Genomic DNA, 57,671 nt, shown 5'->3' on the forward strand with positions numbered 1-57,671 from the left:
TTTAAAGGGACAAGTTATTAAGGGAAGATGTTAGAGATATTAAAGTGAGGGTAAAACATGCAAGAATGGATTACAACTATAATGGAACAGTTTGGATATACGGGTATTTTCTTTATGATGGCAATTGAAAATGTATTTCCACCAATCCCATCAGAAATTGTTCTTCCTTTCGGGGGTTTTATGACGACGAATTCAGATCTTACTGTTACGGGAGTCATAATTACAGCAACAAGTGGCTCAGTTCTTGGAGCCATTATACTCTATGGGATTGGCTTATTGATTGATGTAGATCGATTAGAAAAGATTGTTGATAAATGGGGCCATCTTATTCGCATTAAAAAAGAAGATATTAGAAAAGCTGATAGTTGGTTTGACAAATACGGTTATTGGACTGTACTATTTTGTAGAATGATTCCTTTGATACGAAGCTTAATCTCCATTCCTGCAGGGATGTCGAATATGAATTTTACACTCTTTTTATTATTTACGTTAATTGGTACATTAATATGGAATGTAATCCTTATTATGATTGGTGTAACCCTTGGTGAAAACTGGGAGAGTATATTAGGCTTTATGGATATGTATTCTACAATCACCTATGCATTGATAGCATTTGCTATTTTTGTATTTGTGATACTGTTTGCTAGAAAGAGGATTAGAAAATAAAGGGGAATATAAATGGAATTTTTTGAAATTATGAAGGCGATAATTTTAGGGTTAGTAGAGGGCTTAACAGAGTTTGCCCCAGTATCGTCCACAGGACATATGATTATCGTTGATGACATGTGGTTAAAATCAGAAGAGTTTTTAGGGAAATATCCTGCAAATACATTTAAGATTGTTATTCAATTAGGCTCGATTCTTGCGGTAGTGGTTGTATTCTGGAAACGTTTTGTTGATTTACTAGGACTAAATCGCTTGCTGAATAAAGAAGCTGTTCCTAGTAAACAACGTTTAAAGTTAACACAAGTAATTGTTGGTTTGATTCCTGCTGGAGTATTTGGAGTATTATTTGAGGATTACATTGATGAATACTTATTCTCAACTGAAACAGTTTTAATAGGTTTAGTACTTGGTGCAATTTTAATGATTATTGCTGACCGCTATGCGGCAAAAGATCCATCTGCAAAATCTGTAGACCAAATTACGTACAAGCAAGCGCTAAGTGTTGGATTGATCCAGTGTTTCTCTCTTTGGCCAGGATTCTCTAGATCAGGTGCTACCATTTCTGGTGGTGTTCTAATGGGCATGAGCCATAGAGCAGCTGCAGACTTTACGTTTATCATGGCTGTTCCAATTATGGCTGGAGCAAGTTTTCTATCATTACTAAAGAACTGGCAGTATTTTGAGGTGGATGCATTGCCATTCTTTATAGTTGGTTTTATTAGTGCATTTATCTTTGCGTTAATTTCAATTAAGTTCTTCTTGAAATTAATTGATCGAATTAAATTAACTCCATTTGCTGTGTATCGAATTGTGTTAGTTTTAATTATCTTGATATTTTTCTTATAAGATGAAATAGCGAGGGTAATACTCTCGCTATTTTTTATGGTCAAAAAGTAGTATCAAAATTTTTAAAAGAAGCCAAATAATTTGCTGATGACATTCATGAAAAGTATCCTAACATGATACTTGCTTATAATTGTTCTCCATCCTTTAGCTGGAATCAAAAGTTATCAGATAAAAGATTACGAGTTTCCAAGATAAACTTTCGAAAATGGGTTATAAGTTTCAGTTTGTAACATTAGTCGGATTCCATGTACTCAACTACAGTATGTTTGAACTAGCACGAAAGTATAAAGAAAATGGTAAGGCTGCTTATTCGGAACTGCAACAGAATGAATTTGCTAGTGAAGAATTTCGCTATTGTGATACAAGACATCAACGGAAGAAACTCAGTTTAGAAATAATCTCTAATTAAGGTTTGTCCCTTTTGATCTAGCCACGTGTAGTGCTCCTCAATCACAGTCTTAGTACCTACTCCTATACTTTGAAATCTATTTGTAATAAAACAATAATACTAGTGAAACTTATTGATGTTATACTTCATTAAGACTAAAGTAATAGATTTAATAGACAGTATACATAGACAACATTTAGTAATTTAATAGAATGTCTAGAAAGTGGGGAAGAAAGTGAAGAAGTCTTTCGTTACAATTGCTACAGTAGTCGTAATTGGTTTATCCAGTAATCTAGCTGTAAATTCTGTACACGCGGAACCTAACATACAACAAATTCAGAGTGACAGATCTGAAGTTCAAAATAAACTTTCCAAAGCTGAAACTGAGATTTCAAAGGTTTTAACAGAAATAGAAAAATTAAATCAAAAAATCAAAGAAGTTGAAGATGCACTAAAATCGAATCAGAAAATGATCGATGATACAAATGCGAAAGTTAAAACAACCGAAGAAGAAATTGTAAAGTTACAAGAAGAAATTGAAAAGCGCTATGACATTTTAAGTAATCGAATGGTTAACTACCAAAAAAATGGTGGTAATATTGGTTTCTTAGATGTGATTTTTGGATCTTCTAGTTTTACAGATTTTATTAGTCGTGTAACAGCAGTAAATAAAATAACAACATCTGATCAAGACCTTGTTGACCAACTTGAAGCAGATAAAGCAAAAGTTGCTGAAAAGCTTACTGAATTATCTGAACTACAAACGGAGCTAGAAGGAATGCAACAAACGATTTTAGCTCAAAAAGAAGATAATGAGGCAAGAAAAGGTGAACTAAAAGATAAAGAGCAGGGCCTTCAAGCTAAAATAGATGAATTGCAAATGGAGGATAGCAGATTAGCTTCCCTTCAAGCAGAAGTTAATCGTCAGCTTGCAGTTGCACGCGCTGCATCTAACCCAGTTACATCAACATCAACTAGTGGTTCTGATTCAAATGGTTCATTAACAACATTAAGTAAGTCATCGAATACACAAAATGCACCAGTTGTATCTGGTAATGTTGTTCAAATGGCAATCAATGCTGGATATCCTCACTTAGGAACTCCATATGTATGGGCCGGTAAAGGACCTGGTGGATTCGATTGTTCTGGTTTCGTATCATGGGCATATGGACAAGCTGGTGTTTCCTTACCATCAAGTACTGCAGCAATGCAATATTCTGGTTCAAAAGTTTCTTACAGTGATATTAGACCTGGAGATTTAGTATTCTTCAATACGTACAAGACAAATGGACACGTTGGAATTTACGTTGGTAATGGTAAATTCATCGGTGCTCAAAACTCAACAGGACTAGCAGTTGCAGACATGACCTCTGGTTACTGGAAAGATCATTTTGCAGGTCACGTAAGAAGAGTAGCAAATTAATATTAATTTAAAGACTTCTATAGGGTCAGATTTCTCGGATAGCTGGGATATCTGACCTTTTGTTATTTGGCAATTACTATTAACCTTAAGTAAATACCTATTACAAAAAAAGAAGCAATTGCATATCCAGGTAGCTTCTCAAGAATGAGATTCTACTTCTTTTGGCTTTAAAAAGTTGGTGAAAAATAAGGTAGTAAAACCAACTGTGCCTACAAGTAGTGTAGAGTAAAAAATCGTCGTATCTGGAATAACAATTGAACCTACAAGAATTATTAAACTATCAAAAAATAATAAGAAGATACCAACATTAATTGATGTTTTTTTAGATAATATTAATGCAATAAGATCCATTCCACCACTGCTTATATGATTAAGTAGTAATATACTTATACCAATACCGATTATTAATCCACCACTTAAACTACTAATAAAGATTGGAATAGATGAGTAAAAAGAAAGTGGTCGTAGGAGATCAATTAAGAATGAGGATACTAGCAGTCCATGGACTCCATTGTAAAACAAACTACGTTCGTAGAAGAATGCAATGAGATAGAGTGGAGAACTTAATATAATAATGGTTAAACCTGGTTGGAAATCAAAAGCATATTTTCCGATTAAACCGACACCAATTATTCCACCTTCAACTAGATGATGCGGTATAACAAAATAATTAATTCCTATTGCAACTAGTGTGCTTCCGATTAGTATGGCTAATACTTTCTGTAACATAATCTAACCACCTTGTACAAGCGTTTCAACTTATTTTATGAAAGCCTTGTACAAAACATGAAAACCAATAAAAATTTGTAGACTGATTGTATTAGATAGAATATAATTATGATAGGGAGGTAGGTGATTCTGATGGGAAGGTAAATGTATATGTTAATCAAATAACTTTTGCAGATGTGTCAGTTTCCCTATGGGTGGAATCATCTACAAAATGGTCGGAATAAATGTAGGTTTTAGTCTATAGCAGATAGGAAAGCATACAGTTCTTTCTACGATTGCACAAGAAAAACTGATACATTCGGGTAGGACGTATGAATGTAAGTTTTTCTAAAAAAATCAGGAGGTGAAATCCTCCGTATCACATTGATACGAGGATCTTAATTGGATATAGTAAACTTACTTTGGGTTGCTGCATTGATTCTCTTAACTGCATTCTTTGTAGCAACCGAATTTGCCATTGTAAAGGTCCGTTCTAGTCGAATTGACCAATTGATTGAAGAAGGTAGTTCAAAAGCTGTTAGCTTGAAAAAAATTGACGATAATCTTGATGTGTTCATAAATGTATGCCAAATCGGAATCACTATAACAGCATTGGGACTTGGCTGGATAGGAAAAAGCTCGGTTGAAACAGTATTCCGGTCACTTTTTGAAAATGCTGGTTTAACTAGTTCGATTGGTTTCTTGTCATTATTGATTGCTTTTTTCATTATCATGTTTTTACGTATTGTTATTGGCGAATTAGTACCAAAGGCAATTGCTACGAATAAAGCAGAAGCCATGGCCTTAGCTTTAGCAAAGCCATTACTAATGGTCCGTATTATCTTATACCCTATTTTATTCATTTTAAACGGTACAGCTAAACTGTTTGTACGAATACTTGGCTTAAAACCGGTTGAAGGAAATGAAAATGCTCATTCAGAGGAAGAACTTCGTCTAATTCTCTCTGAGAGCTATAAAAATGGTGAAATAAACAAAGCTGAAATGATGTATGTAAACAATATTTTTGAATTTGATGAGCGTGTTGCTCGAGAAATCATGGTACCGCGTACTGAAATGGTTTGCTTTTTCAAAGAAGATAGCTATGAAACAAATATAAATGTAATCCGCGAGGGGCAATATACTAGATATCCTGTCGCTGATCAGGATAAAGATCATATTATTGGTTTAGTTAATATTAAGGAACTATTTACTGGTCATATTACAAGTGAAAAGGAATCGATTTTACCTCATATTCGCCCTATTATACACGTATCAGAATCAACACCAATAAAACAAGTTCTTTTGAGAATGCAAAAAGAACGAATTCATATGGCGATTGTAGTAGATGAATACGGTGGAACTGCTGGTTTAATAACGGTTGAGGATATACTAGAAGAAATCGTCGGTGATATCAGAGATGAATTCGATGTTCATGAAACACCAATGATCGAAGAACAAGAAAATGGCTCCGTTGTAGTAGATGGTAAGTTATTGCTATATGAAGTAAATGAATTCTTAGGTACTGACCTAGATGAAGAGGAAGTTGACACGATAGCTGGTTGGGTCATTAACCATAATGTCGAAGCTAAAAAAGGTACTACCGTTGAGCATGACGGCTATCAATTTATCGTAGAAGAGAACGATGGGTATCAAATTAAAAAAATAAGAATCGTGAAAAATTAAAGTATATAGGCACTAGATCGCACAGTAAATAAATTTTACTGTGCGATTTTGTTTTATAAAAGTTCACATAAGTATTTGGAGGAGATTACTATTAGAAAGTTGATTTAATGACAGGCAAGGAGAATAACAATAACAATTTTTATACCGACTGGCTTGAATGGAGACTCAAGTGGGAACAGTGGCAAGGGTGAGACCCCGGGCATCAAAGGTGGTATTAAATAACTTTTGTTTGCTGAAACCTTTCTCACTTTATAATCGTAATAGAATATAAAGATATGTTATAATTATATTAATTATCAAACTTTTATCACTATTAGGGGGTTTTAAAAGATGGAAAATATAAGACTAGCAAAGGAAGCGCTCAACAATGTAATTTACGGGAAAGAGGACGTTGTTGACCTATTATTCACAGCACTATTCGCTGGAGGGCACGTCCTACTAGAAAGTGTTCCGGGAACAGGAAAAACGAAACTTGCAAAAAGTTTTGCAAAAGTGATGAATGGTAAATTTAACCGTGTGCAATTCACACCAGACGTACTACCTAGTGATGTAACTGGTATTCGATTCTTCAATCCGAAGACACAGGAATTTGAATTACGAGTTGGACCAGTTGTATCCAATGTATTACTTGCCGACGAAATCAACCGTGCAACACCTAAAACACAATCTAGTTTATTAGAAGTAATGGAAGAATATCAATCTACTATTGATGGAGAAACTATTAAAGTAGAAGCACCATTTGTTGTTATTGCAACTCAAAATCCAGTAGAAAGTAATTATGGTACATTCCCATTACCGGAAGCACAGCTTGACCGTTTCTTATTTAGAGTTGATATTGGTTACCCAACAAAAGAGGAAGAAAAACAAATTTTGACTACATATCGTACTAGTGATCCTTATGAAGAAATTAATGCGGTATTATCTTTAGAAGAAATTCGCTCAATCCAAGAAGATATTAAACAGATTACAATTTCGGAAGTTGTTTACGATTATCTACTAGATTTAGTACATGCATCTAGAAATCATCATGAAGTAGAATTAGGAATTAGTCCAAGGGGAATGTTAGCCCTAATGCGTGCAACACAAGCTCGAGCCTATTTACGTGGAAGAGAATATGTAACACCAGATGATATCAAAACACTTACACCTTATGTATTTGAACATCGCTTAATCTTAACCATGGAGGGCTCTATTAAAAAGACATCGGAACAAATTGTACAAGAGATTCTGGAGGCAGTACCTGTACCAGTTGAAGAAGGGGCAGTTACACAATGATTTGGAGAAAGGAAGCTGGAACAGAGGATTCTAGAAGCTTTGATTATATCTTGTTAGCATTATTGGTATTCTTTGTAATTGGGGTTATCTTTAGATCTGCTGTTGTTTTTATTGCCGTTGGTATTTTTGCAGCATATCTAATTGCCTATAAAATCTATGATAAAAGTGTTGAAAAGAGCCTTGCTTTAAAGAATAAGCCGAGGGCAATTAAGCTATTTCCCGAAGAAGAAATGAGTTTTAAAATTGAAATTGAAAACCGATCAGTATTTCCACTTATTAACGGAGAATTAACATTTCAAATTGGTTCAGCAATTAAGGCATATACACTTGCAAAAGATGAGAAGGAATACTGGAGGGAATTAAAACTTCCACTTTCTATGATACAGAAAAAGAAAACGGTACTAGAATTTCCAGTGCGTGCTGAGCAACGCGGTGTGGCTAGAGTTAAAAACATATCTTATGATTTTCCGCATTTACTTAATTTTAATAGACTTAGATTACGATACTATGACTTTTACCAAACGGAATTTATTGTGTATCCCAAATTACTTCCAGTACAGGGAGCGAATGCTGTCTTTCATATGATGCCGGGAGATAGCAGGTTAAATTATTCTCCGTTTGAGGATGTACAAAGTCCGCTTGGAACTAGGGATTATAGTTATAGTGATCCTTTCCACAAAATTAACTGGAAAGCAACGGTTAAAACACAAAAAATGCAAACTAATATTTATGATAAGGTAGTGGATCGAACCTTTGTGTTTATCATTAACTTAGCAACAGAAAATGATAAAAATATGGTGAGTTTCAATAAGAATTTAGAAAATCTATTATCCTACACAGCATTCCTAAGTGAGTATGCTACAAAGATGCGCATACCGTTCGAGGTCTTTATCAATGCAAGAAAGCCTGGTAAAGTACCCTATGTGCATTTGCACGAGGGGGAAGGAAAGACACATTATATGCATGCATTAGAAATGCTCGCTAGGGTACATAAGCAGTCTCCAATTCTTCCTTTTAATAAGATGCTTTTCCAAATTGGAAAACAGTCCATTAAGCCAAAAACGATAATTTTCTTGGGGGACCTTCCAGCAGGTTCGACAGAAATGATGAATTCATGGAAGCAAGTACAAAGTAGTGTATATCAAGTAGTGGAAGGAGAAGTTGGAGCAACTATTCGACCAGTTGCAAGGGAGGCAATGAAGAATGCAACATAATCATCCGCTAATTGCCTATGCCTACCATTTCTTGAGTGAGGCAATTATCATTTTTATGGTATTTATACCTGTACTCTATCATCGATACTTCTTTGTACCGTATTGGAGTTATTTGGCTGTTATTGCCTTAGCTTGTGTTATTTTTACGTTTATTAAAAAGTTCAATGCTAATTTAATTGTATATGTATTGGTCGCTCCGGTGTTGATTGGGCTTTTCTATTTTCTGGATTACCCAATATTAATAGTGATTCTTTTTTCTAGCTTATTAGTATGGCGATATATGGCAATACAGAATCAAGAACTAATCAGAAGAGAGACAATTTATATTCTATTAACTGTATTTGCGACAATATTTGTTAGCATTTTTGTCCATGATAGTGAATTTATGATGTATCCTTTTTTACAGTTTATATTGCTATTTTTTGGATATATCATCAGTCATTTGGTCCATGTCGTTAAAGAAGATCGGAAGCAAATTGATCGTAAAATTCCAGGGTATTTTGTTGGGTTGCTTATAGCAGGGGCTGGGTTGTTCTTTGCTACCTATCCTTTACTTCGTATTATTACGGTTACCTTATGGGATGGACTGATCCTTTTAGCAACTAGTACTATACTTGGAGTATCTAACTTTTTAAGTTTTTGGAAGGTAGAGAAAAGAGGATGGCCAGATCAAGATCCTGACAAAATTACGCATGATGGTTATGGGTATATGTCGCCAGATAATAGTGTTCTTAAAGAGATGTCAGGATTATTAGTCTTTGCTATTGTTATAGTATTGCTATTTGTTTTTGTACTTCTATCTATTTCGTTTATGAAAAGACAAGTTAAGAGGCGATTTATTAAAGTAGAATTACAGGAAGATACATTAAATAGCAACATTCATATTTACCGCGACAAGATTGTTGAAGAGAAAAAACTTCCATTTTTTAATCGAAAGGTCAAAACACCGGATAATCCTATTCGGAAAATGGTTTTTCAGTTTGAAAGAAAAGCTGATAAGCATAAAAAAGGTAGAAAAGCACATGAAACGATTGAAGATTGGTTTAAACGGATAGGAATAGAAGCAGATATTAATGTCTATCAAGGTGTTCGGTATGGTAATCAAAGTGTAAGTGACACCGAAAAGGATTCGTTACGAAAACAATTAAAACGTATGGAAGAGAGACTTGAAGCGAAATAAAAAATAGAGGTGAAAGAAGTGCACACAAAACAAATGAATATAACCCAAACCTATCACTTCTTAGCTGAAGGAATTATTATTTATCTAGCTTTGCTTCCATTTAATTTCTATCATTATGGAAGTGTATCGGTGTGGTTTTACTTAGCGGTGTTAGTTGGTACTGGATTTGTGTATTCTTTCATCTCAAAAATGTCAAACAGCTATTTACCTTATATTGCTACCATACCAATAGTCTTTCTATTATTTTATATGATTGGATATCCACTCTTTTTAAGTATACTTTTTTCCTGTTTATTTGCTTGGCGTTTTATCGCGATACGGGGAAAGGGTATTCTTGGATACGAATCGACTTACTTATCGGCAACTTTAATTCTAACAATTCTAGGAATATTCCTAATGCGGAATTTCGATGTAGTGATCATGTTTATTGCACAAATTGTTGTAGTAGTAATAGGATTTTTGTTTAGTAATTTATTAGTAATTGAAAAAGAAAATCAAAGGGCATTCCATAAGACAGAGTGGGTAAAAATAAGTGGATTCTTTATGGGGACCATCCTATTAATCTATTTGTTATCTGATACATTATCATGGATTGCAAGTAAGTTTTGGACAGGAATTGGTGGTGGACTTACCTTATTTGCTGGTGGCATAGCACGTATTTTCGAATGGCTCGGACTCAGTGATTTCTTCAAGAATGGTATGAATCAAATGGAGCCTGTTGAGGAAACGCCGGGATTTGCAGAAGGTGAGCCAGTTGAGAAGCATAGTTTTGAACCTTCTGATGGAGAATATTTTAATTTAATGCTAGCTATTTCTATAGGAGCTATCATACTTTTACTTATTTACATGATTTATAAAGGTATGAAATCTAAAACATATGAAAATGAAGACGTCGAAGCTATTGGTTATAACCTAAAGCAAGACAAAGTTGATAATAATGGTGGTCGTCTTTTCAGTAAAGTCTTTAAAAGAAAAGGACTAAAACCAAATCATCCAATTCGAAAAATTGTCTATGATTTTGAGAGAAAAGCAGCCAAGTCTAAGCTTGGTAGAATGAGACATGAATCCATAGAGAATTGGTTTGAGCGCATCGGTTTAGAGGGGGATATTCAGGTATACCAAAAAGTACGTTACGGTGAACAAAGGACTTCGGTGGAAGAAGAAGAAATGTTAAAAAGTATGATAAAACTATTTGAACAGAATTTGTTAAAAAATAGTAATGAAGGATAATGCTTAACTTTTTACCAAAAACATGTCATATTACAACATATAATGTTTTCAATGGTTCCTCTATTATGATCATGTCCGAGAGAAATCGTATGAAAGTGTACATGAAGGGAAAAAGCCCGGGAGGATATCTAGAATGATGATATCTTACCGAGCTTTTTTATATATATGAGGTATTTAATAAAAGAATTGTTGCTTTTTCATTAGAAAATAAAATGTTGGCCATGTGCACATGGTATATAGGGGAAGTACATGGAGTTACAGGGATTAATCAAGTTAATAAAAATATAAAATTCTGGAGCGTTATCTTAGGCTTTATTTTACTGGCTCTGGCTATGCAGACTATTTCAATGGGAACCATGGACAGGTCTTGGCACGGTAGGCAGTGTGCTAATTGAAATGGTTTTTAGAATGAACCAAAGACTTACTTGCGCATTCTATTTATATGTACAGTCTTAAAAGCAGCTGTAGGCTTAAAACTGATATCCTAGTAAATATAAAATAATCCCCACACTAAGTAGAGAAACTAGTAAGGATGAAATAATATACCCGATAGCATGTTTTAACTTGTTATTCATAATTAACTGCAATGTTTCATTGCCAAAGGTTGAAAAGGTAGTATAAGAGCCACATAATCCGATACCTAAAAATAACCATAGGGTGTTATTTAGCATACCCACAGAATAATAATAGATGAAAAATGCCAATAAAATTGATCCAGAAATATTGGCAATCCATGTACCTAACAATCGCTTATCCAGCTTGATAGAAATATAAAACCGAAGGACGCTTCCTACAAATCCTCCTAGTGCAACAATAATAAAATTCATAAAGTTACCTGCCCTATATTTGCTAGTCTGTAACCTAAATAACAGAGTAAAATTCCCCCAACAATACTAATGAAAACATAGATTAAACTTAACAATAAATGATTCGTAGCAAGCTCTAATGTTTCAACAGCAAAGGTAGAGAATGTAGTAAATGCACCAATTGCACCGGTAGTAAGTCCTGTAGAAATTGCCGGTGAAACAATCTTTTTTAACCAGAGACAATTTAATAAAAAGCTTAGCAAAAAGCAGCCAATTAAATTAGCTGTTAAGGTTTCAAGTGGGAAGAGGAATCGATTTTCCATAAGGACAGAAATACTATAACGTCCAACAGCGCCAAACATACCACCTATGCCTACTGCAATATATACATTCCTGGATGCTAAGCGTGTTGGCATGAAGGACATAATCCATAAATTTCAAATTTATGATCTTCAATTTCATAGTTAGATAGTGTTCTTTTAACTTCTTCCATAGGACAGATTTCAATTTCCTTTGTTTTTCCACAATCCTTACAAATAAAATGGTGATGGTGATGATGTGTGCAATTCATGCGAAAGTGCTTTTCTCCGTTTAATTCCGTTGTTTCCAGAATTCCTACTTCACTGTAAAGATGTAGGTTTCGATAGATGGTATCAAAGCTAATTCCTTCATAGGTTTCTTCTAAATGTTGGATAAGATCTTTTGCAGTACGATACCCGTCAACACTCTCAAAATAGGTTAATATATCTTTTCTTTTTCCAGTAGCTTTAAAGCCCTTATTCTTTAAAAGTTCTATTGCTTCAGAGGTATTCATGTTCTAGCCCCCTTTTGTTACTTGTAATTTTTTATATCCTATTGCGATTAATAAAATAATAATTGCTACAACAACAATGGTTCCACCAGGAGGTATGTTTAAATAATATCCTGATATTAATCCTATCATAACAGCTAACTCCCCAAATACAATAGCAAGAAACATCATTTGTTTAAATCCTTTCGCAATACGCATACTTGCTGCAACAGGTAATGTCATTAAGGAAGAAACTAATAACACCCCGACAATTTGGATGGAAGCGGCAATGACTAGAGCGGTTAAGATGATAAATAATAAATGTATTTGTTTAGAATGAATTCCAGAAACTCTAGCATGTTCCTCATCAAATGATAAAGTGAATAGTTCTTTATAAAATAATGTAATAATAACTAAAACGAATATAGTAATTATTAAAATGGTAATAAAGTCTGTTCTACTTACGGCAGATGCTGAACCAAAAAGGAAATTCATTAACTCCGTGTTAAACCCATCTGCTAGTGCAATGAAAATAACACTTAGGCCTACACCGCCAGAAAGGATGATAGGAATAGCTAATTCTTGATAGGCTTTGTAGACACTCCGTAATTTTTCAATAAATATAGATCCCATTACGGAAAATAATAAACCACTATAAATAGGTGGCAGAACCATAAAGGCGAACTTTTTCTCTAGGAATAGTCCAAAAGCAATACCCGCTAATGTAACATGGGAAAGTGCATCAGCAATTAAGGAAAGACGTCTAACAACAATAAATGTTCCCAGTAATGGTGCGATAATTCCAATTAAAATACCAGTTAAAAATGTTTGCCTTAAAAAGTCATATTCTAATAAATCTGCAATCATTGTTTCTCCTCCAACATTAATGGTCGTGCGAAATAATATTTACGTCATGACCATAAAGTTTTGACATTTCTTTTTCTGTTAAATTCTCGAATTCTTCTGGTTTGCCATGAAAGTGAAGTGTTTTATTTAGACAAGCAATATTAGTGGCATACTTTGTCATTGTCCCAGTATCATGAGTCACTAATAGCAAGGTAATTCCATTCTGTTTGTTTAAATCATGTAATAACTCATAGAACCGTTGCACATTTTCGTAATCTACCCCAACAGTTGGTTCATCCAATATGAGCAATTCAGGTTCACTTACTAGCGCACGTGCAATAAATACTCGCTGTTGTTGTCCACCAGACAAATTACCAATATTCTCATAGGTGTAATCACTCATTCCCACAGCATCAATAGCTTGTAGGATTTTTTCTTTATGCTTTTGATTAAAAAATTTAAAATAACCAACTTTACTAGTAAGTCCAGAAGAAACTACTTCGTACACCGATGCAGGAAAACCTTTATTAAAAGAGTTAGATTTTTGTGATACAAACCCAATTTTATTCCAATCTTTAAATTCCTCAAGGGGCTTGTCAAAAAGGGTTAAACTGCCACTATCAGGTTTTGAGATTCCAAGAATTATTTTGATTAAGGTTGTCTTTCCCCCTCCATTAGGTCCTAAGAGCCCAACAAAAGCTCCTCTCGGTATTTCAAAGTTGATATGATGAAGGATAGTTTTCTTCTCATAAGAATAGTTAATATTTCGTAATGAAATGATTGAATTCATATACAATAGCTTCCTTTCATTGAGTTGCTTGATTTAACACTTGCAAGTTTTGTCTCATTAATGATAGATAATCCATCTGTTCTCTGATATCATTTTCTGTTAATATTGCTAGATTATGAATCGTCAATGCCTCAGCGTCGATATAATCCTGGATAATACTAGAAACTTTACTTGTAGTATTTTGTTCAAAAATAACGTATTTCAGTTTACTATCTTTAGCCTGTTCAATAATATCAACTAAATCTTTTTGCGAGGGTTCACTAGTTGAAGAAAGTCCATTAATTGGAATTTGAACAATTCCATATCGATCTTCCCAGTATCCATATGCTGCATGGGAAACGAGAATTTGTTTATCTGCTTTATTTTGTAAGGTTTCTTTAAATTCCTTATCAAGTTTAGTTAAATCTTCTTTTAATTGTTGAAAATTAGTATGATAAAGTTCTTTATCCCTAGGGTTAATTTCACTTAAGTATTCTGTAATAATGTGACTCATTTCAATCATTCGAAGGGGATCGATCCATATATGTGGATCGTGATCACCGTGGTTATGGCCGTCATCATGGTGATGACTACTTTCTTCTTTTCGCGAATCATTATGCACATGATCGTGTTGGTGAACTTCCTCAAAAAGCTCTTCGTGGTTTCCAAGTTCATATAGCTTTACATCTTCAGATTCCAGTGCGTCTGCAATACTTTCTGAAAAGCCTTCCATACCTGCTCCCATGTAGATAAAGGCATCACTCTTAGCAAGAGTTGTTAGAGTCTTTGTCGTTGGTTCATAAGAATGGGCATCTACTCCTGGCGGAAAGACAGATAAAGCATTAATTGTTTCACCACCAATTTTTTCAACAGCAAATTGTATAGGGTAGACGGATGTATAAATATTTAACTTTTCCTCTGATTGTTGATTCATTGTTTCACTTTGACAACCGAAGAGAAGGATAATCACTAATATAATCGAAAAAAGTATGCTAAAAGGTTTCATTTTATCCACTCGATTTCATATAAATCATATTGACTTATGTATAATATCGTAATCGTTACGTTTTGTAAATAGGAATGATTACGATTCTGAGAATTATTATTTTTATTTTGCCACTAGACTAAATAGCTATACTGGTTGTATAAGGTCTTTAAATAGCTTACAGTCGGTAATTATTAAATATGGAAGCAAATGAATCCAAAAAATATAAAGGAGATCTAATAATTTTTATTGCGAAATGTCTGAATATAATTTATAGTGAATATAGATGGATAGGAGACTGTCCTTAATTTTTTATCAAAAAAATGAATGAGTATTCATTCAAAATGTGATTGGGGGACAAAACATGAAGCGAACAATCAAGCGTGCTGCTGTTTTAGGCTCGGGTGTAATGGGTTCCGGCATTGCTGCACATCTAGCTAATATCGGTATTCCAACTTTGATGCTTGATATAGTACCAAGAGCATTAACAGAAGAAGAGGAGAAAAAGGGACTTACTTTTGAGGATAAGGCAGTACGAAATCGAATTGCATCGGGTAGTAAAGAATCTCTTTTAAAGCAAAAGCCATCTCCTATCGTGACCATTGAAAGTCTTGACTTAATTGAAGTAGGGAACATGGATGACGATATGGAAAGATTAGCTGATGTGGACTGGATTATTGAGGTTGTTGTCGAAAGACTGGATATTAAAAAAAATGTTTTCGAAAAAGTAGACCAGTTTCGTAAAGAGGGTTCCATTGTTAGTTCTAATACTTCCGGTATTTCGGTAGAAGCAATGGTGGAAGGTCGTTCAGAGGACTTTAAAAAGCATTTCTTAGGTACACACTTCTTTAACCCGCCTAGATATTTAAAGTTATTAGAAGTTATCCCTACAAAGCACACTGACCCAGAAGTACTAACATTCATGAAACAATTTGGGGAAGATGTGTTAGGTAAAGGTGTTGTTGAAGCGAAGGATACGCCAAACTTTATTGCTAATCGTATTGGAACATATGGATTACTTGTGACAGTTAGAGAAATGCTTAAAGGTGGATATAGTGTTGGCGAGGTAGACTCTGTAACAGGCCCACTTATCGGTAGACCAAAGAGTGCAACTTTCCGAACATTAGATGTTGTTGGATTAGATACTTTTGTCCATGTAGCAAGAAATGTATATGACCAGGTGGAAGGTGCAGAGAAGGAAGTATTTGATATTCCTGAGTTTATGTTGAAAATGCAAGAAAACGGCTGGTTAGGAGCAAAAAGTGGCCAAGGGTTTTTCTTGAAGAAAAAAGGAAAAGAAGGTAGTACTATCTATCAATTAAACACTGAAACGTTAGAATATGAGGATCGTGGAAAATTAAACACTCCTGCGGTTGAGTTAGCAAAGCAAGCTAAAGGCTCACGCAATAAATTGAAAGCGCTTGTAAACATGAAAGGTGATCGTGCTGGAGATTTAATATGGAACATATTAAAACCCGCTTTACTATACTCAGCAGAACTAGTTGGTGAAATTGCCGACGATATTGTAGCGATTGACCAAGCAATGAAATGGGGATTTGGATGGGAAATCGGTCCATTTGAAACCTGGGATGCAATTGGTTTAAGAGCATCTGTAGAGCGTATGAAGGAAGAAGGAGAAAATGTTTCAGGCTGGGTATTAGAGCTTCTTGAATCAGGTCATGAATCCTTCTATAAACAAGACAATGGTGAAGTGTTCTACTTAGATAATAATGAATATAAGAAGCAAAAATTTAATCCGAAAGAAATCAATATTAAGCGTTTGAAGGATGTTAACGGAGTTATTAAAAAGAATTCTGGAGCTAGCGTAGTTGATATTGGTGATGGAGTTGCACTCTTAGAATTTCATTCCAAGAGTAATGCAATTGGATTTGATACCATCCAAATGGTGAACTATGCAGTTGAAGAAGTTAGAAAAAATTACGAAGGTCTGGTCATTGGAAACCAAGGAAAGAACTTTAGTGTAGGAGCGAACCTAGAATTAATGCTTATGGAAGCGCAAGATGATAATTTCTTTGAACTTGAAATGGTTGTAAAAATGTTCCAGGACATGGGAACAACGATTAAATACTCCGATAAACCAGTTGTAGTAGCACCATTTAATATGACGCTTGGAGGTGGAGCTGAAGTCTCACTACCAGCAGCAGCTATCCAAGCATCATCAGAGTTATATATGGGTCTTGTTGAGTTTGGAGTTGGGCTAATTCCGGGTGGTGGTGGAACCAAAGAGCTTTATCTTAAAGAGCTTCGAAATCTACCAAAAGGCATTAGCTTTGATCTGACAAAGGTAGCAAATGATGTTTTTGAAAAAGTGGCAATGGCAAAGGTTTCAACATCTGCAAAAGAGGCTAGAGAAAATGGCTTCTTAGATGTAAATGACCGAATTAGTGTAAATCCTGACCATCTAATATATGATGCGAAACAACGTGTGTTAGAACTTGCTAAAGCTGGATACAGAGCTCCGAAGCGGGAGAAAATTCCAGTTGTGGGTGGAGCTGGTTACGCAGCAATGTTACTAGGTGCAAAAACATTACAATTTGGTGGCTATGCGTCGGATCATGATGTGAAAATTGCAGAAAAGTTAGCATATGTATTATCAGGTGGGCGTATTAAGGAAGGAACACTTATCGATGAACAAGTAATGCTTGATTTAGAGCGTGAGGCCTTCCTAAGCTTAATTGCTGAGCCGAAGACACAACAGCGTATGCAACACATGCTATTAAAAGGAAAACCACTGAGAAACTAGGGAGGGGGAATTTGAATGAGAGAAGCAGTTATTGTAGCAGGTGCTAGAACCCCTGTAGGAAAAGCAAATAAAGGATCTTTACGTAACAGTCGTCCAGATGATTTAGCAGCATTAACAATTAAAGAGACGCTAAAGCGTGCTGGCGGATACGATGGAAATATTGATGACGTTATTATTGGTTGTGCAATTCCAGAAGCCGAGCAAGGGATGAATATGGCTCGTAACATTGCTGGTCTAGCTGGACTAAAACATGATGTACCAGGAATTACAATTAATCGTTATTGTTCTTCCGGATTACAGAGTATCGCTTATGCATCTGAACGTATTATGCTTGGTGCAAGTGATACGATCATTGCTGGTGGTGCTGAATCTATGAGTCTAGTACCAATGCCAGGTCACGTCATTAAACCGAACCCTACACTAGTAGCAGATGCACCAGGTTATTACATGGGGATGGGGCATACAGCAGAAGAAGTAGCAAATCGTTTCGGTATCTCTCGAGAAGACCAAGATGCGTTCGCCGTGCAAAGTCATGAGAGAGCGGCCCTTGCAATTGCAGAAGGTAGATTCGTAGATGAAATCGTTCCAGTAGAAATTACAGAACGCTTTATTGGGAAAAACAACAAAGTGGAAGAAAAATCCTTCCTTTTTGATACCGATGAGGGTGTAAGAGCAGGAACAACCATAGATATACTTGCAAAACTACGTCCAGCATTCCATGTAAAAGGTTCTGTTACAGCTGGTAACTCATCCCAAATGAGTGATGGTGCTGCTTCAGTTCTAGTAATGGATCGAGAAAAGGCCGAATCAGAAGGACTTAAACCATTAGTAAAATTCCGTTCCTTTGCAGTGGCTGGGGTTGAGCCCGAAATAATGGGCGTTGGACCAGTAAAAGCCATTCCAAAAGCATTAGAAATTGCTGGATTAACTCTATCTGACATCGGACTATTCGAACTAAACGAAGCATTTGCATCCCAATCCGTTCGCGTTATCCAGGCCCTAGACTTAGATACAAATATCGTAAACGTAAACGGTGGAGCAATCGCGCTAGGCCACCCACTAGGGATGACCGGAACAAAACTAACTCTAAGCCTAGCCTACGAAATGAAACGTCGTAATACCCAATTCGGAGTCGTAACCATGTGCATCGGCGGTGGAATGGGAGCGGCCGGAGTATTCGAACTTCTGTAAGTAAGCTAGTAGTTTTATTAATCATTGAATGTTTATTAATAATAGTTGAAGTTTAGTAAAACTTGGTATTTACATTGAGTGGCCCGAATACACGGAGCCTCCTGCGGTAGGCTCACCAGCCGCCCGCGGCAAGGGGCAGAAGCGGAGTGTATTCGGGACGCGGTCATGGTAAGTAAGATTTTTTTAAAAAACAAACTTAAAAGAGAGGATGTTAACAAATGAGTGAAACAAAAGAAAAATTATTCAAAGGCGGATCCTTCTTAGTGGAAGACCTCACAGGTGAAGACATCATCACACCAGAAGACTTCACAGACGAACACAAAATGATTGCCAAAACAACAGAAGACTTCGTAGTAGGAGAAGTACTACCAGTAGCCGAAAAACTAGAAAACCATGAATTCGAACATTCTGTAGATCTATTGAAAAAAGCAGGAGAACTAGGACTACTAGGTGCAGACGTACCAGAAGAATACGGTGGGCTTGCACTAGATAAAATTAGCTCTTCTCTAATCACAGAAAAATTCGCACGTGCTGGAGGATTCTCCATCACTCACGGAGCCCATGTAGGAATTGGATCCCTTCCAATCGTATTCTTCGGAAATGAGGAACAAAAAGCAAAATATTTACCAAAACTAGCAACAGGTGAACTTATCGCAGCGTATGCCCTAACAGAGCCGGGTTCTGGTTCGGATGCATTAGGAGCAAAAACAACTGCAAGATTAAATGAAGCAGGAACTCACTATATCTTAAATGGAGAAAAACAGTGGATTACGAACTCTGCATTTGCAGATGTATTTGTAGTTTATGCAAAAATCGATGGAGAGCATTTCTCAGCATTTATAGTTGAACGCGACTTCCCTGGAGTTTCAACTGGGCCGGAAGAAAAGAAAATGGGAATCAAATCGTCTTCTACTCGTACTTTAATTCTAGAAGATGCAAATGTTCCAGTAGAAAACCTGCTTGGTGAAAAAGGTCGCGGACATATTATTGCATTTAACATATTAAACGTAGGTCGATATAAGCTTGCCATTGGTGGTGTAGGAGGGGCAAAACGAGCTCTTGAAGTTGCTACACAGTATGTAAACCAGCGTAAACAATTCAATACACCAATTTCAAAATTCTCACTAACCCAAGAAAAGATTGCAACAATTGCATCTAAAATTTATGCAAACGAAAGTGCTGTTTATCGTACAGTAGGATTATTCGAACAACGCATGGGTTCATTAACTGATGAACAATTGAAGGATGGTCGGGAGATTGCTCGTGCAATTGCTGAATACCAGATTGAGTGCTCTATGAATAAATATATGGCTACTGAATTACTTGATCATGCTGCTGATGAAGCAGTACAAATGCATGGTGGATATGGCTTTATGCAAGAGTATGAAGTGGAACGTATTTATCGTGACTCTCGTATTAACCGTATCTTTGAAGGTACGAACGAAATTAACCGTCTACTAGTTCCAGGTACATTGTTGAAGAAGGCAATGAAAGGTGACCTACCTTTATTCCAAAAAGCTATGAGTCTTCAAGAAGAACTAATGATGATGATGCCAGAAGAACCAGGTACAGAGCCTCTTGAACAAGAAAAGTACCTATTAAGAAATGCTAAGAAAATTGTATTACTTGGGGCTGGCTTAGCAGCTCAAAAATACATGCAAAAGATTGAAAAAGAACAAGAAATACTGGTAAACCTTGCTGACATGGTTGCAGAAGTTTACAACATGGAAAGTGCAATTCTACGTACTGAAAAAGCAATTAGTGCAACTGGTGCAGAGAAGAACAAGCAGAAGCTTCTTTATACACAAGTTTATGTACAAGAAGCATTCAACCGTATTGAAGCGGACGCGAAAGAAACACTTATCGCTGTTGAAGAAGGCGATACATTACGGATGATGCTATCATCACTACGTAAGTTAACTCGTCACACTCCTACAAATGTAATCGCGAAAAAGCGTGAAATTGCAGCTGGTGTTATTGAAACAGAAAAGTATACAGTTTAATAAACTAACCGTAAAGGGAGGTTGGATCAATAGTCCAACCTTCTTTATTAGATTATTATCATTTAAGTGATTCAGCCATTGCCTTTAACATAGTGCTTCAAGCTTGTTCTGATTGCTCTATTTATGAAATCCACTCAGGATGAAGCTCATGAGCTAATGTTTGCTCACATCCATTTTCCAATAGGACAATGTCAATTATGACATGGTCAAATTCAGGTGCAACCTCGGTATCCCACAAGTAAATAATAGGTGGTTTGAAGGGGCTTAACGCTATAAATTCTCCTCGATGTTCAACTTTATTTGCTTCCCGAATATCTACAAAAGAATAACCCTTCCAACCCTTGTATCCATTTTAGCACGCATTATATTACTATTTGAAAACATCCATTCCATAACTTTTTCAGGATTAATCCATGCATCATAAAACACTTTTTATAGAATTATTAAATTGATAGGTAACTATTGATTTTCCTGTTTGATTGTTACTATTAGTCAGCTCCTACTCTTTATCATATTCTGAAAAAGCTTATGAAAAATGAGCCAGAAAACAAATCCGGATAACACACCAACTGTATTTAATAGTAAATCGTCTACATCAAAGCTTCTAGAGACCACACCATTTATGGATAAGATTAACTGCATCGTCTCAATAAATAGTGTACTACAAAAGCCGATAAAAAGTATTTTCATAAAAGTTATCTTTGTTAACAAAAGAGGTGCGAAAATACCAATGGGCATAAATACTACTACATTACCAAGTAAGTTGATTATTTGAAGGGTAACATTTCCATGATAGTTTAAGTATAGGTCAATCGTTTGAAAAGGAATTAGATTTATAGATATTGTATTTGAGGGTGCGGAAGCGGTGGGGAATAACGTTAGATAAAGTAGACTTTCCGCATAAGTGATTAATACAATAAAAGTTATCTCTCTACTTACTCTTATGTCTAAATTTTTGTTTTTTATATATAATATTCTTATTGGTACATAGCAAACTAGTGTAATAAAAATTATAAAGATAGGAATGTCATTAATATACTTCATATTTTCTCCTCTATATTAGATATAATAATAGTATAAAAGACTTTTTATATATTCAGCAAGAGGAGAATAACAAAGGGTAACAATTCATTCGTTATTTCGACATATTGTTACACCACTCTTATCATTCCATACAAAACATGGTAAAATAGCTTTGAAAAGGAGGGGTTACATTGGAGCTAACATTTTACTGGTATCCCAACTGCGGGACATGCAAAAATGCGAAGAAATGGTTCGATGAGCATAACATTAATTATAAGAGCATACATATTGTGGAAGAAACACCTTCAAAGGAAGAGCTACTAACACTAATCGAAAAAAGTGGGCTACCTGCAAAAAAATTCTTTAATACAAGTGGAAAAAAGTATCGTGAATTTAATATTAAGGAAAAGATTTCAAATGCATCAACGGAAGAAATGGCGGAAATTTTAGCCTCTGACGGTATGTTGATTAAGCGACCAATTGTTTCAGATGGTGAACGTGTAACAGTGGGTTTTAAGGAAGAAGAATTTCAAACGAAATGGTCGAAATAATAAGTAGTAAAACTAGCGAAAAAACAGGTTAGCTAGTATAGTGAAGATATAATCAATTTTTCGGAGGGATATTTAATGAGCTTGCCAAACGGTCTATTATATTCAAAAGAGCATGAATGGGTAAAAAAAGAAGGAAACACTGTTCGTATCGGTATTACAGATTTTGCACAAGATGAACTAGGTGATATCGTATTTGTTGAGCTTCCAGAGGTTGGAGATGAAATCTCTGTTGATGAGCCTTTTGGAAGTGTAGAATCTGTTAAAACAGTGTCTGAATTATATGCACCAATTAGTGGGAAAGTTGTCGAAGTTAATTCGGATCTAGAGGATAGTCCTGAGCTTGTTAATGAGTCTCCTTATGAAAACGCATGGATGATTGTTGTTGAACTTAGCAATGAATCTGAATTAGATGAGCTATTATCACCAGAAGCATATAAAGAACTAATTGAGCAAGACTAATTCTATATTGCATCTTACACTGACTTTTTTCCTGGTCTTAAGGAAGAGAGTCAGTTTTAATTTCAAAGATGTCTATCTTCAGATGCACTAAATGGCGCCTTGCACGCTTTTCTAGTAGAGGGGGATCTATCATGAATTCACATCAATTTGACCGATTTATTATAGTTGAAGGACTATCAGATAAAAGGCAGCTTGAGAAAGTAATTGAGGATCAAGTTACGATTATTTGTACGAATGGAACCTTTGATATAGAGCATTTTGATGAAATGCTAGAAACCTATCGATTAGATGAAAGAGATGTATATATTTTTGTTGATGAAGATAAATCAGGGTTGAAGCTTAGAAAGCAACTGTCACTAGAATTACCACATGCAGAGCATATTTATGTTAGTAGTGAATACCGCGAGGTTGCGGCAACCCCAGAACGAGTATTGGCTATGCTTCTACTTGGTAAGCATATTGCAGTCAATCCACATTATTTAGTTTAGCTTACAAGTAGGTGATTTTTTTGAAGGAATTTATTCAGGAAACTCTAGATGAGAAAGACATTTTACTATATATTTATACGCCATTTTGTGGAACCTGCCATCTGGCAAGGACAATGTTGGAAAAGATAGAAAGTGTACATCAAGCGGATATTTTTTATGAAATGAATGCATCGTTGTTTCCTGAATTTATGCAGGAAAACAAAATAGAAAGTGTGCCATGTCTATTAATTAAGAAAGATAATCAAATTCATGAAAGAATTTATGCATTTCATTCTATCCCAAATATTTATAGTTATCTAATAGAATATCAACCCGACTTATTTAAAGAAAAAAATTAAAAAAATTCTTTTATAGTGTTGACACAATTTTACTCTGGTGCTATAGTTAGTTTTATCGAAAATTAAATAAAAGATTAATCTCTTATCCAGAGCGGTGGAGGGAAAGGCCCTATGAAACCGCGGCAACCTTCAAACATTCGTGTTTGAAAAAGGTGCTAAGTCCTACAAAGCAATTGCTTTGAAAGATGAGAGAACGTGAAGATCTAATATATATTTATTACGTCTTTCTGTTCTCTTACAGAAAGGCGTTTTTTGTTTGTAAATAATTAACTAGTTTTCAAAAAGTTTAGCGAATGTGGGTTTGCGATTAGTACATCATAGAAATAGGAGGGATGTTCTGGTGATAACCATTGAGGGACTGACGAAAAAATTCCGTTTAAATCATAAACAAGTTACTGCAGTTGATGATTTAAACTTAACCATACAAGATGGCGAAATTTTTGGGGTAATTGGCTACAGTGGTGCAGGAAAAAGTACGCTAATTAGACTAATAAACCGATTGGAAGAACCAACGTCAGGTAAAATAACGATCGGTGACCAGGAAATAACCGCATTAAATAAAAATAAGCTTCGAATTGCTAGGCAAAATATAGGAATGATATTTCAGCATTTTAACTTGCTTTGGTCAAGAACGGTGAGTGAAAATATAGCTTTTCCGTTAGAAATTGCTGGAGTACCTATAGAGGAAAGGGAACAAAGAGTAAATGAATTGATTGAACTTGTCGGACTTTCTGGTAGAGAAAATGCTTATCCATCTCAATTGAGTGGAGGGCAAAAACAGCGTGTTGGTATAGCAAGAGCATTAGCAAATAACCCAAAAGTATTACTTTGTGATGAGGCAACATCTGCTTTAGATCCCGAGACTACAAATTCTATATTGGATTTATTAGTAGATATCAATGAAAGACTTGGGTTAACCATTATACTTATTACTCATGAAATGCACGTTATCCGGAAGATTTGTAATCGAGTTGCGGTTATGGAAAATGGTAATATTGTAGAGCAGGGCGATGTTATTGATGTTTTCTTAAAACCAAAACAACCTGTTACAAAGAAATTTGTAGAACAAGTAATGGGAAATCAAGACGGGGATTTGGACCAACTTATAGAGGATTATCCTAGTGGAGAACTTGTTCGATTACATTTTGTCGGTGAAACTACAAATCAAGCATTAATAAGTAAAATATCCAGAGAATATAAGATTGAAGTTAATATTCTTCAAGGTAAAATTACCCAAACTAAGCTTGGTGCTTATGGAACACTAGTGGTGCAAATTATTGGAGAACAAAATGAGGTAAATAATACGATTCAATTTATAAAAGAGAAAACCTCAGTGGAAGTGGAGGTTTTAGCTAATGCTTAAGGAGTTATTTCCTAATGTAGTGATAGAAGATTTATTAGTAGCAACTGGTGAAACATTTTATATGACGTTACTTGCAATGGTAGGAACTGTTATTTTCGGTGTATTACTAGGACTTTTACTTTATTTAACTTCTAATGGCGGCCTTTGGGAAAATAAGGGATTGAATATACTCGTAGCCACCATTGTTAATATTTTCAGAGCAATTCCCTTTATCATATTAATTCTACTATTGATTCCATTTACAACTTTCTTAATGGGTACATTTAGAGGCTCAAATGCCGCACTCCCAGCATTAATTATAGGTGCAGCACCGTTTTATGCAAGGTTAGTAGAAATAGGATTACGTGAAGTGGATAAGGGAGTAATCGAAGCTGCACAATCAATGGGAGCAAAAGCCAAAACAATTATATTTAAAGTATTATTGCCTGAATCGATGCCAGCACTTGTTTCAGGAGCAACAGTTACGGCAATCGCCCTAATAGGATCGACGGCAGTGGCAGGAGTTATTGGTGCTGGTGGACTAGGTGACTTTGCCTATTATCACGGATTTGTAAGACGTGATTTCGATGTTGTATTTGTTTGTACTGTATTAATCATTATTATTGTTTTCATTTTCCAATTCCTTGGTGACTTGATTACTAAGAAATTGGATAAAAGATAAAAGAACTTAAACATAAGGGAGATTAAAAAATGAAGAAATTATTATTTGTACTATCCATTTTACTTATTGGATTATTAGCTGCTTGTGGAAATGATGAGGTTATTAAAATTGGAGCGACTAGTACACCACATGCTGAAGTTTTAGAGAAGGCTAAACCTATTCTAGAAGAGGAAGGAATAAAGATTGAAATTGAAGAGTATTCCGATTACTTCTTACCTAACTTGGATTTAGATGAAGGAGCAATTGATGCTAATTATTTCCAACATATTCCTTTTTTTGAAGGTGAAACAACAGACCCAGACAAAGCCTATGATATCGTTAACTTAGGCGGAGTTCATATTGAACCAATTGCGATATATTCAAAAGAAATTTCAAGTGTTGACGAGATTCCAGAAGGCACAGAGGTAATTATTAGTCGTAATGACGCAGACCATCTTCGTGTACTTAAGTTATTTGAAGCAGAAGGATTGATTAAAATTGCAGATGATATTGAGGATCCACTAAAGCTAACACAAGAGGATATTATAGAAAATCCGTTAAACCTACAATTCTTATTTGGGGAAGTTAACCCGGAATTTTTAATTGAGGCGTATAACAATGAGGAAGATACACTTGTTGCAATTAATACAAACTATGCAATCGAAGGTGGATTAAAGCCACTGGAAAATGGTTTAATTGTTGAAGGTGAAGAATCTGATTATGTAAATATTGTTGCTGCACGTGCAGAAGATAAAGATAATGAGGACTTAAAGAAAATTGTTGAAGTTCTTCAATCAGAGGAAATCCAAAATTTCATTATCGAGAAATATGATGGAGCAGTAGTGCCTGTTGGTAGAAATAACTAATTTTAAAGGCAGTAAATCCTATTTAGGGTTTACTGTTTTTTTTATTTCCTAGTAAATTATAGGATATGCGAGTAAAAGGGGAAATGTCTATGGATAAATCAATTATTTAAATTGTAGTGGATGATATGTGGAAAGATACTAAAATTAGCGACTAAATCAGACTTGGTGTCCACCTTACCTCCATGCTAACATTGAAATTGTCATTACAACGAAAGGATGATTCACTATTAATAGTGAGATAAAGATGAACTATACCTCGGAAATGGAAAAAGCCATGCAATCATCACACCATATGGGGTATGCTGATTATTGTCGTAAACTGGAGAACCGAATGAAGGTTGAAAGGAGACGGCAAGAAGATTACAATAAATGTAAACATATTGTAGCTGAAATCGATAGTAATATTTACAGATGATAGATTTAACACTGAGGATTTCCCTAAGGGAATCCTCAGTTATTTTTTTATTGTAAAACCCAGAAGAGACCGTGTTTATTCCTATAAAATAGGGACATCGATTCTCGACCCAAATAAGTTGATAATCAATTCGAAATGCTATAAGATTGTAATGAGAATAAATTGAGAATGGATATCAATATTTTACATATCCAAATATCATAACAATATATGGAGGTATCAATATGGCAGGATCTGTATTAGAAATTAAAAATCTTCATGTTTCGATTGAAGGTAAAGAAATATTAAAAGGTGTAAATTTAACAGTTAAGGGTGGAGAATTCCATGCTATCATGGGACCAAACGGTACTGGTAAATCTACATTAGCATCCGCTATCATGGGGCATCCTAAGTATGAAGTTACAGAAGGAAGCATTCTTTTAGATGGAGAAGATGTACTAGAAATGGAAGTAGATGAGCGTGCACGTGCAGGTCTATTTCTAGCGATGCAATATCCAAGTGAGATTAGTGGTGTTACAACTTCAGATTTCCTACGTTCAGCTATTAATGCTCGTCGTGAGGAAGGCGATGAAATTCCATTAATGAAATTTATCAAAGGGTTAGACCAAGACCTAGACTTTTTAGAGATTGATCAAAGCATGGCAACAAGATATTTAAACGAAGGATTTTCAGGTGGAGAAAAGAAACGTAATGAAATCCTTCAGTTAATGCAAATTAAGCCTGATATTGCAATTCTAGATGAAATCGATTCTGGTCTAGATATTGACGCATTAAAAGTTGTATCAAAAGGTATCAATAAAATGCGAAGTGAAGATTTCGGTTGCTTAATCATTACACACTATCAACGTCTATTAAATTATATTACTCCAGACTATGTGCACGTAATGATGCAAGGTCGTGTTGTTAAATCTGGTGGTCCTGAATTAGCTCAACGTCTTGAAGCAGAAGGATATGACTGGATTAAAGAGGAGTTAGGTATCGAAGACGTAACAGTAGGACAAAACGCTTAATAGTTAGGAGGGGTAATATGACTGTGGACACAAAGCTACCTTATGATAGAAGCTATATTGAACAGTTCTCGAGCCAACATAAAGAACCAACATGGATGAAAGAGTTACGTGTTAGTGCTTTAGAACAAGCTGAAACATTAGAATTACCAAAACCAGATAAAACAAAAATAGGTAAATGGAATTTTACGCAATTTAAGCATGTAGCTACAGGAGAAACCATTTCTTCATTATCTGAGTTACCTACTGAAATACAAGATTTCTTTGATGCTAATAGCTTACCAGAGAATCTTGTTATCCAACGTAACCAAACTGTGGCATTTGCAAAATTGAGCCAAGAATTAGCAGATAAAGGTGTTATTTTTACAGATATCTTTACAGCTTTAAAAGATCATGAAGAATTAGTTAAACGCTACTATATGAAAGATGCTGTTTCAGTTGATGAACACAAATTAACGGCACTTCATGCAGCATTAATGAATGGTGGAGTATTCGTATATGTTCCAAAGAACGTTCAAATTGAAGAACCAATTCAAGCTGTTTTCTGGCAAGAAGATCCAGAAGTAGCACTTGTGAATCATGTATTAGTTGTGGCTGAAGAAAATAGTAGTTTAACTTATGTAGAAAACTATATTTCTAATAATAAAGATGAAGCGACGGTTGCTAACATCGTAACAGAAGTTATCGCTCAAGATAATGCGAAGATTTCATTTGGTGCGGTTGATAACTTTGCAGCTGGTACAACTACCTATGTGAATCGCCGTGGTGTAGGCTATCGTAATGCTACTATCGACTGGGCATTAGGTCAAATGAATGATGGAAATACGGTTTCGGAAAACGTTACACATTTAGTTGGTGACGGTGGAGTTTCTAACGCTAATGCGGTTACGGTTGGACGTGGAAAGCAAACACAAAACTTTACAGCAAAGATTGTTCAATTCGGTAAAAATACAGATGGACAAATTTTACAACGTGGTGTTATGAAAGAAAGTGCAACTTCTATCTTTAATGCTGTTGGTAAAATTGAACATGGTGCATCTGGTGCAAATAGTGAACAAACATCTCGTGTGCTCATGTTAAGTGAAAAAGCTCGTGGGGACGCAAATCCAATTCTTTTAATCGAAGAAGACGATGTAACGGCAGGTCACGCGGCTTCTGTTGGTCGTGTAGATCCTATGCAACTTTACTACTTAATGAGTCGTGGTATTACGAAAGAAGAAGCAGAACGTTTAATCATTCACGGATTCCTTGATCCTGTAGTAAGACAATTACCAATTGATGCTGTTAAGAAACAGTTGAAGCAAGTAATTGAAAGGAAAGTTGACTAATGGATGTTAAAGCCATTAGGCAAATGTTTCCGATTCTAGATCAGGAAGTGAATGGGCACAAGTTAGTATATCTTGATTCTTCTGCAACTTCACAAAAGCCTATTTCGGTTATTGAAGCTGTTGAAAACTATTATCGATTCGATAATGCTAACGTTCACCGTGGCGTTCATACACTAGGTTCACGTGCAACTGATCAATATGAGGGAGCACGTGAAAAAGTTCGACGATTCATAAATGCAAGAAGTACAGGAGAAGTTATTTTTAACCGTGGTACAACGACTGGGATAAATTCAGTTGCTTTAAGTTATGCTCATGCTAACTTACAACCAGGAGATGAAATTCTCATAACACCAATGGAACATCATAGTAATATCATCCCTTGGCAGCAAACTGCAAAAGCTACAGGTGCAACATTAAATTATGTTCCATTACAAGATGACGGTACAGTAGCTTTAGAAGATTATCAAAAGCTTGTAACGGATAAAACGAAGATTGTTGCAATAGCACATGTTTCCAATGTATTGGGTACAATAAACCCAATTAAAGAAATTGCTAAAATTGCACATAGCAAAGGAGCAATCCTTGTAGTCGATGGTGCACAAGGTGTTCCGCATATGAAAGTCGATGTACAAGATTTAGATTGTGATTTCTATGCTTTTTCTGGACATAAGATGTTGGCACCAACAGGAATAGGTGTCCTTTATGGCAAAAGAGAGCTACTTGAAAACATGGAACCAGTAGAATTTGGCGGCGAAATGATTGACTTCGTTTCCCTACAAGATTCTACTTGGAAAGAGCTACCATGGAAGTTTGAAGGTGGTACGCCAATTATTGCAGGTGCAATTGGTCTCGCAGCTGCAATTGACTTTCTAGAAGATGTCGGAATGGATAATATCCTAGATCATGAGCAAAAGTTAGCCGATTATGTGATGGAGCGACTGCGTACTGTTGAAGATATTAAAGTCTATGGACCAGAACACCGAGCTGCTCTTGTGACATTTAATCTTGGAGATGTTCATCCACATGACGTCGCGACTGCATTAGATTCCTACGGTATTGCTGTTCGAGCTGGTCATCACTGTGCACAACCATTAATGAAATGGTTAAATGTTACAGCAACAGCAAGAGCAAGTTTCTACCTATATAATACGGAAGACGATGTTGAAAAATTCGTTGATGGACTCTTGAAAACGAAGGAGTTTTTCGGTCATGTCTTTTAACAACTTGGAATCACTTTACAGACAGGTCATTATGGACCATTATAAAAACCCTCGTAATCGAGGTGTTCTGGAAGGTGACGCACTGACAGTGGATATGAATAATCCCACATGTGGTGATCGTATCCAACTTCAATTACAAGTTGAAGATGGTGTTGTAAAGGATGCCAAATTCGAGGGTGAAGGCTGTTCTATAAGTATGTCATCTGCATCCATGATGACACAAGCTATAAAAGGTAATACTGTCACAGATGCACTAAAGATGTCAAAGCTCTTTTCTGAGATGATGCTTGGGGAGGACATTGAATCTGATATTGAATTGGGAGATGCTGAGGCACTAAGTGGTGTTTCACAATTTCCGGCACGTATTAAATGTGCAACCCTTGCATGGAAAGCGATGGAAAAGGGAGTTAATGATAAGTAACAATACTAAAAGGAGGGTATATGATGGCAAAGAAAGCGCCTGAAATAGATGAATATAAATATGGCTTTCGTGATAAAGACGTTTCTATTTTCCGTACAGAGCGTGGTTTAACACGAAGAGTCGTTGAAGAAATTTCAAACATGAAAGAAGAACCACAGTGGATGCTAGATTATCGCCTAAAAGCTTTGGAACATTTCTACTCACGTCCAATGCCGCAATGGGGTGGAGACTTAACTGGCCTTGACTTTGATGAAATTGTTTACTATGTTAAGCCTTCCGAAAAACAAGGTAGAACATGGGATGAAGTACCTGCAGAAATTAAACAAACCTTTGATAAATTAGGTATTCCAGAAGCAGAGCAAAAATATCTTGCTGGGGTTTCAGCACAGTATGAATCGGAAGTAGTATATCATAGCTTAAAAGAAGACTTAGAAGATTTAGGTATTGTTTTCAAAGACACAGATACTGCTCTAAAAGAAAATGAAGAATTATTTAAAGAGTATTTTGGAACAGTAATTCCATACTCTGATAATAAATTCTCTGCTTTAAACTCAGCAGTTTGGTCTGGAGGATCTTTCATCTATGTTCCAAAGGGTGTAAAAACGAATACACCTTTACAAGCATACTTCCGTATTAACTCGGAGAATATGGGACAGTTTGAAAGAACATTAATAATTGTAGATGAAGGTGCATCTGTACACTATGTGGAAGGATGTACTGCACCAGTTTACACAACAAACTCACTGCACAGTGCAGTTGTTGAAATCATCGTTAAAAAAGATGGTTATTGCCGTTACACTACGATCCAAAACTGGGCTAATAACGTATATAACTTAGTTACAAAGCGTGCAGTTTGTGATGCTAATGCTACTATGGAATGGATTGATGGTAACATCGGTTCTAAATTAACTATGAAATACCCAGCGATTATTCTTAAAGGTGAAGGTGCTCGTGGTAACACCATCTCTATTGCTATTGCTGGTAAAGGTCAAGTACAAGATGCTGGTGCAAAGATGCATCACTTAGCACCTAATACTTCTTCTACTATCGTTTCGAAGTCATTCTCTAAACAAGGTGGTAACGTAACTTATCGTGGAATGGTTCACTTCGGACGTAAAGCAGATGGGGCACGTGCTAACATTGAGTGTGATACGTTAATTCTAGATAACGAATCTAAATCTGATACGATACCTTACAATGAGATTTTGAATGATAACATCTCATTAGAGCACGAAGCAAAAGTTTCAAAGGTGTCGGAAGAACAACTATTCTACTTAATGAGTAGAGGTTTAACAGAAGAAGAAGCTACTGAAATGATCGTAATGGGCTTTATCGAGCCGTTTACTAAAGAACTTCCAATGGAATATGCAGTTGAAATGAACCGTTTAATTAAGTTCGAGATGGAAGGTTCTATTGGATAATATTAAAAACCTATATATATTAGAGGTTTGAGGATTTTATACCGTGCCATATTGGTGCCAAGTTGAAATTACCTTTTAGTGTAGGAGGCGAACTTTTGAAGTTCGTCTTCTTCTTTTTTTGGAATAATATCAAGATAGGTATTCCTGTTGTTTTGATGGTTTTATGCCATAAACAATTAGATACATATTTTAGGCTTGCATCTGAATTCAAGGAGCAGAAGCAAGGCTATGTCTAAAGCCGTGGGTGGCTTTATTGTTATCCTCAAAGAGTTTTTGAAACAACTTTATACAATGAATTATATTCTCTCCGAAAATCTAATGAGTTAAATTTCCTATAACATTCTATCTGATGACGAATGGAAGTAATTAATGCGTCTTACTATTCGAATGTTAGATGAAAAGCTGTTATTTAATTTAATCTGATGTGATAACAAAATCCTTAGATATATTTCTAAGGATTTTTATTTTTTGTTATTGATTTGATTCTTTAAAATTAGAGATTTAGGTGCCTCTAACCCTTGCCAACTCACAAAAGTTACCTTAACGTTTCTATGTAACAAAAATGTGCGTACTTTTTTTCACTCTATAGAGGCCTCATAATAAAGGAGCGATAAGCAATCAAACAATTGGAGGATACAACATGATTAATCATTTACAAGATACAATCACATTAAATAACGGTCTACAAATGCCTGGTATGGGTTTAGGTGTTTTTCAAGTAGAGAATGATGCTACCGCTGAGATGGTTAAAAACGCTATTGAAGTTGGGTATCGAAGCATCGATACTGCTGCAATTTACGGTAATGAAGCAGGTGTAGGAGAAGGTATTAAACAAGTGCTTACATCTACGGGCTTACGACGTGAAGACCTGTTCATTACATCAAAAGTATGGAATGACGGATTAAGCTATGATGAAACTATTGCTGCATATGAAGAGAGCCTACAAAAACTAGGGTTAGATTATTTAGATCTTTATCTTATCCATTGGCCGGGTAAAGATAAATATGCTGAATCTTGGAAAGCGCTAGAAGACCTATATAATCAAGGGAAAATCAAAGCAATTGGTGTTTGTAACTTTACTGTTTTACACTTACAAAATTTATTATCAGATATAGGTAAGATTCCTTAAATAACCACATCAAAACCGCTTGTTGGGAATCCTAGCAAAACAATGCTAAAATGAGTATTGTAAACTAATAGAGGCAGAGGTAGTTAATTTGGTATTTATAATTTGTTTATTCATCGGTATTTTAACAGCATTTGTAGGTAGTTTGGTTGGACTTGGTGGGGGAGTAATCCTAATTCCGTGTCTATTATTACTACACCAATTTGTTCCTGGATTTGAGTGGGCTACACCACAAGCAATGGTAGGAATCTCACTAATTACGATGGTCTTCACATCACTATCATCATCTCTTACATATTTAAAAGAAGGTAGAGTCGATTATAAAACTGCTATACTTTTTTTAACTGGAAGTATTCCGGGTAGTATGATTGGTTCGTGGTTAAATCAGTTTATGGATACGGAAGTGTTTTCCTTATATTTTGGTTTCTTGATTATCATAATTTCTTTCCTGTTTTTCTTTAAACGAACTTCAAAAAGAAAAAATGTAACCGGAAATAATATTAGAGTATTTCAAATTAATGGTGAGAAATACCAATATTCAGTTTCAACTCCGTTTGCTTTTTTACTTTCATTAATAGTAGGAACACTATCTGGTCTGTTTGGAATTGGTGGAGGATCTATTATGGTACCCGCAATGATTCTCTTATTTGGTTTCCCTGTTCATATTGCAACTGCAACGTCTATGTTCATGATATTTTTTGTTAGTATTATTGGAGCAAGTACCCATATTGCACTTGGTCATATTGAGTGGCAGTACCTATTTTTCTTTATCCCTGGTGCATGGATTGGTGGTAGACTTGGGGCTAGAATAAACCAACTATTAAAAGGGAAAACATTAGAATGGATTTTGAGAATTACACTAATTGTTATTGGATTGCGTATGATTATAAATGGATTAACCGCATAAGGAGTTTTCTACATGCAAGAAAAAATTTATTTTTACTATACCAATGATTTACACAGTAACTTCAGCCAGTGGCCACGAGTTACTCAATATATGAGAGAAGTGAAGGCCAAACGAGATCAATCAAATGACTCGTATTGGCTTTTTGATATCGGAGACCATATTGATCGAGTTCATCCAATTTCCGAGGCGCTATTGGGAAGAGGTAATGTTTCATTGCTCAATGATATAGGTTATGATGCTGTAACTATTGGAAATAATGAAGGAATTACGTTTTCCCATCAAGACCTCTTCCATTTATATGATCAAGCAACATTCCCTGTTGTTTGTGCTAACTTAGAAAGTCTAGATAATAAACTTCCTGAATGGTTAAGACCAAGCTTACAATACATCACTTTGCATGGAGTTAAAATAAGTGTGATTGGGCTTACCGCACCCTTTAATGATTATTATGAGTTACTGGGGTGGCATATTACAGACCCATATGAAACAATAGAAAAACTAATTCAACAGGTAAAAGAGTCATCCGATGTGATTATTCTGTTATCTCATTTAGGAATAAGTGAGGACGAAGAGATTGCCAGAAGATTTTCTGATATTGATGTAATTATTGGTGGACATACACACCATTTATTACGTACTGGTGAAGAAGTAAATCAGACAATCATTACTGCTGCTGGCAAGCATTGTTATTTTGTTGGGGAAGTTATTCTAACCTGGGATTATGAAGAAAATAGGTTAATTAAAAAGGAAGCATATACTACTGATATCTCAGATTATGCGATTGATGTTGAAACCAATCAAAAGCTCCATATTCTACAAGAGCAAGCAGAAGAAATATTGGACCAAACCATTGTAATTACAGAAGAACCTATTCAGGTAAATTGGTACGAGCATACGGAAATTATGCAATTATTAACCGATAAAATAAAACAAGAAACAAACGCGGATATCGCGATGTTTAATACAGGTTTACTACTAGATGGTTTTCCTACTGGTAAAATAACATTAGGGGATATTCATCGAGTCTGTCCACATCCGATAAACCCTTGTATTGTTGAGCTTTCTGGTGCTGAGGTAATCGAAGTGATAAGAGCTAGTCTAACGAAGGAATTTATGGAATTCCAGTTAAAGGGATTTGGGTTTCGAGGAAAGGTTCTAGGTAGAATGATTTTTTCTGGCTTACATGTCATAACTGGTATTCATTCAAATGGCCAGGAGTATGTTGAAGATGTATTAATGAATGAGGAGCCTCTTGGTATAGAAAAAATCTATTCTGTTGTTATTGCTGATTCATTCACATTTGGTAGATTATTACCTGAGGTAGCTAAATCGGAGAGAAAAACGTATATACTTCCAGACTTTATCCGAGATTTCCTAGCTGAAACGCTAAAGGAAAATTACAGATGAAAAGCACTATTTTAATATCGTGACACATGACCCTCCATTTGCATAGAAATATAGTGTACATTATAAAGGAGGCATCATGTTCATGATTACCATAAATCCATTAGAAGTGGACGGAATAATGTTCACAGCGATTAAAGTAGAATTACCCAAAACAAACTTATTAATGATTACAAATGAAATAGGTTATATCATGTGTGGAGCTTTAGATGTTGATTTATTAAGTGAGAAGCTAAAAGACCGTGAAGTAATTGCTGCAAGAGCAGTAGGAGTCCGAACAATTGATGATTTACTAAGTGCACCACTGGAAAAGATAACAGACGCTTCCAAAGAAAAATATGGATGGGAAGTTGGTATGATTGGAAAAGAGGCCCTAAAACGAATATCTTAAAAATGTCTCCCTCAAGAGGCATTTTTTTATTGAAATATTTGTGTATTTAGTCTTGGTTTATGCACTGGAAGAATATTACTTATGAAAATATCATTATTCTAAATATAGCTTTTTAAAAACAGATTTGTTACTATTAATTATATAATTTGTCGAATATTGCCGTTTTGTAAAAGGCTGGTGAGGAGTACATAATGAGACTAGTAGCTACAGCATCAATTCAACCAGGTGAGGTTTTGGGACAAACCATTCACAGAGATAATGGAACCATACTACTGCATAGCGGAATTCCATTAACAGATAGATTAATAAATCGACTAGAAGATCAGGGGATTAGTTATGTATATATAGAAGATGAGGCAACCAAAGATATTATTGTTCAACCAGTTATATCTGAAAAACTCAGACATGATGCTACTTCATCTATGAAAAATATTTATTCCAGTATTCGAAAAAGTAAGTTAGAAACAAATTCCTTTGTACTAGATGAAGAGAGTACTAATCTGACCAATATTATTAGTCGTATAATGGATGAAATAAATGGTCATGAAGAATCTATTACATTATTAACAGATATTTATTTAACCGACGATTACATATTCCAGCACTCTTTAAATGTAGCTATTTATTCTCTAGCCATTGGATCTGAATTGAAATTAAATGCAAAAGAACTAACGGAACTAGGGAAAGGTGCTATTCTTCATGATATTGGGAAAGTCTTTATTGATCCGGATATTTTACAAAAACCAGATAAGCTTTCTGATGAAGAATTCTCTATCATGAAATCCCATACAACTATGGGCTATGATTTGCTTCGGAAAAACCATACTTATTCTTCAGTTATAGCACATTGTGCTTATCAGCACCATGAACGAATTAATGGCTCGGGATATCCTCGTGGTTTAAAGGGCAATGATATCCATCTTTATGCACAAATAATTGGGGTAGCAGATGTATTTGATGCTGTGACTAGTAATAGAATTTACCGTAAAGCACTACTTCCTCATGAAGGTCTGGAGCTGTTATATAGTAGTGCTGTTAACCAATTTGATATTCGAATTGTAGAAGCCTTTAAAAATAGTGTAGCTGTTTACCCAAACGGGATGTATGTAGAGTTAAATGATAATAGAAAAGGTGTTGTAGTAAGTCAGAACAAACACATATGTGACCGACCCATTATTAGAATACTTGAGAATGGATCAAGGGGCATAGAGCCTTATACCGTTGATTTATCTACAGAATTAAATGTAACCATTACAAACTGCAATATTTAGTCTAATTTTTAGTATTACCTTTCTTGGAACAAGCATAGATTGTACCGAGGGGGTTTTTTTTATGAAAAGGCATCGGATGGGTTTTAGGGGAAGAAATTCACCACCTCCGTCAAGGTATATTTTAATGATTTCATTTATATTGGTAATAGTAATTACGTATTTTAGTTTAGAGTTTATTGATAATAAGATTACACCGACAATAAAAGACATTGCCGAGAGGAAAACAACTGAGTTTGCGACAAGAGGGATTAATTCTGCGGTCAAATTTGCAGAAGAATATACATTTGAAGATATTTTTATAACAGAAAAAACAGATTCTGGCCATATATCCATTGTAGGATGGGATGCTTCCGTAGTGAATAAAATAAATCGAGCCGCAACAGATAGGGTGGAGGAGTTTTTCCATAGCATGAACCGTGGGACACCACCCCAGTATAGTGATCCTCTTGGGGAACCGGATGTTTATGGTGACACGGTTGATGAATTGGTTTACCGTGATCCTACTGTAATTGAAATCCCAATTGGGCAAGCAACAGGCAACTCTATTCTAGCCAATTTGGGACCGAGAATACCTGTGAATTTAGAGTTGGTTGGAAGTGTTCGAACGGAATTAGTAGATGAAAAGGAAAATTTTGGGATTAATAATGTGTTTGTAACATTGTATGTAGAGGTTGAAGCAGATGTACAAATCGTTATACCATTTACTACTAAAGTAGAGACAGTTAAAACAAGAATATTAATTGATAAGTCCGTTATCATGGGAGAAGTACCAGATTTTTATGGAGGAACTGGAGGAGACCCTTCTATAGCAGTTCCAAAAGAAGACTTGCAAGATGATGAATAATATAGTATAGTAAATTCATAATTTAATAGGAAACCTTATCAGATCGGTGAGGTAGAGGCGCAAATTAGATTAGTACTCAATATGAGGATGACAACTGTGATTATTGATGAAAGGCTTGTTTGCCGAAGCGTAATAAGGGTCAAACTTATTACTTGCTGGGGTGTCTTTGAATAAAAGGCACACTGTCATGCTAACGTGCATGGAGGACTACAGATCGAGATGGAGGATAACGTATATGCATAAGCAATGATAGGTTATTTTCTATCGTTGCTTTTTTGTGTGGAAAAAAATCTTTTTTCTCATAAGCGTATCTCCATGAACGGACGGCATAAACTAAAACAACAATGGAGGTAGTGTTATGGAAGGAACAATATTTTCACTAATCCCGGCAATTATTATGTTAGTATTAGTTTTACTTACAAGAAAGGTATTACTTTCTTTAGGAATTGGAATTGTTGTTGGGGCATTATTTATTCATGATTATAATATGTTAAACAGTATTAGAGAAATATGGAATGTGTTTTATGGGATTTTTGTTTCAGATGGATCTCTAAATATGGGACAGATTCAACTAATCGGTTTCTTGTTATTATTGGGAATAATGACTGCTTTTCTACAAGCTTCAGGTGGAAGTAAGGCATTTGGAGACTGGATGATTTCTAAAATTAAAACCCGTCGAGGAGCCCATCTTATGGCACCAATCTTTGGAATTGTGATTTTCATTGATGATTATTTTAATGCTTTAGCGGTAGGGCAAATTGCAAGACCAATTACAGATCGCTACAACACTTCTCGTGCTAAATTAGCGTACTTTATTGATTCGACTTCAGCACCTGTAACGGTTATTTCACCTGTGTCAAGTTGGGGTGCATATTTAATTGGTGTAGTTGGGGCTTTAGTTACAATGATTGGTCTTAAACCATTAGAAGCTTTTGTTCAAATGATACCGTTCAACTTTTATGCCTTAGGTGCCATTTTGCTCGTGTTTTTAGTTGCGTTCTTTAATATAAATATAGGACCAATGAAAAAACACGAAACTATAGCAGTTGAAACTGGTGAAGTAATTCCTAAAGATAAAACGGTACCAGGGGATTTATCCAATTCATTTGAACCTAGTAAGAATGGTAGAGTATTTCACTTAGTAGTACCAATTATTGTATTATTATTAACAACTGTTGGTTTAATGCTCGTTACTGGTGCACATGCGAGCGGTGAAACCGTAACATTGTTATCCATATTTGAGAATACGAATGTTAACTTCTCCCTATTTTATGGTGGTATAGCAGCAGTAATTGTAGCATTAATCTTATATCTTGTTCAAAAGAACCATGATGTAAAAACTAGTCTTGTGTTTGTGGAAGGTATTAAAGCAATGCTACCAGCTATATATATCTTAATATTAGCTTGGATGATTGGCTCAATCATTTCTACCCTACAAACTGGTGAATATTTAGCACAAGTAGTAGAAAACACCAATATAAGCTCTGGTATATTACCAGTCATATTCTTTGTTATTTCTGGCTTTATGGCGTTAGCAACAGGTACTTCTTGGGGAACATTTGGTATTATGCTCCCAATCGCAGCAAATATTATGTCAATTGCTGATCCATCATTAATTATTCCTTCACTTGCTGCAGTATTGGCTGGTGCTGTATTTGGAGACCATGTATCACCTATTTCTGATACGACAGTTCTATCATCTACTGGAGCAGGCGCAAATCATATTGATCACGTTTTAACTCAACTTCCTTATGCTCTAATAGTAGCGATTGCTTCATCTGTAGGATATCTATTAGTAGGGTTAACGAATTCATTACTATTCGGTTTAGCAGCAACATTCCTTTTGATTATAGCAATTGCTTTTGTTGCTCATAAGTCAAATAAAAACTAAATAATTCTCATTAGTAGTAGGGTCTGATTCTTATTGTTACAACAATAAATGTTGTGAAATTAAGGTCAGACCCTTCTTTCTAGTATAAAGATTCTATATTTACAAAAGAATCTAAAAAATGCTTTGACATAAGAAAAAAGTACCGGTATAATACAGACAAGTTCAGTAATTTCAGAAAACTATGTTAATATAGAATACTTCTGAAGTTACGAAATAAAAGGCTTATTTCCATTTTACATAGTGGAATAAGGAAAATAATAGGAGGAGGTCTTTTAATGGAAACACGTTCTCAGTGGGGAACAAGAGCAGGTTTTATTTTGGCTGCAGTGGGATCAGCTATCGGTCTAGGTAACATTTGGCGATTTCCTGCTGTAGCCTATGAAAATGGAGGAGGTGCCTTCCTAATCCCATATTTATTTGCATTGTTAACTGCAGGGATTCCAATTCTAATTTTGGAATTTACTATGGGGCATAAATATCGTGGTTCTGCACCGTTATCCTATAGGCGAATGAATAAGAAAACGGAATTTATAGGTTGGTGGGCAGTTTTAGTTGCTTTTGTAATTTCAACCTATTATTCAGTAATTATTGCCTGGGCAATGTCATATTCAGTATTTTCTTTTAAATTGAATTGGGGAGAGGATACTGGTGGATTTCTCTTCGGTGATTATTTAAAACTAGCGGAGAATCCTGGTGAGGTTGGCAGCTTTGTACCTGGAGTACTGATTCCACTTATTCTTGTATGGGTAATTGTTCTAGGTATTTTATTTAAAGGTGTAAAAAAGGGTATTGAAATCGCGAATCGTATTTTTATTCCAGCATTGGTAGTTATTTTCCTTATTATTGTTATTCGTGCAATTACTCTACCTGGAGCAATCGATGGATTAGAAGCATTCTTTACTCCAGATTTTAGTAAAATCTTAGATCCTGATGTATGGGTTGCAGCCTATGGACAAATTTTCTTTAGCTTGTCTATTGCTTTTGCGATTATGATTACGTATTCGAGTTATCTTCCTAAAAAGTCGGATATTACAAACAATGCATTTATTACTGGTTTTGGTAATTCCAGTTTTGAGATACTAGCAGGTATTGGAGTATTTGGTATTTTGGGTTATATGGCAGGGCAAGTAGGTGAACCAGTTAGTGAAGTAGTAGATGCTGGTGTTGCATTAGCGTTTGTTGTATTCCCAGAAATTATTAATCAATTTCCTGGGTTGAATGCGTTATTTGGCTTCCTTTTCTTTGCGTCATTAGTGTTAGCCGGATTGACCTCTTTAATGTCGATCACAGAAACTTATGTAGCTGGTCTAATGGATAAATTTAAGATTTCTCGTGGCAAAGCTGTACTATTCGGTGGTGGAGTTGCCGCATTAATTTCACTATTATTTGCTACTCAGGGAGGTCTATACTTCCTAGACGCAGCAGATTATTTCATTAACCAATTTGGAGTAGCTCTATTAGGTTTAGTAGAGGTAGTATTAATCGCTTGGATTTTAAGAGAAGTTAAGAATCTTAAAGATCATGCAAATGAAATTTCGGATATTAAGTTAGGTGCTTGGTGGACAATTAGTTTATCCTTTATTACTCCAGTTGTTCTTGGATATATGATGTATGGATTGTTAAAGCAAAACATATTGAGACAATTTGATAATCCAACCGGTAACTACGAAGGATACCCAGATGTATTTATTCTGTGGGGTGGCTGGGCAGTAGCTATTGGAGCATTAGTAGTAGGTATTATCATGGCTATTACAAAATGGAAGAAACCTTCAGTAGAAGATGAAGAGTCTTACAAGAAGGAGGCACAATAAGATGGCCTGGGTCTTTTTTATGATACTTTCTATTGTAATTGTATGGGGAGGTTTAGCAGCTAGTATTTGGTGGGCTGTTAAAAAAGCAAAAGAAGCAAATTAACAAGAGAGACTGTCTTAGAATTATCTAGGACAGTCCTTTTTCATTTTATTTTTTATTTTTAGCCATTCTTTCCCATTTACTTAAATATGGGTACGGGTCAAATGACCATTCACTATATCCATTATCCTTATACATTCCATAATGTAAATGAGGTGGAAACTTTCCAGAAGTTCCTGGTGGTCCATATCCTGATGAACCAACACTACCTAATACATCACCTGGTTTTACGATTTGTCCAACTTTAATTCCATCTTTATAGCCACTTAAATGTGCGTAATAATGGTAAATATTAAAGATATCACGAATACCTATTCTCCATCCGCCGTACAAGTTCCACCCCTTTAGTTCTACTACTCCATAAGTCGTGGAATGCACTGGTGTACCATAATCTGCAAATATATCTGTTCCTTCGTGAATTCGATTTCCACCAAATCCCCTACGGTCTCCCCAGGTATTTCGGTAGCTATAATTATAATTTATGGCAACAGGGAAATCACGATCGGTTAAATTTATATGATTAAATTTCTTAAATACTAGCGCTGTATTTTTAATCGTTTGAACGGTTAAATCTCTTTTGTAGTAATTCCATAAAGCTATTTTAAAGTCTTCTTCAGAATGACCATATTCCTTAATAATAGAAGCCATCGTATATAGTATATCTTCGCCATTTTCCGGGTCAGCTTTATGATCTCCATTCCCATCCCTACCTTTACCATTGAAAATCCCAATCATATCGGTGTCCGTGGAGCTATTCCCAGCACCAAACCAAATCTCTGTTGGAATTCTAATTGATATTACTTGATCTTCTTCCAGATCCTTATATATTTGCCTCTCGTATTGGTCCACTGCAGCAATATAATACCAAGGTATTTCAGTAATGGCTTCGGTTTTTTTATAAAGCGCCATTCGTTTATCATATATGCTATCTTCCTTTTCTTCAGCATTTGCAATAATTGGAAGAAAACATAAGATGGTCATTAATAACAGGAACGATAGATAGCTTCTATAATACATTCTATTCACCTCTCTTTCGGCAGATTGGGAATAAGAACAAACACTTCCCAACCTGCATAAGTACGAGTTTTTCATCCAACTAAAGCAAAAAAGTTTTCCTTACTTAAAAGATGAGATTGAACTAACTAAAATGACAGTTAGTCCGCCATTTCTTCTTGGCTATTTTCCATCCCTTGTGGTGATTTTTTCATTTGTGAAATAATTTGATCTAATGTATTGTCATATTCTTTATTTTGAGTTGATGAGTTATGCAAGCTTTGAATATCCTGAATTAATGTTTCATTATCAGATACGTATATATGATAAAAGCGAGGCATAACAGAGGCAGCTGTCTTACTAGCGATATCTGCCGCGATATTTTGGTCAAGCTCTTCGTTACGGTCATATGCAATTAGCACTTCTTCATCGGTTACTAATGTTGCAACTCGATTGAAACCTTCATTTCTTAGAATTATTCTTGCAATCATATCAGCCATTTGAACTCGATCAATGGTTGCCGCATGATGTTCTTCTGTGTCTTGATTTAGTTGATCCCTAGTATAATTAACATAGCCTAATTTGTCATTCAGATTCGATGTGTTTTGGATCTTGTTTTCTCGATTTGGATCTAGTTGGTCCATGATTTGCTCTTGTTCTCCTGAAGAATTATCTGTTTGAGCACATGCTGTTAAAACTAATCCCAGGACTAGGATGCTTAATATTCTATTCATTTCCTTATTCCTCCTAATTAGTTGCAAAATACGTTAGTACTAGTTTGTAGTAAACATGAGAAATCATGCGCTAAAAAATCAGAATAGCTGATATTGGTAAAAGTATGGTAAACTATAAACAACGTATGAGGGGTGAGTTTTGGTGATAGAACTATTTGGAAAAAAATACGAGTTAATTGAAAATGTTAAAGACGGTTTTCAACAAAAAGCCCTAGAGGACCGATATTCAGATATTTTAAAGAAATATGATTTTATTGTTGGTGACTGGGGATATGAGCAGCTACGGCTAAGAGGGTTTTACCATGATCATAATTCCAAGGCTTCAGAAGATTCGAGAATTAGTACACTTGATGATTATATTTATGAATATTGTAATTTTGGTTGTGCTTATTTTGTCATACAAAAAAAGGATTAAATTGTGTAAATCGGGACAGACCCTAATATGGTTACAGCTATTAGTTAATTTCATTGTTGGGTGTCTGTCCCCTGTTGTACTAACCTATTCTTCCTGTTCAGGTGTCACATCATCTGGATGATCATGAATAGGATGTGCCCCGTCAATTTGCCTTGGAAGATCTTCGTGCAATTCCTTATAAGGATATACAAATGCGCTCTGTCTCCTTTGATCATCTTCCCATGGTGTTGATTTACTTTCCACAGGTTCCTCCTTATTAATGCTAGAGCCAAATGGTCCTTCCGGAAATTCCTCGGGTATTAGATAATTTTTTTGATTACGTACATTTGAAAAATCGGAGAACTGTTTCTTATCATCTTTGCCCATAATCCTCAACCCTTTCTACAAGATAGCGGTGTATATTAATTGTTCCAACCTGCGTTCAGACCGACCGAGTATTCTCCCCTTAGCATGAACACCAAGTTTTCTAATCTTTATCTTTTCCGTTACATGAGTATATTACTATTCCATATGTTGGTTTTGAATCGTATTTGAGTTAATTCATTCTTGTCCCCTTTTTGTGATATGATAAGGATGTTAGAAGTGAATTGGGGGTATATACATGTATTTTGTGGACAGAAAAAAAGTGGAAGCTACATTACAATTTGTTGATACATTATTAAATGAATATAAAAAATTAAAAGTGCAATCATCTCATGAAAAGTTTGCCTTAGAAAGGTTGTCACAATTACTAATTGAATCTGTTATTGATGTTGGTAATATGATGATTGATGGATTTATTATGCGTGATCCAGGTAGTTACGAGGATATCATTGATATATTAGAGGATGAAAGAGTTCTTCCTAATACTGAGAGTAACGCCTATAAAGAGGTTATAGGACTTCGTAAAATGCTCGTGAAGGATTACTTACATATTAATCATGATAAATTAAACCAAATAATAAATGAAAACTACGCAGTTTTAGAGCAATTTACAACTCGTATTCGTGAGTATCTAAATAATGAAATCGGAGTAGCGAACGCATTTACTAAGGAATAAGGAGTACTTAATTTGAAGAAATATAAAGGTTATTTAATTGATTTAGATGGTACGGTATACCGTGGAAACGAAGTAATCGAGGATGCGCCTACTTTTATCCAGGAATTAAAACGTAAAGATTTTTCGTATTTGTTTTTAACGAATAACTCATCTAAAACACAGGAACAAGTCTCTGAAAAGTTGACAAGGTTAGGAATTGATGCCAAGCCAGAAGATGTCTTTACAACTAGCATGGCAACCGCAAAATACATCAAGCAGAATTACCCTGATGCGCGATGTTACTGTATCGGGGAAGAGGGATTGTTAGATGCTTTTGAGCGTGAAGGCATTAAGGTTACCGACGAAGTTAATTGTGATGTAGTAGTTATTGGAATTGATCGGGATATCACTTATGAAAAGTTGGCCAAAGCCTGTCTTGCGGTCCGGGGGGGTGCTGCTTTCATCTCGACTAACAGTGATATAGCACTTCCTACTGAACGTGGTTTCCTTCCTGGAAATGGGGCACTCACATCCGTTATTTCAGTTAGTACGGGGGTAATGCCAACGTTTATCGGTAAACCAGAATCTATTATTGTAAAAGAAGCACTAGAAGTACTTGGTACAGATCCAAACGATACTATCTTGGTTGGGGATAATTACAATACCGATATCCGAGCAGGTATTAATTCGGGATTAGACACATTATTGGTCTTTACTGGTGTAACTCGATTTGAAGAGTACGAAATATTACCTGTAAAGCCAACATATTTTATACAAAACTTATGTGAATGGACACAAAAAATAGAGTAAAGGGGGCTCCCTTTACTCTATTTTGCGTCTTCTGCAGCATGGGCAAGTCTACTGGATGCAGCAGCAGCTATTGCGCCTACAATATCATCTAAAAATGTATGGCATTCACCAGTGGATTTATCATTTAGTCTTTGTAAAATACCAGGTTTTTGTTTATCAATATAACCATAATTGGTAAAGCCAATAGAACCATAGACATTTACAATAGAAAATGCGATAATCTCATCAACACCATATAAACCTTCATCAATTTCAATTGTTGTTTGCAATGGTTCTTCTAGCATTTTCTTCTCTGCCAATTTATCTAATTGTATTCCAGTAAGGATTGCATTTTGAACTTCTCGCTTCTCTAATACACGGTCTACATTATACAAACAATCATCCATACTTAAGGTTTCATGATACTTTGATTGTAAATAGTAAACGAGTTCCGCAATGTCCTTTAAAGTAACACCTCTTTCTTCTAAAAGTTCTCTTGCTTTTTGCTCCAGTACACTTTGCTTCAACTTTTTATCCATGTTTGTCACCGTTTCTCCTTTTTAGGTTAAGATTGGGTAATTTTTTCATACATTTATAGTAATGGTGTGTGGGAGGGAAGTATGATGAAAGAATTACTATTAGTAAATTATAATATTCATGCTACAGAACGAGTTCGTATAAACGGAAGAGAAGGATTCCGAGATAATGATTATTATTATTTTATCATTTCCTCATCAAACAAGGAAATGATTCATTTAGAGCAAGCAGCACTTGCCTATTATCTTGCCGAAATTGGTTACAATCATACGGCAATTCCTATTCCAACAATGGGGAATAAGTGGTTTGTAGAAAAAGACAAAAATCATTATATGGTGTTTCGAGTTTCAGCCATCCAGAATGACAACCAACAGTCCCATGGAAAAAGATTGGCTGAGTTTCATAATCGAAGTGCTACCTATAGTTATGAACCCAAAGAGATTTCAAGCTATGGATTGTGGAAAGATTTATGGATTAAAAAGCTAACTGCGTTTGAACAAAAAATTAAATATGAATCAACGTCTCACAAAAATAAGTATTATCGATTATTGGTTGATATCTTTCCCTATATAATTGGTTTAAGTGAAAATGCCATCCAGTACTTACAAGAGAGTGAAACAGACAAAAGATTTCATCAGAGTGATCAAGGTGTATTCGCATTTCTTAGGTATGAAAATCATTTATTTAATCCAGTAATCTGGACAGATAATCTTGTTTATGACCATCCAACACGAGATTTAGCCGAGTATATTCGATATCAATTTCTAAATGAAGATTTTAATCGAAAAGAATTAAGTTCATTCATAAATGAGTATCAGGAAGTTAGACCGTTATCTATTTTTAGTTGGAGACTATTATATGCTCGATTAGTCTATCCAATACACCTTTTTGACTTGATCGAGGATAGTTTTAGTGGACAGAATGCTGATTGGTATCATGCAGAACTAAAACGTATAGTTAAAAAGCAAGGAGTTTTTGAAAAGAGATTAGAGAATTTTTTTGATTGGATGAATGTAGATTATCGGGGGTATGATTTACCTACTTTGAAGTGGTTGTAGTTCTGTGTGGAGTAGGTATTGAATGGACAGTACAAAAAATAAAAAGCAGGTATCCTTATGGTACCTGCTAAAATTGTCTATTTAAAATACCTGTTCTATTTCCTTAACACCCGGCACTTCAGCCATTAACGCACGTTCGATACCTGCTTTTAATGTTATTGTTGAGCTCGGGCAGTTTCCACATGCACCCATGAGACGAAGAAGTACAATGCCATCATCATCAACATCTACTAACTCCACATCTCCACCGTCACGAAGTAAAAATGGGCGTAATTTATTTAATACTTCTTGTACTTGTTCACGCATTATCCATCTTCTCCTTTCCTAGTTTCATTATATAGGTGTAACCTTAAAAAATCTATTCTTTATTTTTCGTTAGATTGTTGGCCCAATAATGTCATCTTTTATAAATTTTAGTCATTATTATTTTATCTTTATACTGAGATTTTGTAAAATAAAAGAAACTAACGATTTTAGAAAGGGGCTTAATAAATGAGTAGTAAAAAAGTTTTAATAACGGTATATGGTGCCCAACAAATTTGTGCTAGTTGTGTAGGTGCTCCAGGTTCCATAGATACCTATGAATGGCTCCAGGCTGCAATATCACGAAAATATGAAACTGATGGCATTCGCTATGAGTATATTGATATAAACGAACCACAAGAAGAAGAAAAACACAGGAATTTTGTGGAAAGAATTATGGAAGAAGATTTATTTTATCCAATCGTTTTTGTCAATGACGATATGGTGGCAGAGGGAATTCCACGATTAAAGACCATTTATGAAGCATTGGAACAGCGAGACGTGAAATTGTTAGAGGAAGTGAAGTGAGGGAATTTAAAATGGAAATACCTTTTGTCAAGATGCACGCCCTTGGTAATAATTATATTTACCTTGATTTATTTAGCTTTCCAATGGATGAAAAAATCCTGCCAGATGTTGCCAAGAAAGTTTCCAATGTTAATACTGGCATAGGTTCAGATGGTATGATCCTAATTCATCCAACCAATAATGCAGAAGTTGGGATGCGTATATTTAACAAGGACGGATCAGAAGGAATGAACTGTGGAAATGGGCTTCGGTGTACTGCAAGATATGCATATGAAGCTGGGATTGTAAGGGAGAAACAATTTCGGATTGCGACTAAATCGGGAATCGTTGAAGCGGAAGTTATTGTTGTGGATGACATGGTTGAGGAAGTTACAGTAGACATGGGAAAACCAAGGTTAAAACGCTCACAAATTCCAATGGTGGGGGATGAACTGTCCCATGTCGTCAATGAAGAGTTTGAGGTGGAGGATCAAATTTTATGTGTAACAGCTGTATCCATGGGGAATCCACATGCTGTATTTTTTGTGGAGAATATTGAGGAAGCTCCATTATATACACTAGGCGAAAAAATCGAAAAGGATCCCCGTTTTCCGGAACGCATAAATGTTGAGTTTGTAGAAGTGGTAAATGAGAATGAATTAAACTTTCGAGTATGGGAACGAGGCTCTGGTGTTACAGAGGCGTGTGGCACCGGTGCATGTGCAGCAGTTGTTGCAGCAACATTAAATAATTATATTCCAAAGAATAAATTAGTAACAGTTCACCTGCAAGGTGGAGATCTATTTATTAGATGGGATGAAAATGACTCCGTTTGGATGACTGGCGAAGCGAGGATAGTTGCTACTGGTAACTATTACTATGAGTAACTGGAAAATCTTTATATTTGAAAACAGAATTGTTCAGTATGTATACTAGTGTAAAGATATGAATTTATTTAGGAGGAATTAAGATGGTTATATCGCTAACAAAAAGTGCGAGTCTCCAAATAAAGGAAATGATGAAAGATGAAAAAGAAACTGTCAGTTTGCGTTTTGGTGTAAGAGGTGGCGGTTGCAGCGGGTTATCTTATTCACTTGGTTTTGATGAGGAAGTTAATGAGGAGTTGGATCTTGTTCAAGAAATTAACGGGATTCCAGTTATTATCCATAAACCAGATATTCCCGTAATTGAGGGAACAACCATTGATTTCAAACAGAATTTAATGGGTGGAGGATTTAGTATAGATAATCCTAATGCCATTTTATCGTGTGGATGTGGATCTTCATTCCGTACGAAGGAAACTGTAGGTGCACCGGATAAATGTTAATGAAAAAGCATGAAGAGGAATATTTCCTTTTCATGCTTTTTTTGTACTCTCGCCGCTCAGTGGAAAGCCGATAAAAATAATATACCTTCAAGCACTTTAAAAAACCTACAAAGACACTCTACTTTATTCAAACATACTAGTGGAATGCTTTGGTTGTACTCTTGCTTTTGGATCGATGTATTGTTTGGCGTTGTTGATGGCAGTTGGGCCCTCACCAAATCCTGTTGCGATTAATTTAATTTTTCCAGGGAATGTACAGATATCACCTGCAGCATAAATACCAGGAATGTTTGTTTCCATCTTGGTGTTAACAACAATACTGTTTTTCTCTATTTCTAGACCCCAGTTTTTAATCGGGCCTAAGGATGAAATAAATCCATAATTACAAATTACTTCATCGATTTCAAGCTCTACTTTTCTCTCACCTTTGACTTCCTCTAAAGATATTTTTTCAATCTTATTAGAGGTTACAATATCATTTGGAGCAAATGGTGTTATAACATCTACTTTAGAGTTCATTAATTTTTCCACGCTATGTTCATGCGCTCTAAATTCATTTCGACGATGGATTAAGTATACTTTTTCTGCAATTGGTTCAAGCATCATCGCCCAGTCGACTGCGGAGTCACCTCCACCTAATATAGCAACCTTTTTATCTTTGAACTGGTTCATATCTTTTACATAATAATGAAGATTAATTCCTTCGAAGTCCTCAGAATTATTGATATTTAAGCGTCGTGGTTGGAAGGCACCATTACCAGCCGTGATGATCATTGTTTTTGTATAATGAGCTTCCCCCGTATTAGAAGTTAACTTAAAGGATTGGTCCTCTAGGCGTTCCACTGTTTCAATTGATTGTCCTAATACGATTGTAGGGTCAAACATTTTTGCTTGTTCTTCTAAATTATCTACTAACTCTTGTGCACGTACCTTTGGAAAACCTGCAATATCATAAATATATTTTTCTGGATAAAGGGCTGTTAATTGCCCACCAGTATGTGGTAAACTTTCGATTACTTTAACACTTGCTTGACGCATACCACCATAGAAAGCGGTAAATAAGCCAACAGGGCCAGCGCCAATAATGGTTACATCGAATACGTTATCAGACATGAAAAAACCTCCTTTTAAGAAAAATACCACTAACATAGTAACACAAATAGCCGAAACTTGTAATTTATCAGTCTCTAAAATGGAAAGTATTGAAAGATATATTTAGGCTTGAAAATTCTAGTTAAAAGGTCTATCATATAGGTTGGATAATATATTACAGTTATGTGACATTCACTTTTAAAATATGCCTTTATTTTTTATTACCTTTATTCGTGAAAAACGTCACATACACATAAGTAATAGTACTATAAATATTAAAGATGGATGTGATGATGAATGAAGAAGCCTAACATCGTTGTCTTAGGTGCTGGCTACGGAGGAATCATGACGACTGTGAAATTACAGAAGTCACTAGGTACAAACGAAGCAAATATTACACTAGTTAATAAGAATGACTACCATTACCAAACTACTTGGTTACATGAAGTTTCAGCTGGAACAGTTCATCAAGACCAAGCAAGAATCGCAATTAAAGATGTTATTAACCAGCATAAAGTTAACTTTGTACAAGATACAGTGGTTGAAATTAAACCACAGGAAAATAAAGTAAAACTTGAAAATGGTGAATTAGAGTACGATTATCTTGTAATTGGTTTAGGATTTGAATCAGCAACATTTGGTATTCCTGGACTTGAAGAAAATGCATTTATGATTAACGATATTAACACTTCTCGTCTAATCAGAGAACATTTAGAGTATAATTTTGCAGAATATCACAAGGATCAGAATCCTGCTCGCTTAAACATCGTTGTTGGTGGGGGCGGATTCACAGGAATCGAATTTGTTGGGGAATTAGCTAATAAGGTTCCAGAATTATGTAAGGAATATGACATTGATAAATCACAAGTACGTATTATCAATGTAGAGGGTGCACCAACTGTACTACCTGGATTTGATCCAGAACTAGTGGAATATGCTATGAATTCCCTAGAAGCGCGTGGAGTAGAATTTATTACAGGTGCATTGTTAAAAGAAGCAAAATCAGATGGTGTTGTATATGAAAAAGACGGTAAATTAAATGAAATCTCCACTCTAACAACTGTATGGGCTGCTGGAGTAAAAGCGAGCTCTGTAGTTGCAGAATCAGGCTTTGAACATAACCGTGGAAAAATTCAGGTTCGCCCTGACATGCGTTCTCCGGAATATGACAATGTATTTGTAATTGGAGACTGTGCATTAATTATGAATGAAGAGAGTGGAAGACCATTCCCTCCAACTGCTCAAATTGCTATTCAACAATCTGCTACAGTAGCGCATAATGTTACCGCTCTTGTTAAAGGTCAAGGTCACCTAGAAGGTTTTGAATATAAGCCACTAGGAACATTAGCTTCTTTAGGTCATAATGATGCTATGGGTGTTGTATTCGGTGATAAGAAGCTATTTGGCTGGAAAGCGACAGTCATGAAAAAAATGAGTGACAACCGTTATTTATTAAAACTAGGCGGAATTAGTCTATTATTGAAAAAAGGTAAATTTAATTTCTTTTATTAAGACTATAGTTTAATTAAATAGGAATAAGAAGCAAAGGCGTATCTCGTCTTTGCTTTTTTATTGAAATCCTTATAGAATTAGGTTGTGTGAAAGTGAATTAACAAAGGAGAATACGTACATTGATTCAATTAATAGTTTCTGTTATTTTATTTTTTGTCATATTTTTTGGTATTGCCTTTATTTTGAATATGTTACTAAGAAAAACATGGTTAATGGCATTTATTTATCCGTTCATTGTTTTAATTATCGTCGATAAGATTCCAATGGGTGAATATTTTACATCACCTGGCCAGTCCTTTTCTAAGGCATTTTCAGAGTTGTTTTCCGTAAATGGCTGGGATATTATCATTTTGTCTTCTGGTTTTTTAGGGACAATCGTGTCTGGTATTGTAATTAAATTTTTGCGAAAAAGTGGTTATCAAATGTTTTAACCCTAGGTTAGTTTTCTATTCAATATGCATAAAATCTTACTAGATTGGAAATGATGACACCCAGAGAGGTGTTGTTATTTGAAAATCAGTATCATTATACGAAGAATTAGTATGACAGGCCTGTTTCTACTTGCATTCTGGATAACAATATCGAGTATTTCCAATGTTACGTATACAGATTTAGCCTTAATGCTAAAAAAAGATCATTTGGTATCTGCAAATGTTTTTTATGCTGGACATGCAGAATATAGAAAGATTGCATTACAGGAAAAACAACTTAAGGTGCTAAAGAAGCAAAAGAGATATGTTTCCAGTGTGCAAATTGAGGGACCAAAATCGGTCGAAGAGGCTATAAATATTGAAAGCTATCCGAAGGCAACCGTAGTGGCAACTGGATACACGGCAGGGATAGAATCAACGGGGAAAACTTCAGACCATCCACAATATGGTATTACGTATTCAGGTGTAAAAGTAAAGCGAGACTTATATTCAACAATAGCGGCAGATTTAGATGTTTATCCAGTTGGTACAATTATGTGGATTCCCGATTATGGCTTTGGGGTTGTGGCTGATAAAGGTGGAGCGATTAACGGTAATAAGATAGACTTGTATTTTCATACCGTTGAAGATGTCTATTCCCAATGGGGAAAACGTGAAGTAGATGTTTATATTATTGAGAAGGGTAGTGGAGTTCTCTCGGAAGAGGTTCTTCAACGTCTTAATGAGAATAAAGCACTACAGGTATTCCGAGAACAAATTAATAAGAGCTAAAGAATAGAGAGGGGAGACCCTCTCTTTATTGATATAGTTGAAAAAGAAGTGTTGCAACTAATATTCCAGTAATTGCCCCAAAAAAAACTTCAATTGGTTTATGACCAAGTAATTCTTTTAAATTCTCTCTTTTTTCATATGCGCCTTTCTTCTCCCAGTTCTTTGCTTCCTCAATAAATAGCTGAAAATCTTCTACTAATTGATTCAGAACAGTTGCATGCTTGCCAGCTTGCCTGCGAACCCCAGAAGCATCATACATGGTAATAATACTAAATACTGCAGCAACAGCAAATAAAGTTGAACCAAACCCCTCAATAATGCCGATAGCTGTAGATAGTGCTGTTACAGCAGCTGAGTGGCTACTAGGCATACCACCAGTACTAAATGCAAGGCCTGGTATAAATTCTCTTGTTGCAATGAAATGGATCGGTATCTTTACAACCTGCGCAAAGATAATTGCTAAGAGTGCTGCTGTTATAGGGAAATTGGAAAATAGAGCCATGATGTGTATCCTTTCGGTTATTTTTTCTGATACTTGGTGTTATTTTAGCATAGACCAAACTAAAAGAGATATGAAATACACAAAGGAATTATTTTTGTTAACGTGTGGGCATGCGCCCGAAACTGAGAAGGATGCTCCCGAGTCTGGTAAGCATGTGCCTGAAATCAGGAAGGGTGTTCCCAAAGTAGATGGCCATACTCCCTGAACTGCTAAGCAACCTCGTACCAATCAAAAAAAGATTCTAGATATTCATCTAAAATCTTTTCCGAATTTCAATATTTACTTTATCGCTGCTTCTAGAGCAATTTCCATCATTTCATTAAATGTTGTCTGACGTTCTTCTGCAGTTGTTTCTTCACCAGTAATAATGTGATCAGAAACTGTTAGTACAGAGAGCGCCTGACGATCAAATTTAGCAGCAAGAGTATATAATGCAGTTGTTTCCATTTCAATTGCTAGGACTTTATACTTTGCAAGTAATTCATTTACTTCTGCAGCATTATCACGATAGAAAGTATCACTTGTGAATACATTTCCTACACGAATATTCATTCCTTTTTCAGTTCCCACTTCATATGCTTTTCGTAATAAATCGAAATCAGCAAGTGGTGCATAATCAATACCGTTAAAGATTAACTGGTTCATTCTTGAATCTGTTGTAGAACCTTGTGCTAAAATAACATCACGAACTTTTACATCTTTTTGAATTGCACCACATGTACCTACTCGAATTAACTTTTGTACATCATAGCTCTGAATTAATTCATTTACATAAATCGAGATAGATGGAACACCCATACCTGTACCCTGGACAGATACTTTTTCACCTTTATAAGTTCCTGTATATCCATACATTCCACGAACTTGATTATATTGTGATACTCCTTCTAGGAATGTTTCTGCAATATATTTAGCTCTTAATGGATCACCAGGTAATAAGATTTTGTCAGCAATTTCACCTTGTTTAGCTCCAATATGTACACTCATATGATTTCCTCCTAATGTAAGCTAGTCTATTCCTAAAGTTATCATATCAGGCATCTAAAAACAAACAATTATCTACTTGCATTTTAGTTTTCATTAGTAAAGAAATTAGTTATAATAGAGTTAGTTCAGTTATTCACGAATTATTTCTGTATAATTGAGGCAAAAGTACATAAAATTTGTACAAGCAAAATCATGTTGGAAGGATGAAATGGAAATGAAAGAACAATCATTTAATATTACTGCAGATACAGGTGTACATGCTCGCCCAGCTACTTTATTAGTTAATAAAGCTGGTCAATATCAATCTGAAATTGAGTTAACTTACAATGATAAAACAGTTAATCTTAAGTCTATTATGGGTGTAATGTCACTAGGGATTCCTAAAGGTGCTGAAATTAAAATCACAGCGAATGGTAGTGATGAAGAAGAAGCAATCCAAGGAATTTCAGAAGTAATTAAAGAAAACCTCGGTGAATAATGTAAAGGCTGTCTTAGGTAACCATCCAGACAGCCTTTTTGATTAATAATATTTGCCAAGATAATAACTTTCTTCCACAATTTTAAGTGCTTTTAATGCTTCTTGATTGTACGGGGTAGCTTTATACTCTAGTTGCTTTCTATAATTAGCTACAGCGGATTTGAGGGATTCTCCATATTCCGGTACCGCCTCGGAATAATAATTTACTACGCTTTTTAATACATTTACTTTCTCAAAATGCGCTAATGCCTTTCGTTCATGAAATACGACATTTTCAACTTGTTTAGGGTGATGTAAGTCACCTTGCATCGGGTGTTTTAAAACTGCTAGAACTTTAACTAAGTATTTATCCTGTCGATCCTCGATTAGTTCTCCGATATATATGCCAGATTTATTTGGTGCTTGTACAATATCTCCTATTGAGAGCTCACTCATATATATAACCCCTTTATATAGAATCTGTTGGTCCTCTATTCATTTTGCCAAATTTATCACAAAATCGCGAACTATTAACTTCCGACTTTAATTGAATGGATTAAATTTGGTATAATGAATAAAAGAAGGACGTGATAAAAATGATGCCGTTTTTATATTTTCCAGAAGATAAATCTGAATATATACCAGCGATTATTATGCTAGGGATCATTATAGTGGCAGCAGGTGTAGCTCTTTATTTTTTTTATAAGAACTCTAAAAAACAAGAAAAGAAATTTGACCTGGAATATAAGAATCAACTGGAGAAACAAAATAAACCACATTAGGTGTGACAGGGAGACCTGTCTTTTTTATTGGGAAAATTTATCTATTGGTGAGTATGAATATAAATGATGTTTACCGTCTCGTTTTTGGGCAAATACTATCCTTATTACGTCAAAAAGGAGTAGTGGAAATGCGATTCGTGTTTGTATTCCTTTTACCATTAGTATTGTTGGCTGCTTGTCAAAGTAAAGAAGAAACCTCCAAAAGTGTGGAAATGTATAATGCATCAGGTGATATGGTTGGAACTGCGCAATTATTAGAGGGGCCAGATGGTGTGCAAGTTAAATTAAAACTTGAAGGGCTGACCCCAGGATTTCATGGACTACATGTACATGAGTATGCTAAATGTGAGGGACCTGATTTTAAAAGTGCTGGAAATCATCTGGATCCTGAAGGGAAAGAGCATGGATTAATGCATCCTAAAGGACCTCATTTAGGTGATATGCCCAACATAGAAGCGGATGCTGGTGGACTAGTGGATGCAGAATTAATGCTTCCGGAAGCTACATTGAAAGAAGGGAAAATGTCGCTTCTAAGGGGAGAAGGTACTTCCTTAATTGTTACAGAAACGCAAGATGATGGTGTTTCACAGCCTAGTGGCGATTCGGGTGCAAGAATCATTTGTGGTGAGATAAAGTCTGGAAAGGGTAGTGAAGCTACAGAATCGCCAACCGATCCAACCGAATTTAATAAAAAGCAAGAAGAATAATAAGAAGCGTATGTATTGGGTACTGACCCCTAAAAGTTAGAGTGTAAAATCTAACTTTCGGGGTGCACTACCTTACCGCCCTTTTTCGTTTATTTATTTTGTACAGCTTGAATAATTCGTTTTACACCCTCTTCAAGTGTTTCTCTTGGGCAAGCAATATTCATTCGTATATATTGCTTACCTTCCTCACCATAATCAGCTCCAGCATTGAGCCCAACTTTCGCTTCTTCGTTAAAGAATTTTTTCAAGCCCTTTGCATCTAACTGTAGTGAGCTGCAATCAATCCACACTAAGTAAGTGCCATCTTCATCTATTACAAGTAAATCTGTATGCCTTTCTAATTCGCTTTTCACATAATCATAATGACTTTGTAAGATTTCACGTAATCCGTCCAGCCATTCTTCACCATGGTTATAGGCAGCTTCTAAAGCTGTATTACCCATAAGGTTTAAACCATGGAATCCTTGATTCAGAAATTGTTGATCAAGTTTTTCGCGGATTTTCTTATTTGGTGTTATCGCATAGGAGGCTTGTAGACCAGCTAGATTAAACGTTTTTGAAGGAGCCATACAAGTTATACTGAAATTAGCAATATCATCCGATAATGAAGCAATTGATACATGTTGTTTGTTAGGAAAAGTTAAATCACTATGGATCTCATCTGAAATAATTAAAACATTATATTCCTGACATAGTT

64 protein-coding genes, 2 pseudogenes and 2 riboswitches (1 of these 68 cut by a window edge) are annotated in these 57,671 nt (G+C 35.4%); of the genes and pseudogenes, 48 read left to right on the forward strand and 18 right to left on the reverse strand.

The features are described from left to right. Positions 1-57: 57 nt before the first annotated feature. From TY11_RS03490 to TY11_RS03505, 4 genes and pseudogenes are all read left to right on the forward strand, one after another. Complete coding sequence (locus TY11_RS03490) at positions 58-666, forward strand: DedA family protein (RefSeq protein WP_042142887.1); 609 nt, start codon at positions 58-60, stop codon at positions 664-666. A 12-nt stretch (positions 667-678) separates the two neighbouring features. Continuing rightward, a complete protein-coding gene (locus TY11_RS03495; RefSeq protein ID WP_042142888.1) occupies positions 679-1,512 on the forward strand; it encodes an undecaprenyl-diphosphate phosphatase in 834 nt (277 codons plus the stop codon). A gap of 80 nt (positions 1,513-1,592) precedes the next feature. Then, positions 1,593-1,891, forward strand: a pseudogene (locus TY11_RS20025) (isocitrate lyase); the annotation flags it as partial. Positions 1,892-2,135: 244 nt separating this feature from the next. Continuing rightward, the gene (locus tag TY11_RS03505) at positions 2,136-3,323 is read left to right on the forward strand and encodes a C40 family peptidase (RefSeq protein ID WP_042142894.1); all 1,188 of its coding nucleotides are present in this window, start codon (positions 2,136-2,138) and stop codon (positions 3,321-3,323) included. Between the two features lie 138 nt (positions 3,324-3,461). Here TY11_RS03505 and TY11_RS03510 read toward each other — a convergent pair whose 3' ends face one another. Further along, the gene (locus TY11_RS03510; protein WP_042142896.1) at positions 3,462-4,052 is read right to left on the reverse strand and encodes a YitT family protein; all 591 of its coding nucleotides are present in this window, start codon (positions 4,050-4,052) and stop codon (positions 3,462-3,464) included. A gap of 381 nt (positions 4,053-4,433) precedes the next feature. Here TY11_RS03510 and TY11_RS03515 point away from each other — a divergent pair, with 381 nt between their 5' ends. The 5 genes from TY11_RS03515 to TY11_RS03535 all read left to right on the forward strand — a co-directional run bounded on the left by TY11_RS03515 (position 4,434) and on the right by TY11_RS03535 (position 10,613). Beyond that, entirely contained in the window at positions 4,434-5,714 is a 1,281-nt protein-coding gene (locus TY11_RS03515) for a hemolysin family protein (RefSeq protein ID WP_042142898.1), read from the forward strand. A 330-nt stretch (positions 5,715-6,044) separates the two neighbouring features. Further along, the gene (locus tag TY11_RS03520; RefSeq protein ID WP_042142900.1) at positions 6,045-6,989 is read left to right on the forward strand and encodes an AAA family ATPase; all 945 of its coding nucleotides are present in this window, start codon (positions 6,045-6,047) and stop codon (positions 6,987-6,989) included. Then, positions 6,986-8,203: a DUF58 domain-containing protein gene (locus TY11_RS03525; RefSeq protein ID WP_042142903.1), complete on the forward strand. Its 1,218-nt coding sequence runs from the start codon at positions 6,986-6,988 to the stop codon at positions 8,201-8,203. Before TY11_RS03520 ends, TY11_RS03525 begins: the two co-directional genes overlap by 4 nt. Then, positions 8,193-9,383 (forward strand): hypothetical protein, encoded by a 1,191-nt coding sequence (locus TY11_RS03530; protein WP_042142906.1) that lies wholly within the window; start codon positions 8,193-8,195, stop codon positions 9,381-9,383. The genes TY11_RS03525 and TY11_RS03530 overlap by 11 nt, the downstream gene beginning before the upstream one ends. Before the next feature lie 18 nt (positions 9,384-9,401). Beyond that, a complete protein-coding gene (locus TY11_RS03535; protein ID WP_042142909.1) occupies positions 9,402-10,613 on the forward strand; it encodes a hypothetical protein in 1,212 nt (403 codons plus the stop codon). 470 nt (positions 10,614-11,083) lie between these two features. Here the strand turns inward: TY11_RS03535 and TY11_RS03540 are convergent, their stop codons facing one another. Genes TY11_RS03540 through TY11_RS03565 form a run of 6 tightly spaced genes read right to left on the reverse strand, consistent with a single transcriptional unit; the run spans position 11,084 to position 14,758 of the window. Next, positions 11,084-11,440, reverse strand: a complete 357-nt coding sequence (locus TY11_RS03540; protein WP_081755814.1) for a fluoride efflux transporter FluC — start codon at positions 11,438-11,440, stop codon at positions 11,084-11,086. After that, positions 11,437-11,835, reverse strand: coding sequence for a fluoride efflux transporter FluC (locus tag TY11_RS03545; protein ID WP_042142911.1), 399 nt, complete (start codon positions 11,833-11,835; stop codon positions 11,437-11,439). Before TY11_RS03545 ends, TY11_RS03540 begins: the two co-directional genes overlap by 4 nt. Next, the gene (locus tag TY11_RS03550; protein WP_042142913.1) at positions 11,820-12,233 is read right to left on the reverse strand and encodes a Fur family transcriptional regulator; all 414 of its coding nucleotides are present in this window, start codon (positions 12,231-12,233) and stop codon (positions 11,820-11,822) included. Before TY11_RS03550 ends, TY11_RS03545 begins: the two co-directional genes overlap by 16 nt. Positions 12,234-12,236: 3 nt before the next feature. Then, a complete protein-coding gene (locus TY11_RS03555; RefSeq protein ID WP_042142915.1) occupies positions 12,237-13,076 on the reverse strand; it encodes a metal ABC transporter permease in 840 nt (279 codons plus the stop codon). A gap of 16 nt (positions 13,077-13,092) precedes the next feature. After that, a complete protein-coding gene (locus TY11_RS03560) occupies positions 13,093-13,845 on the reverse strand; it encodes a metal ABC transporter ATP-binding protein (protein ID WP_042142917.1) in 753 nt (250 codons plus the stop codon). A gap of 16 nt (positions 13,846-13,861) precedes the next feature. Continuing rightward, positions 13,862-14,758, reverse strand: coding sequence for a metal ABC transporter solute-binding protein, Zn/Mn family (locus tag TY11_RS03565; protein WP_231495764.1), 897 nt, complete (start codon positions 14,756-14,758; stop codon positions 13,862-13,864). Between the two features lie 415 nt (positions 14,759-15,173). On the opposite strand from TY11_RS03565, the gene TY11_RS03570 reads away from it, so the two are divergent. The 3 genes from TY11_RS03570 (at position 15,174) to TY11_RS03580 (ending at position 20,767) form a co-directional block, all read left to right on the forward strand. Next, a complete protein-coding gene (locus TY11_RS03570) occupies positions 15,174-17,573 on the forward strand; it encodes a 3-hydroxyacyl-CoA dehydrogenase/enoyl-CoA hydratase family protein (protein ID WP_042142922.1) in 2,400 nt (799 codons plus the stop codon). A gap of 15 nt (positions 17,574-17,588) precedes the next feature. Next, positions 17,589-18,764, forward strand: coding sequence for an acetyl-CoA C-acetyltransferase (locus tag TY11_RS03575; RefSeq protein ID WP_042142923.1), 1,176 nt, complete (start codon positions 17,589-17,591; stop codon positions 18,762-18,764). 218 nt (positions 18,765-18,982) lie between these two features. Then, a complete protein-coding gene (locus TY11_RS03580; protein ID WP_042142925.1) occupies positions 18,983-20,767 on the forward strand; it encodes an acyl-CoA dehydrogenase FadE in 1,785 nt (594 codons plus the stop codon). 492 nt (positions 20,768-21,259) lie between these two features. Here the strand turns inward: TY11_RS03580 and TY11_RS03585 are convergent, their stop codons facing one another. Continuing rightward, positions 21,260-21,811 (reverse strand): VanZ family protein, encoded by a 552-nt coding sequence (locus tag TY11_RS03585; protein WP_042142927.1) that lies wholly within the window; start codon positions 21,809-21,811, stop codon positions 21,260-21,262. Positions 21,812-21,981: 170 nt separating this feature from the next. Between TY11_RS03585 and TY11_RS03590 the strand changes: the two genes are divergently transcribed. The 23 genes and pseudogenes from TY11_RS03590 (at position 21,982) to TY11_RS20370 (ending at position 42,055) form a co-directional block, all read left to right on the forward strand. Then, positions 21,982-22,341 carry an arsenate reductase family protein gene (locus TY11_RS03590; protein ID WP_042142929.1) on the forward strand — a complete coding sequence of 120 codons (360 nt, stop codon included), beginning with the start codon at positions 21,982-21,984 and terminating at the stop codon, positions 22,339-22,341. Between the two features lie 75 nt (positions 22,342-22,416). Beyond that, entirely contained in the window at positions 22,417-22,800 is a 384-nt protein-coding gene (gene gcvH, locus TY11_RS03595) for a glycine cleavage system protein GcvH (RefSeq protein WP_042142931.1), read from the forward strand. Positions 22,801-22,931: 131 nt separating this feature from the next. Further along, positions 22,932-23,288, forward strand: a complete 357-nt coding sequence (locus TY11_RS03600) for a toprim domain-containing protein (RefSeq protein WP_042142933.1) — start codon at positions 22,932-22,934, stop codon at positions 23,286-23,288. A 20-nt stretch (positions 23,289-23,308) separates the two neighbouring features. Beyond that, the gene (locus TY11_RS03605) at positions 23,309-23,626 is read left to right on the forward strand and encodes a thioredoxin family protein (protein ID WP_042142935.1); all 318 of its coding nucleotides are present in this window, start codon (positions 23,309-23,311) and stop codon (positions 23,624-23,626) included. A 79-nt stretch (positions 23,627-23,705) separates the two neighbouring features. Beyond that, positions 23,706-23,818, forward strand: a riboswitch (SAM riboswitch). Positions 23,819-23,966: 148 nt separating this feature from the next. Further along, positions 23,967-24,989 (forward strand): methionine ABC transporter ATP-binding protein, encoded by a 1,023-nt coding sequence (locus TY11_RS03610; RefSeq protein ID WP_042142937.1) that lies wholly within the window; start codon positions 23,967-23,969, stop codon positions 24,987-24,989. Then, the gene (locus TY11_RS03615) at positions 24,982-25,650 is read left to right on the forward strand and encodes a methionine ABC transporter permease (RefSeq protein ID WP_042142939.1); all 669 of its coding nucleotides are present in this window, start codon (positions 24,982-24,984) and stop codon (positions 25,648-25,650) included. Before TY11_RS03610 ends, TY11_RS03615 begins: the two co-directional genes overlap by 8 nt. A gap of 29 nt (positions 25,651-25,679) precedes the next feature. Further along, positions 25,680-26,495, forward strand: coding sequence for a MetQ/NlpA family ABC transporter substrate-binding protein (locus TY11_RS03620; protein ID WP_042142940.1), 816 nt, complete (start codon positions 25,680-25,682; stop codon positions 26,493-26,495). 274 nt (positions 26,496-26,769) lie between these two features. After that, positions 26,770-26,910: a YuzK family famiily protein gene (locus TY11_RS21165; protein WP_491630651.1), complete on the forward strand. Its 141-nt coding sequence runs from the start codon at positions 26,770-26,772 to the stop codon at positions 26,908-26,910. A gap of 224 nt (positions 26,911-27,134) precedes the next feature. After that, positions 27,135-27,920, forward strand: a complete 786-nt coding sequence (gene sufC, locus TY11_RS03625) for a Fe-S cluster assembly ATPase SufC (protein ID WP_042142942.1) — start codon at positions 27,135-27,137, stop codon at positions 27,918-27,920. A gap of 17 nt (positions 27,921-27,937) precedes the next feature. Continuing rightward, positions 27,938-29,245, forward strand: a complete 1,308-nt coding sequence (gene sufD, locus TY11_RS03630) for a Fe-S cluster assembly protein SufD (protein WP_042142943.1) — start codon at positions 27,938-27,940, stop codon at positions 29,243-29,245. Then, complete coding sequence (locus TY11_RS03635; protein ID WP_042142945.1) at positions 29,245-30,465, forward strand: cysteine desulfurase; 1,221 nt, start codon at positions 29,245-29,247, stop codon at positions 30,463-30,465. Before sufD ends, TY11_RS03635 begins: the two co-directional genes overlap by 1 nt. Then, positions 30,455-30,886, forward strand: coding sequence for a Fe-S cluster assembly sulfur transfer protein SufU (gene sufU, locus TY11_RS03640; RefSeq protein ID WP_042142946.1), 432 nt, complete (start codon positions 30,455-30,457; stop codon positions 30,884-30,886). Before TY11_RS03635 ends, sufU begins: the two co-directional genes overlap by 11 nt. Positions 30,887-30,909: 23 nt before the next feature. Next, the gene (gene sufB / locus TY11_RS03645; RefSeq protein ID WP_042142948.1) at positions 30,910-32,307 is read left to right on the forward strand and encodes a Fe-S cluster assembly protein SufB; all 1,398 of its coding nucleotides are present in this window, start codon (positions 30,910-30,912) and stop codon (positions 32,305-32,307) included. Positions 32,308-32,402: 95 nt separating this feature from the next. After that, the gene (locus tag TY11_RS20365) at positions 32,403-32,543 is read left to right on the forward strand and encodes a hypothetical protein (RefSeq protein WP_155982660.1); all 141 of its coding nucleotides are present in this window, start codon (positions 32,403-32,405) and stop codon (positions 32,541-32,543) included. 404 nt (positions 32,544-32,947) lie between these two features. Then, a pseudogene (locus TY11_RS03650) lies at positions 32,948-33,415 on the forward strand (aldo/keto reductase); the annotation flags it as partial. A 109-nt stretch (positions 33,416-33,524) separates the two neighbouring features. Beyond that, positions 33,525-34,340 (forward strand): sulfite exporter TauE/SafE family protein, encoded by an 816-nt coding sequence (locus TY11_RS03655; protein ID WP_042142950.1) that lies wholly within the window; start codon positions 33,525-33,527, stop codon positions 34,338-34,340. A gap of 12 nt (positions 34,341-34,352) precedes the next feature. Then, positions 34,353-35,747, forward strand: coding sequence for a bifunctional metallophosphatase/5'-nucleotidase (locus tag TY11_RS03660; protein WP_042142951.1), 1,395 nt, complete (start codon positions 34,353-34,355; stop codon positions 35,745-35,747). A gap of 82 nt (positions 35,748-35,829) precedes the next feature. Continuing rightward, positions 35,830-36,135 carry a YunC family protein gene (locus TY11_RS03665; RefSeq protein ID WP_026907015.1) on the forward strand — a complete coding sequence of 102 codons (306 nt, stop codon included), beginning with the start codon at positions 35,830-35,832 and terminating at the stop codon, positions 36,133-36,135. A 191-nt stretch (positions 36,136-36,326) separates the two neighbouring features. Further along, positions 36,327-37,406: an HD-GYP domain-containing protein gene (locus TY11_RS03670; protein WP_042142954.1), complete on the forward strand. Its 1,080-nt coding sequence runs from the start codon at positions 36,327-36,329 to the stop codon at positions 37,404-37,406. Between the two features lie 61 nt (positions 37,407-37,467). Next, a complete protein-coding gene (yunB, locus tag TY11_RS03675) occupies positions 37,468-38,250 on the forward strand; it encodes a sporulation protein YunB (protein ID WP_042142956.1) in 783 nt (260 codons plus the stop codon). Between the two features lie 44 nt (positions 38,251-38,294). After that, a riboswitch (Lysine riboswitch) is annotated at positions 38,295-38,468 on the forward strand. A 140-nt stretch (positions 38,469-38,608) separates the two neighbouring features. Beyond that, complete coding sequence (locus tag TY11_RS03680) at positions 38,609-40,141, forward strand: Na+/H+ antiporter NhaC family protein (RefSeq protein WP_042142958.1); 1,533 nt, start codon at positions 38,609-38,611, stop codon at positions 40,139-40,141. Between the two features lie 275 nt (positions 40,142-40,416). Further along, on the forward strand, positions 40,417-41,952 hold the full coding sequence (locus TY11_RS03685; protein WP_042142961.1) for a sodium-dependent transporter: 1,536 nt from the start codon (positions 40,417-40,419) through the stop codon (positions 41,950-41,952). Between the two features lies 1 nt (position 41,953). Beyond that, entirely contained in the window at positions 41,954-42,055 is a 102-nt protein-coding gene (locus tag TY11_RS20370) for a MetS family NSS transporter small subunit (protein ID WP_155982661.1), read from the forward strand. A 45-nt stretch (positions 42,056-42,100) separates the two neighbouring features. Here the strand turns inward: TY11_RS20370 and TY11_RS03690 are convergent, their stop codons facing one another. Together TY11_RS03690 and TY11_RS03695 are read right to left on the reverse strand one after the other, a co-directional pair. Beyond that, positions 42,101-43,069: a M23 family metallopeptidase gene (locus TY11_RS03690; protein WP_042142963.1), complete on the reverse strand. Its 969-nt coding sequence runs from the start codon at positions 43,067-43,069 to the stop codon at positions 42,101-42,103. Positions 43,070-43,206: 137 nt separating this feature from the next. Then, the gene (locus TY11_RS03695; protein WP_042142965.1) at positions 43,207-43,779 is read right to left on the reverse strand and encodes a YhcN/YlaJ family sporulation lipoprotein; all 573 of its coding nucleotides are present in this window, start codon (positions 43,777-43,779) and stop codon (positions 43,207-43,209) included. 142 nt (positions 43,780-43,921) lie between these two features. On the opposite strand from TY11_RS03695, the gene TY11_RS03700 reads away from it, so the two are divergent. Then, positions 43,922-44,194: a YutD family protein gene (locus tag TY11_RS03700; RefSeq protein ID WP_042142967.1), complete on the forward strand. Its 273-nt coding sequence runs from the start codon at positions 43,922-43,924 to the stop codon at positions 44,192-44,194. 84 nt (positions 44,195-44,278) lie between these two features. Here the strand turns inward: TY11_RS03700 and TY11_RS03705 are convergent, their stop codons facing one another. Next, positions 44,279-44,560: a hypothetical protein gene (locus TY11_RS03705; RefSeq protein WP_042142970.1), complete on the reverse strand. Its 282-nt coding sequence runs from the start codon at positions 44,558-44,560 to the stop codon at positions 44,279-44,281. A 235-nt stretch (positions 44,561-44,795) separates the two neighbouring features. On the opposite strand from TY11_RS03705, the gene hepT reads away from it, so the two are divergent. Both hepT and TY11_RS03715 read left to right on the forward strand, forming a co-directional pair. Continuing rightward, on the forward strand, positions 44,796-45,233 hold the full coding sequence (gene hepT, locus TY11_RS03710; RefSeq protein ID WP_042142972.1) for a type VII toxin-antitoxin system HepT family RNase toxin: 438 nt from the start codon (positions 44,796-44,798) through the stop codon (positions 45,231-45,233). Between the two features lie 12 nt (positions 45,234-45,245). Beyond that, positions 45,246-46,022, forward strand: a complete 777-nt coding sequence (locus TY11_RS03715; RefSeq protein WP_042142974.1) for a TIGR01457 family HAD-type hydrolase — start codon at positions 45,246-45,248, stop codon at positions 46,020-46,022. A gap of 17 nt (positions 46,023-46,039) precedes the next feature. Here the strand turns inward: TY11_RS03715 and TY11_RS03720 are convergent, their stop codons facing one another. Then, complete coding sequence (locus tag TY11_RS03720; RefSeq protein WP_042143117.1) at positions 46,040-46,540, reverse strand: phosphatidylglycerophosphatase A family protein; 501 nt, start codon at positions 46,538-46,540, stop codon at positions 46,040-46,042. Positions 46,541-46,624: 84 nt separating this feature from the next. Between TY11_RS03720 and TY11_RS03725 the strand changes: the two genes are divergently transcribed. After that, entirely contained in the window at positions 46,625-47,596 is a 972-nt protein-coding gene (locus TY11_RS03725) for a protein kinase family protein (RefSeq protein ID WP_042142976.1), read from the forward strand. Between the two features lie 81 nt (positions 47,597-47,677). On the opposite strand, the gene TY11_RS03730 is transcribed toward TY11_RS03725, so the two are convergent. Further along, complete coding sequence (locus TY11_RS03730; protein ID WP_042142979.1) at positions 47,678-47,902, reverse strand: NifU family protein; 225 nt, start codon at positions 47,900-47,902, stop codon at positions 47,678-47,680. Between the two features lie 186 nt (positions 47,903-48,088). On the opposite strand from TY11_RS03730, the gene TY11_RS03735 reads away from it, so the two are divergent. The 3 genes from TY11_RS03735 (at position 48,089) to TY11_RS03745 (ending at position 49,733) form a co-directional block, all read left to right on the forward strand. After that, positions 48,089-48,427: a YuzD family protein gene (locus TY11_RS03735; RefSeq protein ID WP_042142981.1), complete on the forward strand. Its 339-nt coding sequence runs from the start codon at positions 48,089-48,091 to the stop codon at positions 48,425-48,427. An 11-nt stretch (positions 48,428-48,438) separates the two neighbouring features. Continuing rightward, positions 48,439-49,293: a diaminopimelate epimerase gene (dapF, locus tag TY11_RS03740; protein ID WP_042143119.1), complete on the forward strand. Its 855-nt coding sequence runs from the start codon at positions 48,439-48,441 to the stop codon at positions 49,291-49,293. An 83-nt stretch (positions 49,294-49,376) separates the two neighbouring features. Next, a complete protein-coding gene (locus TY11_RS03745) occupies positions 49,377-49,733 on the forward strand; it encodes a HesB/IscA family protein (protein ID WP_042142982.1) in 357 nt (118 codons plus the stop codon). 123 nt (positions 49,734-49,856) lie between these two features. On the opposite strand, the gene TY11_RS03750 is transcribed toward TY11_RS03745, so the two are convergent. Beyond that, positions 49,857-50,846 (reverse strand): NAD(P)/FAD-dependent oxidoreductase, encoded by a 990-nt coding sequence (locus tag TY11_RS03750; protein ID WP_042142984.1) that lies wholly within the window; start codon positions 50,844-50,846, stop codon positions 49,857-49,859. A gap of 276 nt (positions 50,847-51,122) precedes the next feature. Here TY11_RS03750 and TY11_RS03755 point away from each other — a divergent pair, with 276 nt between their 5' ends. The 3 genes from TY11_RS03755 (at position 51,123) to spsC (ending at position 53,539) form a co-directional block, all read left to right on the forward strand. Beyond that, positions 51,123-52,337 carry an NAD(P)/FAD-dependent oxidoreductase gene (locus TY11_RS03755; protein WP_042142986.1) on the forward strand — a complete coding sequence of 405 codons (1,215 nt, stop codon included), beginning with the start codon at positions 51,123-51,125 and terminating at the stop codon, positions 52,335-52,337. Between the two features lie 119 nt (positions 52,338-52,456). After that, positions 52,457-52,768, forward strand: coding sequence for a YuiB family protein (locus TY11_RS03760; RefSeq protein ID WP_042142988.1), 312 nt, complete (start codon positions 52,457-52,459; stop codon positions 52,766-52,768). A 78-nt stretch (positions 52,769-52,846) separates the two neighbouring features. After that, positions 52,847-53,539, forward strand: coding sequence for a stationary phase survival protein SpsC (spsC, locus tag TY11_RS03765; protein WP_304413175.1), 693 nt, complete (start codon positions 52,847-52,849; stop codon positions 53,537-53,539). Between the two features lie 25 nt (positions 53,540-53,564). On the opposite strand, the gene TY11_RS03770 is transcribed toward spsC, so the two are convergent. Continuing rightward, complete coding sequence (locus tag TY11_RS03770) at positions 53,565-54,041, reverse strand: divergent PAP2 family protein (RefSeq protein WP_042142990.1); 477 nt, start codon at positions 54,039-54,041, stop codon at positions 53,565-53,567. A 279-nt stretch (positions 54,042-54,320) separates the two neighbouring features. After that, on the reverse strand, positions 54,321-55,028 hold the full coding sequence (deoD, locus tag TY11_RS03780; RefSeq protein ID WP_042142993.1) for a purine-nucleoside phosphorylase: 708 nt from the start codon (positions 55,026-55,028) through the stop codon (positions 54,321-54,323). A gap of 214 nt (positions 55,029-55,242) precedes the next feature. Here deoD and TY11_RS03785 point away from each other — a divergent pair, with 214 nt between their 5' ends. Beyond that, positions 55,243-55,506, forward strand: a complete 264-nt coding sequence (locus tag TY11_RS03785; protein ID WP_042143123.1) for a phosphocarrier protein HPr — start codon at positions 55,243-55,245, stop codon at positions 55,504-55,506. 42 nt (positions 55,507-55,548) lie between these two features. Here TY11_RS03785 and kapB read toward each other — a convergent pair whose 3' ends face one another. After that, positions 55,549-55,941 carry a kinase-associated lipoprotein KapB gene (gene kapB / locus TY11_RS03790; protein ID WP_042142996.1) on the reverse strand — a complete coding sequence of 131 codons (393 nt, stop codon included), beginning with the start codon at positions 55,939-55,941 and terminating at the stop codon, positions 55,549-55,551. Between the two features lie 140 nt (positions 55,942-56,081). Between kapB and TY11_RS03795 the strand changes: the two genes are divergently transcribed. Continuing rightward, the gene (locus TY11_RS03795) at positions 56,082-56,267 is read left to right on the forward strand and encodes a FeoB-associated Cys-rich membrane protein (RefSeq protein ID WP_042142998.1); all 186 of its coding nucleotides are present in this window, start codon (positions 56,082-56,084) and stop codon (positions 56,265-56,267) included. Positions 56,268-56,395: 128 nt separating this feature from the next. Then, a complete protein-coding gene (locus tag TY11_RS03800) occupies positions 56,396-56,974 on the forward strand; it encodes a superoxide dismutase family protein (protein ID WP_042143125.1) in 579 nt (192 codons plus the stop codon). Positions 56,975-57,063: 89 nt separating this feature from the next. Here the strand turns inward: TY11_RS03800 and TY11_RS03805 are convergent, their stop codons facing one another. Continuing rightward, a protein-coding gene (locus tag TY11_RS03805; RefSeq protein ID WP_042142999.1) for a MalY/PatB family protein crosses the window boundary here: on the reverse strand, positions 57,064-57,671 show its 3' portion. 559 nt of this gene lie beyond the right edge of the window; the window shows 608 of its 1,167 coding nt (coding positions 560-1,167); the start codon falls outside the window, past its right edge — the gene reads right to left on this strand; it ends in the stop codon at positions 57,064-57,066.

Source organism: Paucisalibacillus algeriensis, from assembly GCF_000577245.1.
Taxonomy (GTDB): Bacteria; Bacillota; Bacilli; order Bacillales; family Amphibacillaceae; genus Ornithinibacillus.

Bases quoted from the DNA above. Each gene is read 5' to 3' on its own strand.
- TY11_RS03550 (WP_042142913.1), bottom strand. From the start codon at position 12,233: ATGAATACCTCTGAAGCAATAGAACTTTTAAAGAATAAGGGCTTTAAA.
- TY11_RS03530 (WP_042142906.1), top strand. From the start codon at position 8,193: ATGCAACATAATCATCCGCTAATTGCCTATGCCTACCATTTCTTGAGT.
- TY11_RS03510 (WP_042142896.1), bottom strand. From the start codon at position 4,052: ATGTTACAGAAAGTATTAGCCATACTAATCGGAAGCACACTAGTTGCA.
- TY11_RS03665 (WP_026907015.1), top strand. From the start codon at position 35,830: ATGATTACCATAAATCCATTAGAAGTGGACGGAATAATGTTCACAGCG.
- TY11_RS03800 (WP_042143125.1), top strand. From the start codon at position 56,396: ATGCGATTCGTGTTTGTATTCCTTTTACCATTAGTATTGTTGGCTGCT.
- TY11_RS03620 (WP_042142940.1), top strand. From the start codon at position 25,680: ATGAAGAAATTATTATTTGTACTATCCATTTTACTTATTGGATTATTA.
- TY11_RS03705 (WP_042142970.1), bottom strand. From the start codon at position 44,560: ATGGGCAAAGATGATAAGAAACAGTTCTCCGATTTTTCAAATGTACGT.
- TY11_RS03735 (WP_042142981.1), top strand. From the start codon at position 48,089: ATGAGTAGTAAAAAAGTTTTAATAACGGTATATGGTGCCCAACAAATT.
- TY11_RS03570 (WP_042142922.1), top strand. From the start codon at position 15,174: ATGAAGCGAACAATCAAGCGTGCTGCTGTTTTAGGCTCGGGTGTAATG.
- TY11_RS03725 (WP_042142976.1), top strand. From the start codon at position 46,625: ATGAAAGAATTACTATTAGTAAATTATAATATTCATGCTACAGAACGA.
- TY11_RS03540 (WP_081755814.1), bottom strand. From the start codon at position 11,440: ATGAATTTTATTATTGTTGCACTAGGAGGATTTGTAGGAAGCGTCCTT.
- yunB (WP_042142956.1), top strand. From the start codon at position 37,468: ATGAAAAGGCATCGGATGGGTTTTAGGGGAAGAAATTCACCACCTCCG.
- TY11_RS03670 (WP_042142954.1), top strand. From the start codon at position 36,327: ATGAGACTAGTAGCTACAGCATCAATTCAACCAGGTGAGGTTTTGGGA.
- TY11_RS03490 (WP_042142887.1), top strand. From the start codon at position 58: ATGCAAGAATGGATTACAACTATAATGGAACAGTTTGGATATACGGGT.
- sufB (WP_042142948.1), top strand. From the start codon at position 30,910: ATGGCAAAGAAAGCGCCTGAAATAGATGAATATAAATATGGCTTTCGT.
- TY11_RS03750 (WP_042142984.1), bottom strand. From the start codon at position 50,846: ATGTCTGATAACGTATTCGATGTAACCATTATTGGCGCTGGCCCTGTT.
- TY11_RS03660 (WP_042142951.1), top strand. From the start codon at position 34,353: ATGCAAGAAAAAATTTATTTTTACTATACCAATGATTTACACAGTAAC.
- TY11_RS03785 (WP_042143123.1), top strand. From the start codon at position 55,243: ATGAAAGAACAATCATTTAATATTACTGCAGATACAGGTGTACATGCT.
- TY11_RS03585 (WP_042142927.1), bottom strand. From the start codon at position 21,811: ATGAAGTATATTAATGACATTCCTATCTTTATAATTTTTATTACACTA.
- TY11_RS03575 (WP_042142923.1), top strand. From the start codon at position 17,589: ATGAGAGAAGCAGTTATTGTAGCAGGTGCTAGAACCCCTGTAGGAAAA.
- sufD (WP_042142943.1), top strand. From the start codon at position 27,938: ATGACTGTGGACACAAAGCTACCTTATGATAGAAGCTATATTGAACAG.
- TY11_RS03615 (WP_042142939.1), top strand. From the start codon at position 24,982: ATGCTTAAGGAGTTATTTCCTAATGTAGTGATAGAAGATTTATTAGTA.
- sufC (WP_042142942.1), top strand. From the start codon at position 27,135: ATGGCAGGATCTGTATTAGAAATTAAAAATCTTCATGTTTCGATTGAA.
- TY11_RS03525 (WP_042142903.1), top strand. From the start codon at position 6,986: ATGATTTGGAGAAAGGAAGCTGGAACAGAGGATTCTAGAAGCTTTGAT.
- deoD (WP_042142993.1), bottom strand. From the start codon at position 55,028: ATGAGTGTACATATTGGAGCTAAACAAGGTGAAATTGCTGACAAAATC.
- TY11_RS03695 (WP_042142965.1), bottom strand. From the start codon at position 43,779: ATGAATAGAATATTAAGCATCCTAGTCCTGGGATTAGTTTTAACAGCA.
- TY11_RS03545 (WP_042142911.1), bottom strand. From the start codon at position 11,835: ATGCCAACACGCTTAGCATCCAGGAATGTATATATTGCAGTAGGCATA.
- TY11_RS03495 (WP_042142888.1), top strand. From the start codon at position 679: ATGGAATTTTTTGAAATTATGAAGGCGATAATTTTAGGGTTAGTAGAG.
- kapB (WP_042142996.1), bottom strand. From the start codon at position 55,941: ATGAGTGAGCTCTCAATAGGAGATATTGTACAAGCACCAAATAAATCT.
- TY11_RS21165 (WP_491630651.1), top strand. From the start codon at position 26,770: ATGCAATCATCACACCATATGGGGTATGCTGATTATTGTCGTAAACTG.
- TY11_RS03745 (WP_042142982.1), top strand. From the start codon at position 49,377: ATGGTTATATCGCTAACAAAAAGTGCGAGTCTCCAAATAAAGGAAATG.
- TY11_RS03635 (WP_042142945.1), top strand. From the start codon at position 29,245: ATGGATGTTAAAGCCATTAGGCAAATGTTTCCGATTCTAGATCAGGAA.
- dapF (WP_042143119.1), top strand. From the start codon at position 48,439: ATGGAAATACCTTTTGTCAAGATGCACGCCCTTGGTAATAATTATATT.
- TY11_RS20370 (WP_155982661.1), top strand. From the start codon at position 41,954: ATGGCCTGGGTCTTTTTTATGATACTTTCTATTGTAATTGTATGGGGA.
- TY11_RS03580 (WP_042142925.1), top strand. From the start codon at position 18,983: ATGAGTGAAACAAAAGAAAAATTATTCAAAGGCGGATCCTTCTTAGTG.
- TY11_RS03560 (WP_042142917.1), bottom strand. From the start codon at position 13,845: ATGAATTCAATCATTTCATTACGAAATATTAACTATTCTTATGAGAAG.
- TY11_RS03565 (WP_231495764.1), bottom strand. From the start codon at position 14,758: ATGAATCAACAATCAGAGGAAAAGTTAAATATTTATACATCCGTCTAC.
- TY11_RS03600 (WP_042142933.1), top strand. From the start codon at position 22,932: ATGAATTCACATCAATTTGACCGATTTATTATAGTTGAAGGACTATCA.
- TY11_RS03730 (WP_042142979.1), bottom strand. From the start codon at position 47,902: ATGCGTGAACAAGTACAAGAAGTATTAAATAAATTACGCCCATTTTTA.
- hepT (WP_042142972.1), top strand. From the start codon at position 44,796: ATGTATTTTGTGGACAGAAAAAAAGTGGAAGCTACATTACAATTTGTT.
- sufU (WP_042142946.1), top strand. From the start codon at position 30,455: ATGTCTTTTAACAACTTGGAATCACTTTACAGACAGGTCATTATGGAC.
- TY11_RS03520 (WP_042142900.1), top strand. From the start codon at position 6,045: ATGGAAAATATAAGACTAGCAAAGGAAGCGCTCAACAATGTAATTTAC.
- TY11_RS03720 (WP_042143117.1), bottom strand. From the start codon at position 46,540: ATGGATAAAAAGTTGAAGCAAAGTGTACTGGAGCAAAAAGCAAGAGAA.
- TY11_RS03685 (WP_042142961.1), top strand. From the start codon at position 40,417: ATGGAAACACGTTCTCAGTGGGGAACAAGAGCAGGTTTTATTTTGGCT.
- TY11_RS03690 (WP_042142963.1), bottom strand. From the start codon at position 43,069: ATGTATTATAGAAGCTATCTATCGTTCCTGTTATTAATGACCATCTTA.
- TY11_RS03755 (WP_042142986.1), top strand. From the start codon at position 51,123: ATGAAGAAGCCTAACATCGTTGTCTTAGGTGCTGGCTACGGAGGAATC.
- TY11_RS03680 (WP_042142958.1), top strand. From the start codon at position 38,609: ATGGAAGGAACAATATTTTCACTAATCCCGGCAATTATTATGTTAGTA.
- TY11_RS03555 (WP_042142915.1), bottom strand. From the start codon at position 13,076: ATGATTGCAGATTTATTAGAATATGACTTTTTAAGGCAAACATTTTTA.
- TY11_RS03795 (WP_042142998.1), top strand. From the start codon at position 56,082: ATGATGCCGTTTTTATATTTTCCAGAAGATAAATCTGAATATATACCA.
- TY11_RS03770 (WP_042142990.1), bottom strand. From the start codon at position 54,041: ATGGCTCTATTTTCCAATTTCCCTATAACAGCAGCACTCTTAGCAATT.
- gcvH (WP_042142931.1), top strand. From the start codon at position 22,417: ATGAGCTTGCCAAACGGTCTATTATATTCAAAAGAGCATGAATGGGTA.